The following is a 57,671-nucleotide window of genomic DNA, read 5'->3' as shown; positions in this document are numbered from 1 at the left end:
GCGACCGGGACGCAGGGGCGAGACGCGTTTGATGCGGCCGGGTGCTTTGCGCGTGTCCGCCGCGCCCCCTCCGTCCCGGAGCCAGTCCTTGGTCTTGCCGAAGGCAAGACCCGGGGAGGACACCTCTTCGCAGGGGAGGATCGATGCCGCCCGCCGCGCCTTCCAGCGGGCGAAGCGCCTTGCCTGTCCCGGCAGGTCGTCGAGCGCGGCGGCCAGTGCTGCGAGGCGCAGGGCCAGCCGCGTGGCGTCGATCGCGTCGTCGGGCGAGGGCGGCGGCGGGAGGGAAAACGGTTGGACGAGACCGGGCAGAAGGATGCGCGGGGCGGCGTGCGCGGGGACGATGCGGGTTTTCTGCAGGCGGGAGAAACGGCGTGGCGGGTCGAACAGCGGCAGGCAAGGTTTTCGCGGACGGGCAGCGCGCAAGGCGGCGATTCGCCTGGCAGCGGCGGCGCTCGCGACGTCGGTCGGAGACATGACGACGGCGATGCCGAAACGGCGAAGAAGCGGCTCGACGGTCGTGGGCTTGGTCTCGCGTTTTTGCGGCTGCGGCAGGGCCACCGTCATGCCGCGCGCGGACGCGATGATCAGCCGCCGCGCGGCGGATTCGGCCGGACGCAGCAGCCGCAATATGGCGAGCCGGAGATGGCGGGGCAGGGTTGGACGGCTGCCGGACCCCTCACCAGGTTCGGCTAGCGGCTCGGCTTCGCCTCGCCGAGCCGAACCATCCTCTCCCGCAAGGGGAGAGGAAAGGCAGCCAAGCCCGGCCATGGCGACAAGGCCGGCCAGGATGCGCTTCAGCGCCTCGAGATTGTGGTTGATCGCCGCCGTTCCGTCCATCGCCGCCTCCTTTCAAGGCGGCGGGATTATCGTACGGGTGGGGAGGGGCGTGGATAAACTGCTCGTGGTTTCGCGCCCTCCCTTCTCCCCTTGAGGGAGAAGGTGTCGCCCTCGCGCGAACGCAGTGAGCGGGAGAAAAGGCGACGGATGAGGGGTGTTCGCAGGATCGCCGACCTCTCATTCCTTCCAACCCCCCTCATCCGACCTCGCTTCGCTCGGCCACCTTCTCCCTCAAGGGGAGAAGGAAGGGTTCCATTGTATCTAGCTAGGTTTCTAGCTACATTATCGCCATGGCCACGATCAACATGCACGACGCCAAGACGCAGCTTTCCGACCTCGTCGCGCGCGCCGAGGCGGGGGAGGAGATCGTCATCGCCCGCCGCAACAAGCCGGCGGTGCGGCTGGTGCCGGTGCGTGACGCGGGCAGGAAGGAACCGGCGGGCTTTGCCGAGGACGGACAAGCCGAGTTCGACATCAAGGGGCTACGACAGGCTTTGGAGGCGGGCAGGGAGTTCACCATCATGCAGAATGGCAAGCCTGTTGCGACAGTCGCGCCGGCTGCAAAGAAGAAGCGCGTGCCGGGGCGGTTCAAAGGCCAGATGTCGCTGCCCGACAGCTTCTTCGATCCGCTGCCTGCTGACGAACTGGCGGCTTGGGAAGGCAAGTATTCGAACGACGGCAAATGGTAGGGTGCCTGCTCGATACGCACACCCTGGCCTGGTGGCTGATGGACAGCCCGATGCTGCCGATCAAGGTGAGACGCTTGCTGGAGGACGCCGACAATAGGGTCTTTGTCAGCACGGTTTCCGCCTATTGAAGCGAGCTACAAGCACTATCGGGGCCGTTGGCCCGAGGTCGCGCCGCTGGTGAATGCGTTCGAGGAAGTGGTTGCGGCGGAGGGGTTCGACCTTCTGCCGCTCTCCGCCCGGCACGCGATCCGGGCGGGCTCGTATGGCCCGGAACATCGCGATCCGTTCGACCGGATGCTCGCGGCTCAGGCAGTGGTGGAGGGGCTGATACTGGTGTCGAAGGATAGGTGGCTGAGCGGGATGGGAGCAGAGGTGGTGTGGGGGTAGGTCATCGTTGTAAGCTCCCTCCTAATGTGCGACGCCCCATTAATCGGAACTCACATCTACGATTTTTTTCCCCGGCATGATCCATCTTGCGAAACTGGGACAGTCTTGCTTTGCTCCTGTCACCACGCTGTCTGGGCATGCTGACATGCTCTTCGCATTAACGGTTCGGATTCTCGAATATGATCTGGCAAAGCTTTCAGAGTGGTTGGACCCGCTTCTCCAATGAGTCTAGTCATTGGCAATTCCTATCTAGGTATTTCCATCCTGCGCTGACGCGGTTTTTTGTCAGCTGGTTCGCCCTCGCGCCACTCGCTGTCAACACCTTGGACATCGTGTCCGCAGCCCAGGCCAGCCATCCCATACTAATGATGTTTGGAAATCTTGAGCTGCCGTTTAGCTGGATTATACTGTGGTTCGCCTCGTTCGCGTATTTTGTAGCGTTCCTTATATATACTTTTTGTGCACCTAGTTTTATGCAACGTTATCCGTCTTATCTTGCATATGCAGAACGCGGACATTCTCCTCGGTGGCTGGCTTGGGAATCCTATTACGCCTACCCTAAACTTGATATTTCACAGCAACAAAAGTTCTTGGAACGATTGCTGGCGAAGAAATTTGCGGAGTCGACAGCAAGCGCAGGTAATCCAAGCGAGAAACCGTCAGTTGAAGGTGATGGCACCAAGTGGACGTTTGTCTACGGTGATAAATCCTATGTTCTCTCAATCAATGAGAGTCTATCTGAAGATAGGCAAAGGGATTTGTTCTGGGAACTACTTGGACGGTATTCCGCGTCTAAAGTATATATTAGATACTTTATTTGGGTATCGTTGGGATGTGCCGTAGTGATGACGGCTATAACTGTTATTCAGAACATAATTTTCGTTATTAGGTATTTGTTTGAATTATGAGCTACAAGTATTACCTTGCGCTCACCAGCCAGTTGCCGTTCTGCAGCATTCCACTCAGATTGGATAGCTACAACAGGTGTCAATTTTCGTGCGCATATTGCTTCTCGAAGGCCCGAGGGGGTGCCGTCGGCAATGGGCCGGCTCAATCGTTAGCACCACGGCAACTTTTTAAAAGGCTGCGACGCGCACACTCTGGTCTCGCTAGGGGTGCGGTCGAGGAATTCTTAGCCCACCGCATCCCAATTCAGTTCGGAGGTATGAACGATCCGTTCAGCCCGTGGGAGAAGACGTGGGCGGTATCGTTGGCAGCGCTCGAAATACTACGCGAATTTGATTATCCATTCGTAATAAGCACGAAAAGCGCAATGCCGGCCGAACCAGCATATTTGCGCGCGCTTCAGGGTGCCAATGCATATGTGAGAATTTCTGTCACAGGCGGAGATCTGCCAACGCAGTCCGGAATGGAGCGTGGCGTACCAAACTTAGATGAACGGCTAAGGGCTGCAGCGGAACTGGCTTCTAGAGACATTGCGGTCTCGCTAAGACTCCAGCCAATTATTTGGGGACAGGAGGAAGCCGCTGCTAATCAAATAAGAATGTTTGCTTCCGTCGGCGTGAAGCATGTTACAGCAGAATACCTAAAGCTGCCGGTGGAGCGGGCTTCCAAGCAATATAGCGAGTTGCGTAGGATAGATACGAAACTGAATGATCGGTATCGCTCGCTTGGGGCGAAGCTAGTTGGTAGAGAATATGTCTTGCCAGCAGATGCAAAAATCAAACAGTTGCGATCTTTGGAGCGCGTCGCACGGTCTTGCGGTGTAAGCTTTGGATACGCTGACAATGATCTTCTTCATCTAAACCGATTCCGCTCTTGCTGTAACGCGGCAGATAGGTACCTGCGAAATGCGAATTTTTTCTCTTTCAACATTCTCGGTATCATCAAAGCGCAGATGGGAATGAGCCAGCTCAGGTTTGACATATCTCGAAATGAGTGGCTGCCTCTAAGTAATATGTTCAGCCACTTGAATTCTCGTTCCCGACCAGATGGGGCGATACAATCCTCGTGGCGAGAAAGCTGGATTTTGTATCTCAGAGAAAAATGGAACTCGTCGCCAGAGCGCGGTGGTCCGTCATCTTATTGGGGAATTAAAAGTACTGATAGAAGGGACGATGCAGGAAATTTGGTATACACACACAACTACGATGTTGGGTGAATAACTAGTCGTAGTCTGCGTGGTCAACGTTCTGAGAAAATCCCCACTCACTCCGCCGCCTGCGCCCTTTTTCCCGGCCGTCTCCCCAGCAGTTCCTTGAGGAACTGCCCCGTATAGCTGCGCTTCTCGGCCGCGATATCCTCCGGCGTGCCTGACGCCACGAGCTCGCCGCCGCCGTCGCCGCCTTCGGGGCCGAGGTCGAGGACCCAGTCGGCGGTTTTTATCACTTCGAGATTGTGCTCGATGACGACGACCGTGTTGCCCTGGTCGACCAGCTCGTGCAGCACTTCGAGGAGCTTCGCGACGTCGTGGAAATGCAGGCCGGTGGTCGGCTCGTCGAGGATGTAGAGCGTCTTGCCGGTCGCCTTGCGCGACAGCTCCTTCGCGAGTTTTATGCGCTGCGCCTCGCCGCCGGACAACGTGTTGGCCTGCTGGCCGATATGGATGTAGCCGAGGCCGACCTGGTTCAGCGTGACCAGCTTGTCGCGCACACCAGGCACCGCCGAGAAGAACTCGACGCCTTCCTCGACCGTCATGTCGAGCACGTCGGCGATCGACTTGCCCTTGAACAGCACGTCGAGCGTCTCGCGGTTGTAGCGCTTGCCGTGGCAGACGTCGCAGGTGACGTAGACGTCGGGCAGGAAGTGCATCTCGATCTTGATGACGCCGTCGCCCTGGCAGGCCTCGCAGCGGCCGCCCTTGACGTTGAAGGAGAAGCGGCCCGGCTGGTAGCCGCGCGCCTTGGCCTCCGGCAGGTTGGCGAACCAGTCGCGGATCGGCGTGAAGGCGCCGGTGTAGGTGGCCGGGTTGGAGCGCGGCGTGCGGCCGATCGGGCTCTGGTCGATGTCGATGACCTTGTCGAGGAATTCCAGTCCCTCGACGCGGTCGTGCTCGGCCGGGTGTTCTCTGCTGCCCATGATGCGGCGCGACGCCGCCTTGAACAGCGTCTCGATCAGGAAGGTCGACTTGCCGCCGCCCGACACGCCGGTGACGGCGGTGAAGACGCCGATCGGGATCTCGGCGGTGACGTTCTTCAGATTGTTGCCGCGCGCACCGACGACGCGGATGCGCTTGTTCTTCTTCGGCTGGCGGCGGGATGGCGGCGTGGCGATCTCCAGCTCGCCGGACAGATATCTGCCGGTGATGGAGTTGGGGTTCGCCATGATGTCGCGCGGCGTGCCCTGCGCGATCACCTGGCCGCCATGGATGCCGGCGGCCGGGCCGATGTCGACGACATAGTCGGCATGCAGGATGGCGTCCTCGTCATGCTCGACGACGATCACCGTGTTGCCGAGGTCGCGCAGGTGCTTCAGCGTGTCGAGCAGGCGGGAATTGTCGCGCTGGTGGAGGCCGATCGAGGGCTCGTCGAGCACGTAGAGCACGCCTGTCAGCCCCGAGCCGATCTGCGAGGCCAGCCGGATGCGCTGGCTCTCGCCACCGCTGAGCGTGCCGGAGTTGCGGGACATGGTGAGGTAGTCGAGGCCGACATCGTTGAGGAAGCGCAGCCGCTCGCGGATCTCCTTCAGGATGCGCGCGGCGATCTCGTTCTGCTTGGCCGAGAGATGGTCGGGCAGGTCGGTGAACCAGCGGTCGGCCTTGCGGATCGACATTTCGCTGACCTGGCCGATATGCAGGCCGTCGATCTTCACGGCGAGCGACTCGGGCTTCAGCCGGTAGCCGTTGCAGGCAGGGCAGGGGGTGGCCGACATGAAGCGCTCGATCTCCTCGCGCATCCAGGCCGATTCCGTCTCCTTCCAGCGGCGCTCCAGATTGGGGATGACGCCCTCGAAGGTCTTGGTCGTCTTGTAGGAGCGCAGGCCATCGTCATAGCTGAAGGTGATTTCCTTCGAGCCGGTGCCGTGCAGGATGGCGTCCTGCGCCTCCTTCTTGAGGTCGGAAAAGCGGTCGCCGAGCTTGAAGCCGTAGGCCTTGCCGAGCGCTTCCAGCGTCTGCGCGTAATAGGGCGAGGTCGACTTAGCCCATGGGGCAACGGCGCCGTCGCGCAGCGACACGGTCTCGTCGGGCACCACCAGGCTGGCGTCGATGGCGCGCTGGCTGCCGAGCCCGTCGCAGGACGGGCAGGCGCCGAACGGGTTGTTGAAGGAGAACAGCCGGGGCTCGATCTCGGGGATGGTGAAGCCCGACACTGGGCAGGCGAATTTCTCAGAGAAAAGAATGCGTTCGTGGGTTTCATTCGCGCTCTTGTTGACCGCATCCGCGCCGGTCTGGCTGGCGTCGAGCGGCTTGTCGGCGAATTCCGCGACCGCGATGCCGTCTGCGAGCTTCAGCGACGTCTCGAGCGAGTCCGCCAGCCGGGTGGCGAGGTCGGCGCGCACCACGATGCGGTCGACCACCACGTCGATGTCGTGCTTGTACTTCTTGTCGAGGGCAGGGACGTCGGCGATCTCGTAGAAGGCGCCGTCGACCTTGACGCGCTGGAACCCCTTCTTCTGCAGCTCGGCGAGTTCCTTGCGGTACTCGCCCTTCCGCCCGCGCACGATGGGGGCGAGGATGTAGAGCCGCGTGCCCTCGTCGAGCGCCAGCACCCGGTCGACCATCTGGCTGACCGTCTGGCTCTCGATCGGCAGGCCGGTCGCCGGCGAGTAGGGGACGCCGGCGCGGGCGAACAGCAGGCGCATGTAGTCGTAGATCTCGGTGACCGTGCCGACCGTCGAGCGCGGGTTGCGCGAGGTCGTCTTCTGCTCGATCGAGATCGCCGGCGACAGGCCGTCGATCTGGTCGACGTCCGGCTTCTGCATCATCTCCAGGAACTGGCGGGCATAGGCCGACAGGCTCTCGACGTAGCGGCGCTGGCCCTCGGCATAGATGGTGTCGAAGGCGAGAGACGATTTTCCCGAGCCGGAAAGGCCGGTCATCACGATCAGCGAGTCCCGGGGCAGGTCGAGATCGACGTTCTTGAGGTTGTGCTCGCGCGCGCCGCGAATGGAAAGGTATTTGTGGTCGGCCATGGCCGGGTCCGCCGCCTCGTCTACTTATTGTGTTTAAGCATCGGATTGGTCCGAAAAACCGCTTCGCACTTTTCGGTCCGATGCTCTGAAATGTCGGGATGGCAGGGTGTCACCGGCCAGCCTCTTATTTAGGTATTTTCGCCGCTACGTCGAGGGCGGTGCCCTTGTTCCCAGGAGGTCTAGCCCTCCTCTTGCCCGCAGGGCAAGCGAAAAGAACAGAGGTAGAACGGGCTCCTGACAATTCCGCGTGGATAAGCTTCTCTCAAGAAGCGACGATCACATTTCTTTGCAGGCGACCTTTCGCGGTTGACGCCACAGGCCACGAGGTCCAAGTTTAATAAGTGTCTCACGGAGCCGGATGCCCACCGGACATCATCGCTGCCAAAGGGCGGTTTGCGAGACGCCGCAGACCAGCGACGAGGCGACCGTAGAGGCTTGCGAAAACTGACGAAGGAGGAAGGAATGACTCCACCGGACAGTCTCGAGAGGCTCCTCTAAAGGAACTGGAGCCTAGGCAGACAACTCCCTGATCCGTCAGGCGAAACCTGATCTCAGGTGAAACGAGGTCTGCTGAATCAACCGACAATCAGAGACTACAAGTCGGATCGTCGGCCGAACGCCGCGTTGCATCCGAAGAACCGCCGGTGATGGATTCCGGCAATTATCGGGCATGCCCGAACCAAAAAGGCCCTGTCCTCTCCGAGCGAGAGACAGGGCCGTTCCTTGATACGCCCTCCTTCGTCCGTTCACGGAGTCCGGCGGCGGATGGCTCCGGCGCAGGCAAGGAAAGCTGGAGCAGGCCTTGCTTTTCATGCTGGAACAAAGTAAGAACAAACAACATGTGGACAGCGGGCCGTAAACGGCCTTTCGGGCGGGTCGTCGGGAGCGCGGTCCTGTAGGGTGCGTCCACAATCGATCTCGATCAAATTTCGGATGAGCGCGGAGTAGTATCATGGCAGGTAGCGTCAACAAGGTCATTCTGGTGGGAAACCTTGGGGCTGATCCCGAAATTCGCCGCCTGAATTCGGGCGATCCGGTCGTCAACATCCGTGTCGCGACGTCGGAAAGCTGGCGCGACAAGAACAGCGGCGAGCGCAAGGAAAAGACTGAGTGGCATAACGTCGTGATTTTCAACGACAATCTTGCCAAGGTCGCCGAGCAATATCTGAAGAAGGGTATGAAGGTTTATGTCGAGGGTCAGCTGCAGACCCGCAAATGGCAGGACCAGACCGGCCAGGATCGCTACACGACCGAGGTGGTACTGCAGAAATTCCGCGGCGAGCTGCAGATGCTGGACGCGCGCGGGCAGGGCGGTGAGGGCGGCCAGGTGGGCTACTCCGGCGGCGGCCGCGGCTCGGACTTCGGCCAGTCGAGCCCGAACGAAGGCTACAGCCGAGGCGGTGGAAACCGCGGCGGCGGCGGTGGTGCTTCGCGCGAGCTGGATGACGAAATTCCGTTCTGAGCGTCTGCCTATCCCGGCAGAGCGTCTCTGCATGATTACATAACGAACGGACGTCAAGGCATTGAAAGCACGGGTCAAATGGGTCGAGGACCGGACCTTCGTCGGTGAGACGGAGTCCGGCCACAAGATGGTGTTCGGCACAGCATCAGGCGCCGACGGCGCAAAGCCTAAGCCTGGTCCGAGCCCCATGGAACTGGTGCTGATCGGGGCCGGCGGCTGCTCCGCCTATGACGTCGTCCATATACTGGAAAAGGGCCGCGAGGCGGTCGAGGACTGCGTGGTCGAGATGGATGCGGAACGGGCCGAAACCGACCCGAAGGTTTTCATCCGCATCCATATGCACTTCATCGTCAAAGGGCGCGCGCTCGCCGAGGCCAAGGTCAAGCGCGCCATCGATCTCTCGATCGAGAAATATTGCTCGGCAACGGCCATGCTTTCGAAGACCGCGACGGTCACGCACGACTTCGAGGTGGTCGATACGCAGGTGTAAGGGTCACGCCGCCGCAGCCAGCGCCCTGATGCCGTCGGCGACGAACTGGACGGCCAATGCCGCGAGCAGCACGCCGAGCAACCGCGTCAGGATGGAACGGCCGGTTTCGCCGAGAATGCGGTCAACGCGTTCGGCGAGCAGGAAGACCAGGTAGGTCAGCAGCAGACAGACCGCGATGATCCCGATCAGCGCGGCCTTGGCGGGTCCCTGGAATGTTCCGGACAGGAGCACCGTGGCGGAGATGGCGCCGGGCCCCGAAATCAGCGGAATCGCGAGCGGAAAAGCCGCGATGTTGTGGATCAGATCCCTGGTGATCGCCACCTCGGCGGTCTTCTCCTTGCGATCCTGGCGCTTCTCGAAAATCATCTCGAAGGCGATGAAGAACAGCAAAAGACCGCCGGCCACACGGAAGGCAGGCAATGTGATGCCGAAGACCGACAGGATCGTCGCTCCGGCCAAGGCAAACAGAGCCAGTATGCCGAAGGCAATGAGCGAGGCGCGGATCGACACCTGATTACGCTCGTGGCGATTCATGCCGCTGGTGAGCGCAAGGAACAGCGGAGCAAGTCCCGGCGGATCGATCGTGACGAGGATGGTCAGGAATGCGTTGAAGAGTCCGTCATAGCTCGGCATTGCATTCCCGCCCATGTAAAGACGGTCTTTCTAGCGCATCGCCGGCGAATCCGAAAATCTCGGAGGACAGGCTGCGCAACGTTTCCAAGCCAATCAATCAGTCGCATAAGTTCCATAATATATCTTATGCGACTTTTGTATTGGCATCGAGCTATGAGCCTGAGACCGGTCCCGTTCCTGTTCCCCGGTTTTGCTCGTCCTTTGCGTCCGTGCTCAAGAATGACAACGCCGCAGTCGCGCGACCGTCTCGGCTTACTGGCGCAAAGCCGGCTGTGTGACTGCGGCTAGGAAGTCAGGCCGCCTCGTTCGGATAACCGGCGGTTTCCAGCGCGCGCGAGATCGGCGCGGCGTCGGCGTCCGTGACGATCGACACAGTCCTCGACGGCAGATCGACGGTCACAGACGCCTTGCTGTCCACGCTCTGGATCGCCTTGGTCACCGTTCCCGCGCAGTGCCCGCAGGTCATGTCGGGCACGTTCAGTTTCAGCATGTCTGTCTCCATCGTTTGGGTTTGGCAAATCGCCAGGAGCCCAACATGGGGTTTCCAGTCACAGGAAGGTCAAATGGCGACGAGATCACGGTTTCGTTACCGGACGAATGCCTTATAAGGTGCTGAAAACCGGCCGAAAATAGCTGTTGACCTTCCCGGCGCTGGAACCTTTACGACCTCGATCAAGCTCCAACAAGACCGAGGAAAGACGGCAATGAATGCGCTCAGCAGATCGTCCCGAACAGCAGACGGCGAAGGCCTGCGGCAGAGCTTCCGCATCGAAGGAATGACCTGCGCCTCATGCGTCCGCCGCGTCGAGCTTGCCGTCGGCAAGGTACCGGGCGTTAAGGCCGCTTCCGTCAATCTCGCCACTGAAACGGCCGACGTCACGTTCGACGGGGCGGCCGATCAGGCCGCGGTCATCGCCGCGATCCGCACCGCCGGATACGGAGTGGCGACGGAGACGGTGGAAATCGAGATCGAGGGCATGACCTGCGCGTCCTGCGTCAGGCGCGTGGAACTGGCGATCGCCGCCGTGCCGGGCGTCCTCAAGGCGGCCGTGAACCTCGCCACCGAAACCGCCACCATCGAGACGGTTTCCGGCGCGGTGGCTCCCTCAGCACTCGACGCCGCGATCCGGCAGGCGGGATACGAGCCGCGCCGCCGGGCGGCTGCGGCTGCCGGAGGCCATGACGCCAGACAGGAAGCCAAGGACAGGGAACTGCGTCATCTGAAGCGCGACCTGGCTGTCGCTGCGATCCTGACCCTGCCCATCTTCGTGCTCGAGATGGGCTCTCACGCGATCCCCGCCTTCCACCACTGGGTGCTGGCGAATATCGGGCAGCAGCAGCTCTACGTGACGTTCTTCCTGCTTGCCACGGTTGTCCAGTTCGGACCCGGCCTGCGTTTCTACAGGAAGGGTCTGCCCGCCCTCTTCCGCCTCGCCCCGGAAATGAACTCGCTGGTCATCCTCGGATCGACCGCCGCCTGGGGCTACTCCGTCGTGGCGACGTTCGCGCCTTCGGTGCTGCCCGCGGGAACCGTCAACGTCTATTACGAGGCGTCCGCGGTGATCATCACGCTGATCCTGCTCGGACGCTTCCTCGAGGCGAAGGCCAAGGGCCGGACCAGCGAGGCGATCAAGCGCCTCATGGGCCTGCAGGCGAAGTCTGCCCGCGTCGAGCGCGACGGCGCGTTCGTCGACGTGGCTCTCGAAGACGTCCAGGTCGGCGACGTCATCCAGGTCCGTCCGGGCGACAAGGTTCCCGTCGACGGCGTCGTGCTCGGCGGCTCCTCCTATGTCGACGAATCCATGATCTCCGGCGAGCCCGTCCCGGTGGTGAAGGGCGACGGCGCGGAAGTCGTCGGCGGCACCATCAACAAGACGGGCAGCTTCACCTACCGGGCGACCAAGGTCGGCGCGGACACGCTGCTCGCCCAGATCATCAGAATGGTCGAGGCGGCCCAGGGATCGAAGCTGCCGATACAGGCGATGGTCGACAAGGTCACGGCCTGGTTCGTGCCCGCCGTCATGGCCGCAGCAGCGCTGACTTTCCTGGCCTGGCTGTTCCTCGGCCCGGAACCCGCCCTCACCTTTGCGCTCGTCAACGCCGTGGCGGTGCTCATCATAGCCTGCCCCTGCGCCATGGGCCTGGCGACGCCGACGTCGATCATGGTCGGCACCGGGCGCGCCGCCGAACTCGGCGTGCTGTTCCGCAACGGCGAGGCGCTGCAGACGCTGAAGGGCACGGACGTGGTGGCGCTCGACAAGACCGGGACGCTGACCGCGGGCCGTCCGGAGCTGACCGACCTGGTCGTGTCGGAAGGATTCGACCGTGACCGGGTGCTGTCGCTGGTGGCCTCGGTCGAGGCGCACTCCGAGCATCCCGTGGCCGCGGCAATCATCGCCGCCGCGAAGGCGGACGGACTGCCGGTGCAGGCGATCGACGGTTTCGAGGCGGTGCCCGGCTTCGGCGTGAAGGCGCGCGGGGGCGGACAGGAGATCGCAGTCGGCGCCGACCGCTACATGATGCAGCTCGGCATCGGCGTGGCGGGCTTCGCCGAGCAGGCGGCCGTGCTCGGCCGGAAGGCCAGGACCCCGCTCTATGCGGCGGTCGACGGCCGCCTCGCCGCCATGATCGCGGTGTCCGACCCGATCAAGCCGACGACGCCGCAGGCCATCCGTGCGCTGCACGATCTCGGGCTGAAGGTGGCGATGATCACCGGCGACAACCGCCGCACCGCGGAAGCGATCGCGGCCGAGCTCGGCATCGACGAAGTCGTCGCCGAAGTGCTGCCCGACGGCAAGGTCGACGCGGTCAAGCGCCTGCGCCAGGGCGGGCGCGTGGTCAGCTTCGTCGGCGACGGCATCAACGACGCGCCCGCGCTGGCCGAAGCGGATGTGGGCCTGGCGATCGGCACCGGCACCGACGTGGCGATCGAGAGCGCCGACGTCGTCCTGATGTCGGGCGACCTGCTCGGCGTGGCGAACGCGATCGCGCTGTCGAAGGCGACGATCCGCAACATCCGCCAGAACCTGTTCTGGGCGTTCGCCTACAACGCCAGCCTGATCCCGGTCGCGGCCGGCGTGCTCTACCCCTTCGGCGGCACGCTGCTGTCGCCGATGCTGGCCGCCGGCGCGATGGCGCTGTCCAGCGTCTTCGTGCTCGGCAACGCCATGCGGCTGAAGCGGTTCGCGGCGCCGAGGATCGCGGCGGCGGCCGGCGCCCCGTCGTTCACCCCGGCCGAATGAACATCTGTGGCCCGCCGGTGCGGCGGGCCGCGTCCCCTTTGCATATCTACCGCATTTCGAGGCACGCCATGTCGCCCGCACCCTGGATCGAGATCTACACCACGCCCACCTGCCCGGACTGCCTGGCGCTGAAGCGCTGGCTGCGGGCGCAGAACCTGCCTTTCGTGGAGCGAAATCTGCTCGACGCCGCGATCGCCGAGGAAGCCAGGCGCCGCACCGGCGTTCGCGTCGCCCCGATCACCATCATCGACGGCAGGCACGTCTTCTTCGGCGCCTTCGTCGTCCAGCGCGCCGAGATCGCGGCGCTGCTCGACCTGACCCGGGTGGCATGACCATGACCTACCTCACTCTGCCGCATCTTGGCCGCCGCATCGCGGTCGGCGAAGGCCGGACGATCCTGCAGGCCGCGCTCGACGCCGGCATCGCCTATCCGCACAGCTGCCGTTCCGGCCGCTGCGGCGCCTGCAAGTCGCGCCTGCTCTCCGGCCATGTCGAGCTCGCCAGGCATTCGCCCTTCGCGCTGAGCGAAGAGGAGCGCGCCGGCGGATTCATCCTCGCCTGCCGGGCCACGCCGACGCAGGACGTCACCGTCGCGTGGCTCGACGAGACCTACCACGCCGAACCTGCGGTGGCGCAGGAGGCCGAAGTCGCGGCCATCGACCGCATGACGCACGACATACTGGCGATCCGCCTTCGCCTCGCCGACCGCGCGGGCTTCCGCTTCGCCGCCGGGCAATATCTTTCCCTGTCCGTGCCGGACGCACCGCCGCGCAACTATTCGATGGCGAGCCGCCCGGACGAGGAGCTTGTCGAACTCCATGTCAGGGCGGTGCCCTGCGGCCGCACCAGCAGCCGGATCCATGCGGCGCTGGCGCAAGGCGACAAGGTGCGGATCGAGGGGCCGGCCGGCTCGGCCTATCTGCGCGAGGCGCATAGCGGCCCGATCGTCGCGCTTGCCGGGGGCAGCGGCCTCGCCCCGATCAAGTCGATCGTCGAGACGGCGCTCCATGCGGGCCTGGACCAGCCGATCCATGTCTATTTCGGCGCCCGCGCCGAGCGCGACGTCTATCTGGTCGAGCATTTCCGCGCGCTGGAACGGAGATTTGCCAACCTGACCTTCGTGCCGGCGCTGTCGCAGGCGGCCTCGGACGGCTGGCGCAGCGGCTTCGTCTCCGATGCGCTCGCCGCCGATTTCCGCGATCTCGCCGGCGCCAAGTCGCCGGCCCGCCCGCCATGGTGGACGCGACCATGGCGGTTCTCGCCGCACGCGGGGTGCCGGCGGACGACATCCACGCCGACGTGTTCTTAACGGCCGAGGGAAGCGACAACAACGCCGCTTGACCGTTCAGGGCATCAGCACCCATTTAGTGGACCATGCATTCGATGCGGCACATCCCTGCCACGCCCTGCCCTCGTCGCGCCGCCCGGCGCGTTCGGGATGGCGCGCGCGTCGCAGCGATGGGCCGCGGCAGGCATTCGGCATTGAAGGCCCTGCGGCTGGCGCTGCCGCTGATCCTGCTGTTCCTTGCCGCCCTTGGCCAGGTGGCATCGGCCCATTCGATGGGCGGCCAGCACGCACAGCATGTGTCCGAAGCGCCGTCGCATCATGCCGATGCAGCCGGCAGCGCGTGCTGCGGGGACCCCTCGCAGGACGACGGCAAGTCCTGCCTCGCGCAATGCCTCGCATCCTGCAGCTATTGTGCGCCGCTGCCGCTGGCCGCGGATTTCCCCGATGCGACGGCGAACCGGCCGCGCCCCGCTGCGAGCGAGCCGATGCGCGGGGCCCTGGCTCCGCCTCATCTCAGACCACCGTCGATCTCCTGAACTGAGAGGCGCGACATGCGCCGGATCCGGCTCTCCCTTGGGCCGAAGCTTTCAGTTTTTGGAGACTATCGACATGAACACCCTTTCGCGCCGCGGCTTCCTCGCGGCATCCGCCGCCACGCTTTCCGTGGCCGCCTTTCCGTCCCTGCTGCTTCCGGCGCGGGCCGATGGCCACAAGGTCATCACCGCCGGCCGCCGCGTCATCGAGGTCAAGGGCAAGGCCGCCAACGCCTTCGGCCTGACCCAGGCCGACGGCAGCACCGGGCTCGTCATGAACGCAGGCCAGAATTTCCGCGTCCGGCTCGACAACAGGATCGGCGAGCCGACCTCCATCCACTGGCACGGCCTCACCCCGCCCTGGCAGCAGGACGGCGTCGCCGGCATCTCGCAGGAGCCGATTCCCGACGGCGGCAACCATGACTACGACTTCCCGGTGGCCCGCCCCGGCACCTTCTGGATGCATTCGCATTTCGGCCTGCAAGAGCAGCACCTGCTGGCCGCTCCGCTGATCGTGCGCGATCCGGCCGAGGCCGGCGAAGACGTGCAGGAGGTCGTGGTCCTGTTCCACGATTTCACCTTCAGGGATCCCGCCGAAATCCTGGCCGAGCTCACGGGCGGCGGTCACGGCATGTCGATGGGCGGTGGTATGGACCACGGCAACATGGATCATGGCGGCATGGACATGGGTGGGGTGAACATGGGCGGGATGCAGATGGGCGGCCAGATGGCAGGCATGGCCCATCTGCAGGACGTGCAGTACGACGCCCTGCTCGCCAACGACCGCACGCTCGACGACCCGGAAATCGTGGCGGTCGAGCAAGGCGGGCGCGTCCGCCTGCGCCTCATCAACGGCGCCGCCAGCACCAATATGTGGCTGGACCTCGGCCAGCTCAGGGGCAGGCTGATCGCGGTCGACGGCATGCCCATCGAGCCGGTCGAGGGATCGCGCTTCGAGTTCGCCGTCGCCCAGCGCCTCGACGTCATGCTCGACCTGCCGAAGGAAGCGTCGGCATGGCCGGTGTTCGCCGTGCAGGAAGGCGGGCGCATGCGCACCGGACTGGTGCTTGCCGCCAAGGGTTCGACGGTCGGCAAATTCGCCGGCATGGCGGATGAGGATTTTCCTGCCGTCGGCGTCGAACTCGAAAAGAAGCTGCGGGCATCAGCGCCGCTGGCAGACAAGGCCGCGACGCGCAAGCACACCATGATGCTGGGCGAAGGGCCGAACTATGCCTGGACGCTCGACGGCGCCGTGCACGGCCAGGACACGCCGCTGCCGGTGAAGAGCGGCGACCGCTTCGAGCTGACCTTCATGAACCACACCACCATGTCGCATCCCATGCACCTGCACGGCCATCTGTTCCAGGTGGTTGCGATCAACGGCGAGCGTTTTGCCGGGGCCATGCGCGACACTGTGCTGGTGCCGGCCCACATGGGCATGGTGACCATCGCGTTTGACGCCGACAATGCCGGCAAATGGGCGCTGCACTGCCACCATCTCTACCACATGGCGGGCGGCATGATGACGTCGATGGCTTACGAAGCCTGATCTGACGCGCCCCGGCCGCTACACTGCTGCCGGGGCGCAGTCTTCCGAAACCGCGCAGGCGTGTGAGTACGGCGCCCCTGCCCTCGCCTCACATCAGTCCGAGGGTCGCCGCGGCGACGGCCAGATAGCGCGCGATCTTGGCGAAGGCCACGATCAGCACGAAGCTCCAGAGCGGCTCCCGCAGGGCGCCGGCCACGACCGTCAGCGGGTCGCCGATGATCGGCACCCAGCTCAGCAGCAGCGACCATCGGCCGTAACGGCGGTACCATCGAGCGGCGCGATCGAGCTTCGCAGGACTGGCCGGGAACCAGGGGCGGTCGTGAAACTGGTCAATGCCCCGTCCGATGGCCCAGTTCACAATGGAGCCAAGTACGTTTCCGACGCTGGCGACGGCAATCAGCGCCACCGGCGAGAAGGAATCCGACAGCAGCAGCGCGGCAAGCGCCGCCTCGGACTGCATGGGCAGGATCGTCGCCGCGACGAAGGCAGCGGCGAACAGCCCGCCATAGGCGGCGAGTTCACCCATTGCAGGCCCCCGGTCGGTTCAGGATTCGACCTCGATGACGAGCATCAGGCCGCCGCCACCTTGAGTCTCGACGTTGTTGTTGGTGGTGTGGTGGGGGATGTGGCAGTGGAGCAGCCATTTCCCGGGCCGCTGGGCCTTCCAGATGACGTCGAAGCGCTGTCCGGGACCGACGTTGACCGTGTCGGCCATGTACCGCGCCGGCTGCGCCAGCGTCTCTCCGTCGACCGCCGCCACCTCGAACGGGCCGCCATGGATATGCATGGGATGGATCGCCGTTGTGTGCGAGCCGACGAAGCGAACCTTCAGCGTCTGCCCGAGCTTAATCCGGACCGTGTCGGTGGCCGGAAACGCCTTGCCGTTGATGGTGAAGAAGTTCGGGAGGCCGCCTTCCATCGGCATGGACGGATAGGTCAGCCATTCCCGCTTCAGCCATTCCTGGAGTTGCACCGTGTACTCAAGATCGGCCGGAATCTCGTCCTGCGGATCGCTCGGATCGATGATCAGCGCGCCGTAGAGGCCGAGCGACTGCTGGCGGTCGACATGGTCGTGCGTGTGGTAGAAATAGGTGCCGTGCTGCCCGACCGTATATTCGTAGGAGTAGCTTCCGCCAGGCTGGATCGGGTCCTGCGTGATTTCGGCCGGACCGTCCATCTCATTGGGCAGGATGAGCCCGTGCCAGTGCACCGTGGTGCTTTCCGGCAGGCGGTTGGTCACGTTGATCCGGACCCGGTCGCCCTCGGTCACGCGGAGCGTCGGGCCGGGAACCTGGCCGTTATAGGCATAGGCCTCGACCGTCTCGCCCGGCAGGATCGACCAGCGGATGACGGAGGCCTCGAGATCGAACACCTTCACGCCGTCTTCGATGCGCGGCTCGAGCACCTGACCTCCCATTGCGTCCGGCTCGGCTTCGAACGAGGCAAGCCTCGGATCGATCGCCGCCATGTCCCGCATCGAATCCGCGGGCGTGTCGAAATCCATTATCATACCCGGAGCCATGATCACGTCGCCCACGTCGTGCGCGCTCAGCGACATGTTGACCTTCATGAATGGGTAGGCGAAGCCGCCGACGAGCAGGATCGTCGTGAACGAGGCGACCGCGGCGATCTGGGTCGATGTCGGGGCGCGGTGCGGCGGCAGGCTCCCACCGTGCTGCATGCCGGCATCGCCCTGCCCTTCGGAACCGGCGTGCCGATGGCCCCCGGATATCCCGCCATGGCCTTGGTGAGAGGCTTGAGATCTGGAAGCCTCACCGCCCGCAGCGTGTGCGGCATGCTGCCCGTGCGCTGCCGGCTTCGGTTCCCGCTGCGCTCCGCGATCGGTCATCAGGCCGTGCTTCAGGCCCTTTGCGACCAGCCAGACATTGAACGGGTAGGCGGTCGCGAAGCCAACCCCTACCCCAAGAGCCATCACGCCCCAGAACAGCAGTTCACCCGGCCACATGGCGCGCATGTCGCGGCCCATCATCAGCATCGCCATCACCGGGGCCATGCCCGCCATCATCGCGTTCATGCTGACGAATTCCGGCATGAAGGATTTGCGGACGTTCTCCCAATAGGTCCCGCCCATCATGTTCTTCATGAACAGCGCCTGGAAGATGAGCAGGCCCAGCGCGAACCCGGCGATGTACTCGATGACAATGTCGAGCCACATCGGCAATCCCAGCATCGCCGTGACGGCGGCGGCGATGATGATCCCGGTGGCGTCTCCGGCCACGCAATGGATCGTGCTGCCGATGCCCTGCTTCCACAGCGGCTTGATGAACTGTTCGTGCGTTCCCGGTCTCGGCTCCTTGTCGGCCAGGACGTAGAGAAGGAGGCCGACGGGACCGAGATAGAGCGTGACCAGGATGAAGCCCCATTTCATCACCGCCGGCTCGGGATTGTTGCGGAACTGGTCCCAGGCGACGTAGGCGGTGCTCAGGCCCGCAAGAACGAACCAGGCCGCAAGGAAATAGTCGATGGGCTGCACGAACATGACGGGTTTCCTGCCGGTTGGCTGTCCACGTACCTAGTCCGGCGTCGCGAAAAGGCGATGTTCAGGGCTAACGCCGCCCCACGCTCCGGCGACGATCCCGATGGGACGCGCCCTCACTGGATGGCGCCGCTTCCCGCGAGACCGTCGATGATCGGGCAATCCGGGCGATCGTCGCCGTTGCAGTTGTGAACGAGGTGGCTGAGCACGTCGCGGAGACTTGCAAGCTCGGCGATCTTGCGGTCGATTTCCGCGAGCTTGACCTCGGTGATCGCCTTCACTTCGGCGCTCTCGCGCTCCTTGTTGCCGTAGAGCGAGAGGAGCTGACGGCACTCCTCGACCGAGAAGCCGAGACTGCGGGACCGCTGCAGAAACGCAGCCGATGAACGTCCGCCATCGAATAGTCGCGATATCCGTTTCCTGCCCGATCGGCCTTCAACAGCCCGATCTCCTCGTAGTAGCGGATGGTCTTCGGTGGCAGGCCGGATTTTTCGGAAGCGGCTCCGATGTTCATGATGTCGTCCTCATGTTCTATAAGGGGACGATAATCCTTCCAGCAGGTGGAAGCTCAAGGGCAGTTCCATCCGGCTGCGCGCGAAACGGACGCTTTTCTGCCCCCGGGATCGCCTGCCTGAAGGCGCTCTTCTGGATCTGCGCGACTGCGACTAAGTGTTATCTTGTCGTCCGGGAACCTCCCCACCACCTTCCCGTTGAGCGACGACTCAGCCGTGACAATCGCCTCGGCTACATACATTTCACTCCACTTGACGTGATCATGGTGCACTTGTACGGGGCGTCGACCAGGATGCAGCAGGAGCCGGCGGATTAAATGGAAATCTTTTCAGCCGCAGGTTTCTCCGCCCTCCTCCAAGTCATCGCCATCGACCTCGTTCTGGCTGGCGACAATGCCATCGTAATCGGCCTGGCGGCCGCCGGCCTGCCTGCCGACCAGCGCAAAAAGGCCATTCTCGTCGGCATTGGAGCGGCGACGGTGATGCGCATCGGCTTTGCGCTGATCACCCAGCAACTGCTCCAGATCGGCCCTATCCTGCTGATAGCAGGCGGTCTGCTGCTCCTGTACGTCTCCTGGAAGATGTGGCGCGAACTGCGCACGCCGCATGAGGAAGAACACGCCGCCACCGAAGCCCTGGCGAACGTCGATTTCGACAAGGACGGCACCGTGGCGTCGAAAGCTCCGCGCAAGAGCTTCGCCCAGGCGGCATGGCAGATCGTCATCGCCGACGTCTCGATGTCGCTCGACAACGTGCTCGCCGTTGCCGGCGCGGCCATGGACCACCCGACAGTGCTGGTCATCGGTCTGGCCCTGTCGATCGCGCTCATGGGGTTTGCGGCTACCTTCATCGCCCGGCTGCTGCACAAGTACCGCTGGATCGCCTATATCGGCCTGCTGGTCATCCTGTACGTAGCGCTCGAGATGACCCTGAAGGGCGCCTACGGCCAGTGGCCGGAACACTTCGCTTTCCTCGACTTCTGGTTCGGCGGCAAACCGGCCATGGGCCACTGATCGGGCGACTTGCCGACCGACGGCTTTGTACTTGCCGCCGCAGGACCCTAGATTGGCCTGATCCATCGAAGGGTCGAGGAGTTCGCCATGGCCGAGCGAGCGGGTGTTCAGCAAGTCCAGCAGGCCAGGGCGCCGAGGCCCGAAAGGGCGATGCATCCGATCACGCTGCGCTTTGCCGACCCCGTGCTGGAGCGGCACCATCACGACTCCAGGCTGAGATACCGCTTCGTCGCCGGGCGGATGAGTTCGCTGGCCGGCGGACTGGCGTGGCTGGCCTTCATCGTGCTCGGTATCGTCGTCGGCCGCGAGCCGCCGCCGCTGGTCCGCTCCACGACGATCATAGCCTGCATCGGCATGCTGGGGCTGTTCGGCATGCACTATGTGCTGAAACCCGGACGCTGGGTCGAGATCGCCGGCGTCGTCACGCTGCTTGTCAATTTCTGCCTGCTGCTGTTCCTCACCGCCGTCACCAGTCCGGCCGACGCGGTGCAATTCGCGCCGGTGACCGTGTTCACGATGACCGCGGTGATGTCCTTCGCGCTGGTCGGCGTGACGTTCTGGGAGGGAGCCCGGATCGCCGCGGTGGCGATCGCCTTCTACTACCTCGCGGTCACCGTGCTGCAGCCCCAGCCTCTCGTCGCGATCCTCTACCAGTCGGCCTGGATGCTGACGACGACGGTGTTTGCCGCCCTTGGCTTCTATCTGCTCGACCGCACGCAGCGCATCGCCTGGCTGAGGCAGCTCGACCTGATCGGAGCGCAGGAGCAGATCCGCTCGCTGCTCCACAACGTGCTGCCGCCGGCGATCGCCGAGCGCAAGCTCGCCGGCGAAAGCCCCATCGCCGACACCTATGCGCAGGCGAGCCTGCTGTTCGCCGACGTCGTCGGCTTCACGCCGCTCTCATCACGCTTTTCCTCCAAGGAGGTGGTGACGATGCTCAACGAACTCTACGAGCGCTTCGACGCCATCGTCGCCCGCCACGGGCTGGAGAAGATCAAGACGATCGGCGACTGCTACATGGTGGCCGGCGGCCTGCCGCGTCCCGACCCTGACCACCTGACGCGGCTGACCAGCGCCGCCATGGAGATGCAGGCGGAGGCAGCCAAGGTGCGGACGCCTGACGGACAGTCGCTGGCGCTCAGGATCGGCATGCACGCGGGACCTGTCACCGCCGGCGTGATCGGCCAGGCGAAATTCGCCTTCGACGTCTGGGGCGATACGGTGAACACGGCGAGCCGCATGGAATCCGTCGGCGCCGCCAACAGCATCACCGTCTCCGACACCGTGCGCGAAGCGCTGGGCGACGCCTATGCCTTCAGCGGCCCCGACCTGATCGAGGTCAAGGGCAAGGGCGAGACGCGCGTGTGGACGCTGGAGGCCGTTCGCGGGCGCAGATAGAGCCTCTTTCTCCGAAGCACGAAACGGCTCTATCTGTTTGTTTTTACGCAATTCCCGACGCCAATCGCTGCGCACGTTTGCCGGAATTGCTCTAGAAGCGGTAGTTGATGCCCAGCTTCAGCATGTTTAGCGTGGAGTCGACCTCGCCCTCGCCGAAGATGTCGAGGTCGTAGGTTTCCTTGCCGAAATCGGCATAGAGATATTCGACATTGGCCGACCAGTTTTCGGCGAAGGCGTAGTCGAGGCCGACGCCGAGCACCCAGCCGGTGGAGGTCACGTCGTCGGAGCGCGACTGGCCGGCGAATTGCGGGATGCTGCAGACGCCGAAACCGGCGCCGGTCGGGCATGAGATGCTGGCTTCGCTGTGCGCCCAGGCGAGGCCGCCGGTGGCGTAGGGCAGGAAGCGGTCGACCGCGTAACCCACCCTGCCCCGGACGGTGCCGAAATAATCGACCTCGCCCGTATTGGTGAGGAAGTTGCCCGCCATGGCCGAGTCGTCGATCTTGCCGAAGGAGAGGTCGGCAACGATGCCGAGCAGGACATTGTTGGAAAACTGGTGGTCGTAGCCGACCTGCAGGCCACCGAAGCCGCCTTCCGGCTCTTGATCCGGCACGCCGGGGTCAACAGCATCGGCATCGCCCCAGCCATAGCCGCCATGCACGCCGGCATAGAAGCCTGTCCAGTTGTAAGGCGCCGGCGCCGCCGGAATGATGACCTCGGCGGTTGGGTCCGCCGCGCCTGCCGGAGCGCAAAGGCCGAGCGCGAACGCCCCCGCGATAACGATCCGTCCCATCGTGATATTCTGCCGCATTCTCAATTCCCGCTCTTGTTGTCCCGCTTCATCCTCCCCAAGCCCGATAGCCAGGAACATATAACCAAATATTGATTCAAGACAACCTGCGCGTGAGCGCTGTTGCACCATAAAAATCTGGATTGCAGAAAATCGGACCGGCAGCGCGACCGGCGCGCAAACGAAAAGGGCGGCCCGGAGGCCGCCCTTTCCCGAATGCGAGAGGCGCAGCGCCTTATTGCGGCAACTGGTCGTCGACGCCCTGGATGTAGAAGTTCATGCCGAGAAGCACGCCGTCCTCGGCGACTTCGCCGTCCTTCAGCCACTCCGAGCCGTCCTGCTTCTTGATCGGGCCGGTGAAGGGGTTGAACGAGCCGGACTTGATCTTCGCTTCGGCCTCTTCGGCGGCCTTCTTCACGTCGTCGGGCATGTTGGTATAGGGCGCCATCACGACATGGCCTTCCTTCATGCCGCCCCAGACGTCCTGCTGCTTCCAGGTGCCGTCGATCAGCGCCTGGATGCGCTCGATGTAGTACGGGCCCCAATCGTCGACGATCGAGGTGAGCTGGGTCTCGGGGCCGAACTTGATCATGTCCGACGCCTGGCCGAATGCCTTGATGCCGCGCTCGGTCGCGACCTGCATCGGCGCGGTCGAGTCCGTGTGCTGCGTGATGATGTCGACGCCCTGGTCGATCAGCGCCTTGGCCGCGTCGGCTTCCTTGCCGGCATCGAACCAGGTGTTGGCCCAGACGACCTTCACCTTGAAATCGGGATTGACCGACTGCGCGCCGAGCACGAAGGCGTTGATGCCCATGACGACTTCAGGGATCGGGAAGGACGCGATGTAGCCCGCGACGCCCGCCTTCGACAGCTTGGCGGCGATGATGCCCTGGACGTAACGGCCCTCGTAGAACCTCGAATTGTAGGTCGAGACGTTGGGATGCTCGCGCTTGTATCCGGTCGCGTGCTCGAACTTCACGTCCGGGAACTTCCCGGCGACCTTGTTGGTGGCATCCATGAAGCCGAACGAGGTGGTGAAGATGATGTTGCAGCCGGAACGGGCGAGGCGCTCGATCGCGCGCTCGGCGTCGGCGCCTTCCGGCACGCTTTCCAGATAGGAAGTCTCGAGCTCGTCGCCGAACTTCTCCTTGGCCTGCAGCAGGCCCTGGTGATGCTGGTAGGAGTAGCCGAAATCGCCGATCGGGCCGACATAGACCCAGCAGCCCTTCACCGCCGCCTGAGCCGCCATCGTTCCGAAGGCAAGCGCCGCAGCGGTCGCTGCGAGTGTCAAAAACCTGGTTTTCATTACAATAGATCCTCTCGAGGTTCTTTTGGGGACTCTTCCCATCTTCCTGTCTAGCGATCTGGCACGAACGGCCGCCCCAGTGATGCCGGTGTGTTGATCATCGTCAATCGCTTGTTCCTGGAGATTAGAACAAGGACGAGGATGGTCGCCAGATAGGGTAGCGAAGAAAGCAGCTGGGAGGGGATACCTATCCCCAGCGCTTGTGCGTGCAACTGGCCGATCGAGACCGCGCCGAACAGGTAGGCGCCGGCGAGGACGCGCAACGGCCGCCACGACGCGAACACGACGAGCGCCAGCGCGATCCAGCCGCGGCCGGCCGTCATGTTCTCGATCCACTGCGGCGTATAGACGAGCGACAGGAAGCCGCCAGCTAGGCCCGCGCACGCGCCGCCGAACATCACTGCGAGATAGCGTATGCCGATCACGTTGATGCCGAGCGCATGCGCCGAGCCGTGATTGTCGCCGACTGCGCGCAGGGTGAGGCCGGCGCGGGTCCTGAACAGGAACCAGGCAACACCGACGGTGAGCAGGATCGACAAGTAGAAGATCGGATCCTGCCCGAAGAGCAGCTTGCCGACGAAAGGCAGATCGGTGAGCCCGGGGATGTAGATCGCGGCGAGCTTGACGCCGGGCAGGCCGACGAAGCTTTCGCCGATCATGCCCGAAAGACCGAGGCCGAGCAGGGTGAGTGCCAGACCTGTCGCCACCTGGTTGGTGACGAGCGTCAGCGTCAGGAACCCGAAGAGCAGCGAGAACAGTGCGCCGACGATGATCGCCGCGAGCACGCCGAGCCAGGGCGAGCCGGTGAGGAGCGCGACGCCGAAGCCGGTCACCGCGCCCATGACCATCATGCCCTCGACACCGAGGTTGAGCACTCCGGAGCGTTCGACGACGAGTTCGCCGATCGAGGCGATGAGCAGCGGCGTCGCGGCAGTCGCGATGGTGATGATGATCTGCTCAAGCATTTTGGGTCGCCTCCCCCGCCTTGGTCGCCAGCGCGCCGACGATGCGGATGCGGTAGTGGATGAGCGTGTCGCAGGCGAGCACGAAGAAGAGCAACATGCCCTGGAAGGCGCGCACGGCCTTGTCGGAAACGCCGAGGGCGATCTGTGCTGACTCTCCGCCCAGATAAGTGAGCGCCAGGATGAGGCCCGCGGCGACGATGCCGAGCGGATTGAGACGGCCGAGGAAGGCGACGATGATCGCCGTGAACCCGTAGCCGATAGAGATCTTCTCATTGAGATGCTCGATCGGGCCGGCCACCTCGCAGATGCCCGCCAGACCAGCAAGCGCGCCGGCCAGCAGGAACACGAAGAACACCATCTTTGCCGAAGAGAAACCGGCGAAGCGCCCTGCCCGCGGGCTTTGGCCGAGCACCTTGACCTCAAAACCCTTCAGCATCTTGGAGAGCATGAACCAGACGGCGACGGCGGCGACCAGCGCGAAGACGAAGCCCCAATGCGCGCGGCCGGCGTCCGGCCAGATCTGCGGCAGGATGGCGTATTCGTTGAAGCGGATGGTGCCCGGGAAACTCATGCCTTCCGGATTGCGCCAGATGCCGCGCACGAGCCAGTCGTTGAAGAGCTGCGCCACATAGACCAGCATCAGGCTGGTGAGGATTTCGTTGGTGTTGAACTTCACCTTGAGGAAGGCCGGGATCGCGGCGTAGGCCGCGCCGCCCGCCATGCCGAAGATCAGCATCAGAGGCAGCGTCGCCCAGGTCTGAAAATCGGGGAACAGGACCGGGATGAAGGAGCCCGCCACGGCGCCGGCGATGAACTGGCCCTCGGCGCCGATGTTCCAGTTGTTGGACAGGAAGCAGACGGACAGGCCGACCGCGATCAGGATGAGCGGCGCCGCCTTGATCGCCAGCTCGTGCAACTGCCAGCGATTGCCGGGATCCCAGATGCCGGTCAGCGGGTCGATGAAATAATAATAGAGGGCATCGACCGGGTTCTTGCCGAGCAGGGAGAACATGATCGCACCGGCGACCAGCGTGAGCCCGAGCGCGATGAACGGCGACAGCGCCGAGAACAGCGCCGAATGCTGCGGGCGCCTGACGAGTTCGATGCGCATCAGACGGCCTCCAGCGGGTGTTCGACATGGCCGGGTTCGGCGCCGCCCATCAGAAGGCCGATCTTTTCAAGAGTCGCCTCGGCGCGCGGCAGCGGCTTCGACAGCTCGCCATTGTGCATGACCGCGATCGCGTCGGAGATCTCGAACAGCTCGTCGAGGTCCTGGCTGATGACCAGCACGGCCGAACCGCTGCGGGCCAGCTCGATCAGCGATTGCCTGATCTTCGCCGCAGCACCGGCATCGACGCCCCATGTCGGCTGGTTGACCACCAGCACGGCCGGACGGCGGTCGAGTTCTCTGCCGATGATGAATTTTTGCAGGTTGCCGCCCGAAAGCGAGGCGGCCTCCGGGTTGCGGGCACTTTTGCGCACGTCCATTTCCTGGACGATGCGCTGGGTCGCGCTGTCGATCGCACTTTCCTTGACCAAGCCGCCGGCACCGACAAAGGCTTTCCTGTCGGTCGCGTAGCGCGACAGGAACAGATTCTCCGACAGCGTCATGCGCGGCGCGGCACCGTGGCCGAGGCGCTCTTCCGGCACGAAGGCCGCGCCAAGCAGGCGGCGACCGGTGATATCGACGCGCCCGGCGTCCTTGCCGCGGATGCGGATGGTACCGGCATCCGGCTGCTTCACCTCGCCCGACACGGCCTCGAAGAACTCGCCCTGGCCGTTGCCGGCGACGCCGGCGATACCGACGACCTCGCCTGCCCTGACGCTCAACGAGATGTTGCGGAGCGCCATGGAGAACGGGGTCGCAGGCTTGCGGCTGAGGTTCTTGATCTCAAGCAGCGGCTCGGCCTTTTCGATGCCCTCGACCGGTGCGCGCACGACCGCGTGAACTTCGCTGCCGACCATCATGCGGGCAAGCGAGGCTGCGGTCTCCTTGCGCGGGTCGGTGTGGCCGACGACCTTGCCGTGACGCATGACGGTCGCGGCGTCGCACATGCGCTTCACCTCTTCGAGGCGGTGCGAGATGTAGAGGATCGATTTGCCCTCGGAACGCAGCCGTTCCAGCGTCTCGAACAGCTTGTCAGCCTCCTGCGGGGTGAGCACCGACGTCGGCTCGTCGAGGATGATGAGCTCGGGCGTCTGCAGGAGGCAGCGGATGATCTCGATGCGCTGGCGCTCGCCGACCGAGAGGTCGCCGACCAGCGAATAGGGGTCGAGCGGCAGGCCGTAACTGTAGGACACCGCCTTCGCCTTGGCCGCAATGGTGGAGATCGGCGTCTGGTCGTCGAGCGACAGCGCGATGTTTTCCGCCGCCGACAGGGCCTCGAACAGCGAGAAATGCTGGAAGACCATGCCGATACCAAGCTTCTTGGCAACGCCCGGGCTGGTGATCCTGACCGCCTGGCCGTTCCAGATTATCTCGCCGGAATAGGGTTCGAGCGAGCCGAAGAGCATCTTGACCAGCGTCGACTTGCCGGCGCCGTTTTCGCCGAGCAATGCGTGGATTTCGCCCTTGCGGATAGTCAGGTCGACCGCATCGCACGCCTTGAGCGCGCCGAAGATTTTGGTCAGCCCGCGAACCTCGAGCAGGTTCGCGCCGTTTCCGTCAGCACTCACAGTGCCTCCCAATCTGTTTTCCAGATGTGTTCTGTGTTCCCGAAATCATCGTAGTTCCAGCAAAGGCGCAACGCAAAGCGTGGACAGGCTTGAAAGATTTTCAAGTTTTTCAGGGGCAACGGTCCGGATTACTCACGGAATCAGAACGGTGGTGCCTGACGTCTTGCGGCTTTCCAGATCGGCATGCGCCTTCGCTGCGTCCTTCAGCGCATAGCGCTGGTTGATCCTGACCTTCACCGCGCCCGAGGCGACGACGTCGAAAAGCGCAGCCGCCGCCGATTCCAGATCCTCCCGCTTGGCGATGTAGACGAAGAGCGTCGGGCGGGTGGCGAAGAGGGAGCCCTTCTGGGCGAGAATCGAGAGGTTGAAGGGGGGGATCGGGCCGGAGGACTGGCCGAAGCAAGCGAAGAGGCCGAGCGGCCGGATGCAATCGAGCGAGCCGGGGAACGTGTCCTTGCCGACGGAATCGTAGACCACGTCGCAAAGCCTGCCGTCGGTGATGCGCTTCACCTCGGCGACAAAATCCTGGTCGCGATAGTTGATCACGTGATCGTAGCCGTGCGCCCTGGCAAGTTCGACCTTTTCGGGCGAGCCGGCAGTGCCGATCGTGGTTGCGCCGAGCTGTTTCGCCCACTGGCCGAGGATGAGCCCGACGCCTCCCGCCGCGGCGTGGCAGAGGATGGTGTCGCCGGCCTTCACCTTGAAGGTGCGGTGCAGCAGATACCAGGCGGTCATGCCCTTCAGCATCATCGCCGCCGCCTGCTCGTCGGTGACGCCGTCCGGAACCTTGACCAGCCGGTCGGCCGCGATCACGCGCTCGTCGCTATAGGCGCCGAGCGGCGTCGTGTAGGCGACCCGGTCGCCGGGCTTCAGGCCATCGACGCCCTCGCCGACCTCGACGACCTTGCCCGCCGCCTCGCCGCCGGGAATGAGCGGCAGGCCGTTCGGCGCCGGGTAGAGGCCGCTGCGGTAGTAGGTGTCGAGGAAGTTGAGGCCGATCGCGGTATGCCCGATCAGCGCCTGTCCGGGGCCGGGCCTGCCGGGATCGTGATCTTCGTAGGAAAGCGCCTCCGGGCCGCCATGGGCGTGGATCTTGATGGCTTTGGACATGATCAGGACTTCTCTGACGCCGGCTTCGCACCGAGGTTGGGGAACAACTGCATGATGCCGCCGATGCAAAACAGGTAGATGCTGGTGGCGCCGATGCCGATCTTGGTGAAGGCGCTGACATTCTCCGCCAACACGCCGATCTGTGTGTAGAACTGCGCGAGGAAGGATTCGGCCAACGCCAGCCCTCCAAATGCGCACCAGGCAAGCGTGACGCCGAGATTGATCGGCCGCAGCCGCTTCACCCGTACCGGATGCAGAAAATGCACCGGCACGAATGTCAGGATGGCGGCAATGACCACGACCGCGAAGGACACCCATTCGCCCGGCTCGGTGACGAAGAGCGTGAAAACGATCATGTTCCAGACGACCGGGAAGCCCTTGAAGAAATTCTCCGTCGTCTTCATGCCGGTATCGGCATAATAGATCGCGCTCGACACCACGATGATCGCCGCCGACAGGAACGACAGCCCCTCGCCCATCAGCCCGAACTGGTAGAGCGCGAAAGCCGGGATCAGCACGTAGGTGACGTAGTCGATGATGTTGTCGAGCAGTTCGCCCGACCAGGTCGGCAAGATCTCCTTGACCTCGAGCTTGCGCGCGATCGGGCCGTCTATGCCGTCGACGAAAAGCGCGAGGCCGAGCCACCAGAACATCGCCGTCCAGCGTTCCTCGCTCGCGGCGACAAGCGAGAGGAAGGCGAGGAACGATCCCGAGGCCGTCAGCAGATGGACTGAGAACGCACGCGCCTGCGGCCAGGTGACTTTTCTTCTCGGTTTCAAAGGCCGCGCCAATCCCGTTGCATGCCGGCCAAACGGCCGGTGAAATCGAATTGACAGTACTAGCAGCGCCGTGACCGGCACAAGCCGTGTCTTGGCTTGATCCCCGGCTGTCCGCCCTGTTCCGACGGCCCCGGGCGTCCGTCGGTCGCATTGATCCGGCAGTCAGGCGTGCCATATTGCAGGCTGGACAAATGGAGCGCGTCGTTGGGCACAGGGCAGGACGAACGGATCATTGTTGCAGGCACCGGACCGACCGGCCTGATCGCGGCGCTGGGGCTCGCCGTCATCGGCATGCCGGTGACGCTCGTCGGGCCCGCCGCTTCGCGCGAAGACAGGCGCACGACAGCCCTGATGACGCCCGCGCTTGCCGAACTCGACAAGCTCGGCGTGCTTGCCGACCTCGCGCCCCGGACAGCGCCGCTGAAAGTGATGCGGATCGTCGACGCGACAAGGCGCCTGATCCGCAGCCCGGTGGTGACCTTCCGCGCCGCCGAGATCGGCGAGGACCATTTCGGCCTGAACATGCCAAACCGCGAGCTGAACGCGGCGCTGGAGGCGGCCGTCGCCAGACGCCCCGCGATCGACTGGCAGCACGACCTGGTCGCCGGATGGGTGACCGGATCGGACAAGGTGACGGCAAGGCTGGGCGACGGGACGACCGTCGAGGGCCTGCTTGCGGTCGCCGCCGACGGCCGGCTGTCGCCGGCGCGCGAGGCCGCAGGGATCCGCACGTCGGTGCGCTCCTATCCGCAGGCCGCACTCGTCCTCAATTTCGAGCATGACCGCGGCCACGGCTTCATCTCGACGGAGTTCCATACAGAGACCGGCCCTTTCACCCAGGTGCCCCTGCCCGGCAACCGGTCGAGCCTGGTCTGGGTGGTGAAGCCGAAGACCGCCGAGGAGCTGATGGCGCTGGACGACGCGTCGCTCTCGATCCGGATCGAGGAGCAGATGCAGTCGATGCTGGGGCGCATCGCGGTCGAGCCCGGGCGGCAGGTCTATCCGCTCGGCGCCACCCTGCCGGCACGCTTTGCCCGGAACCGCATCGCGCTGGTCGGCGAAGCCGCGCATGTGTTCCCACCGATCGGCGCACAAGGCCTCAACCTCGGCATCAGGGACGTCCGCGATCTCGTTGCAACCGTTGCAGAAAATCGTTCCGACCCCGGGGCGGACAAGGCGCTTGCCGCCTATGACGGCAAGCGGCGGCCGGACGTGCTTGCCCGCGCCGGCGCCGTCAATTTGCTCAACCTGTCGCTGCTGTCGGACATGCTTCCGGCCCAGCTGGCGCGCAGCGCGGGGCTCGGCATCGTCGGCGGACTGGCGCCGCTCAGGGCGCTGTTCATGCGCGAGGGGCTGCAGCCGGGCAGCGGCTTCGCCAGGGCGCTGACGGACCTACGGGAACAGATCAGGCGGTAGCATGCCGGCCTTGATGAGGTAGAGCAGCCCCGTCACGGTGGCGACCGATATGCAGGTCGTGAGCAGGATGCTTGCCGACGCCCTCTCCACCCAGACGTGATATTGCTGGGCCAGCACGAACACGTTGGTGGCGGTCGGGAGCGCTGCGAGCAGCACCGCCGCGAACAGCCAAGTTTCCGAAAAATCGCCGACCCAGCTCAGCACGACGTAGCAGACGAGCGGGTGGAGGACGAGCTTGAGCAGGGCGATCGGCGCGAGTTCGTGCGGGATGCGCTTCAGCGGCCGCAACGCCAGCGTCACCCCCATCGCGAAAAGCGCGCAAGGTGCGGCCGCGGCGGACAGGTATTCGAGCAGGCGCTCCACCGGCAAAGGCGGCCGCAACTGGAGATAGGCGGCGCCGACGCCGACGGCGGTGGCGATGATGAAGGGATGCAGCACGATCTTGCGGATCACGCTCAAGGCGAGCTGCCCCGGCGCCTGCTTCTCGTCCCCGGCCAGCGCCATCATCATCGGCGCGACGGTAAAATGGACGATGTTCTCGAAGCAGAAGATGAGCGCGACCGGCACCGCCGCTTCGGGACCGAACACCAGCAGGGCCAGGCCCGGCCCCATATAGCCGATGTTGCCGTAGGCGGCCGCGAGGCCCTTGATCGTCGACTCGGCGATGTTTCCGCCGGCAAACAGCATGGAGCCGGCGAACATGACGAGGAAGATGATGTAGGTGGACAGCACCGCGCCAAGGATGAAGGTCCACTCCGTCAGCTGCTCGAAGGGCGTCTTGGCAAGCAGCTGGAAGAACAGCGCGGGCAGCGCGACATAGATGATGAAGGTGTTCATCCAGCCGAGTGCTTCGACCGGCTGACGGGTGATGCGGGCGACGAGGAAGCCGAGGAAGATCAGGCCGAAGAACGGCAGAACGAGACCGATGACGTCCGACATAAGCTGCGCGCTTCATTCCCTGTTGCCGGCCCTGGTGCTGGTGCATTAGCGCCGGGTTTGCCGGCTCCACAAGCGTCCGGTATTGAATTGCATGTTGCACTGCGCCAAATATGGCGCGAGGCTTGGACCATGAACGATATGAAAACGGCTAAGTTTGCGATCGGCCAGGTGGTGCGCCACAGACTGTTCCCGTTCCGGGGCATCGTCTTCGACGTCGATCCGCAATTCAACAATACCGAGGAATGGTACGAGGCGATCCCGAAGGAAGTGCGTCCGAGCAAGGACCAGCCCTTCTACCATCTGCTCGCCGAGAACTCGGAGACGGAATACATCGCCTATGTGTCCGAGCAGAACCTGCTCGAGGACGACACCGGCGAGCCTGTGAGGCACCCGCAGATCAACGAACTCTTCGACCGCAGGCCCGACGGGCAATATGCCCCCGTGATGGCCCGGCACTAACGTTCTCCCTTTCGCAAACAAAAAAGCGGGGCCGATGCCCCGCTTTTTTGTTTTTCAGTTCTCGCCGGGATCAGTTGGCGGCGCCGCCGGCTTTCGCCTTGTCCTGCTCTTCCTTGAGCTTCTTGGCGAAGTCCTCGTTGTTCTTCGCGACGAACTCCTGGAGCTTCTTCTGGCGGTCCTCGATGTCGGACTGCTGCAGCGGCGGGCCGTCGAACGCGGCGGTGAAGCCGTTGAGCGAGACCTTCACCGGGTTTGCCTGGTTCTGCGAGTTGACCGAGGTCAGCGTCAGCTCGGTGCCCTTCTTGAAGGACGCGACGAGCTGATCGGAAAGCTGCGCTTCGGCAATGCAGCGGTCCGGGAAGCACAGCACGTATTCGAGCTTCTGGGCCTTGCCGTTGTCGATCTGAAGGCCGATGCCGGGAGGCACCAGACGGCCGGTCGGCACTGTGACCTGGAACACCTTGCGGTTCACCTTGCCCTTGAGCTCGAGCAGGCTGATGCCGGTGATGACCTGGCCGGTGTTGGCGGTCAGGATGTTCTGGACGTTGCAGATGTCGACGTCCTCCTGCTTGGCGCAGGCCTTGAACCAGCCCTTCGGGACCTGTGGGGGCTGCTGCTGCGCAGCAGCCGGCACCAGTCCGGCCGCGAGCACGCCCAGCGCACCGGCAGCCATCACCGAAATCCGGTAAGCGTCGGTTTTCAGGCTTGTCATCTCGTTCGATTCCTCTCAACTGATCCCGGGGCGGCTCGTGCCGCTCGTCTGCGCTACTGTTGCTGAATTGAGGCAACAGGATGACTTTGCTCCGCCTGTTACACCGGGAGGGGCGGCGAATCCACCCCGCCTGCGGCTTTTCCGCATTCAAAACATGGCCGCCAAACAAGGGCGCCATCGAGGCGTGATAGGTTAGTCCGCGAATCAACAAGAGGTCGGTGCAAGGCGGCCTGCGTTCGGGAGATTTTTCATGCGACGCCTGGTTCTGAGCCTGGTCGTGGCGCTGGCCATCCCGCTCTGGAGCGGGACCGCCGGCGCTGCGCCCTCCCATGCGATCGCCATGCATGGGGACCCGGCGCTGCCGGCGGATTTCACCCACCTGCCCTACGCCAATCCCGACGCGCCGAAAGGCGGCACGATCAATTATGCGTGGCCGGGCACGTTCGACAGCATCAACCCGTTCATCGTCCAGGGCAGCGGGGCGCGTGGCAGCCTCGACCTCGTCTTCGGCAACAACGTCTTCGAGACGCTGATGATGCGCTCGGCCGACGAGCCCTTCACGCTCTACCCGCTGCTCGCCAAGACAGTCGACACGGACGACGAGCGCAGCTTCGCCGAGTTCATGCTCGACGAGCGGGCCAGATTCTCGGACGGCCAGCCGGTGACACCGGAGGACGTCATCTTCACCTTCGAGCTTCTCGCCGAAAAAGGCATCCCACGCTACGGCGTGACGGCCAACAAGGTCGCCAAGGTCGAGAAGGTCGGCGAACGCGGCGTGCGCTTCACCTTCAAGCACCCCGACCGCGAACTGCCGCTGATCCTAGGCCTGTTTCCGATCCTGCCCAAGCACGCAGTCGATGCCGCAACCTTCGACAAGTCGACGCTGAGGCCGATCGTCGGCAGCGGTCCCTACCGGCTGGAGACCGTGCGCGCCGGCGACTCGCTGACGTTCAAGCGCAATCCGGATTATTGGGCGAAGGACATTCCCTCGAAGCGCGGCTTCGACAATTACGACACGATCACGCTGACCTATTTCCGCGACGAGAACGCCATGTTCGAAGCGTTCAAGAAGGGGCTGGTGGACGTGTTCATCGACGAGAACAGCGGCCGCTGGGCAAGCCAGTACGATTTCCCGGCTGTCCAACGCGGCGATATCATCAAGGAGACGGTGAGGACCAGACTGCCGTCCGGGATGTTCGGCATCGTACTGAACACAAGGCGGTCGGTCTTCCAGGATCCGAAGCTGCGTCTCGCGCTGATCGACCTGTTCGATTTCGAATGGGCGAACCGCAGCCTGTTCTCCGGAGCCTATACGCGCACCAGGAGCTTCTTCGACAATTCGGAACTCTCGTCGTCAGGCAACCCGGCGAGCGAGGCCGAGAAGGCTTTGCTTGCCCCCTTCCCCGACGCCGTGACGCCGGAAATCATGGCCAATGGCTGGACACCGCCCGTGTCCGACGGCAGCGGGCTCGACCGCGCCTTCATGCGCGTCGGCTTCGAGAAGCTGAAGCAGGCTGGGTACGTGCTGAAGGACGGACATCTGATCGCGCCCGACGGGAAGGCCGTCGCCTTCGAGATCATGCTGAAGAGCAACGAGAACCAGCAGATCGCGGTCGCCTACCAGCAGACGCTGGCAAAGCTCGGCATCGCGGTCACCGTGCGCTCGGTCGATGCGGCGCAGTTCCTGCAGCGGCAGATCAACTACGATTTCGACGCGATGTTCTTCAATTACACGGCTTCGCTCTCGCCCGGTGTCGAGCAATTGTCGCGCTGGGGCTCGACCGCCAGGGACAAGCCCGGCACTTTCAACTATGCCGGCGCCGCTGATCCCGCCGTCGACGCGATGATCGACGCGCTTATCAATGCGCGTACGCGCGACGACTTCATCCAAGCGGTCCGCGCCTATGATCGCGTTCTTTTGAGTGGCGCCTACGTCATTCCTCTCTATTTCAAGCCGGAACAGTGGATTGCCCGCTGGAAACGGATCGAGCGGCCGGAGACGCCGCCGCTGCAGGGATCGCAGTTGCCCACTTGGTGGCACACACAGAATTAGAGGATCGACGATATGGCGGACAGACAGACCCTTACGATCGACGTCGTGTCTGATGTCGTCTGCCCCTGGTGCTATCTTGGCCAGAAGCGGCTCGACAAGGCGATCGCAGCGGTGCCCGACGTGGATATCTCGGTTAGCTGGCGGCCGTTCCAGCTCGATCCGACGATCCCGCCAGAGGGTACGGACCGCAAGGCGTACATGAAAGCCAAGTTCGGCGACGAGGCCCGGCTGCGCGACGCCCACGCCCGGCTGGAGGCGCTCGGCAAGGCCGAAGGCATCGATTATGCCTTCGACGCGATCACGGTGTCGCCGAACACGCTCGACGCGCACCGCGTCATCCGCTGGGCGGGAGCCGAAGGCGCCGAAACGCAGAACAGGCTCGTGCGCGATCTCTTCAAGACCTATTTCGAGCGCGGCGAGAATATCGGCGACCGTGCCGTGCTGGTCGATGTCGCCCGCGGGGCGGGCATGGAGGCGGCGGTGGTGGAGAGCCTGCTTGCCGGCGACGCCGACAGCGAGGCGGTGGCCAACGAGGCTGCGACGGCGTCACGCATGGGCGTCACCGGTGTGCCCTGCTTCCTGTTCGAGGGCAAATACGCGGTGATGGGCGCCCAGGATGTCTCGACGCTCACGGACGCGATCCGGCAGATCGCCGCGGCCAAGGCGCGGGGCGAACTGGACGCATAGCGCACTATCCTCGTTTCTCGACAGCAAATGCGTGGAGGACGGCCATCGCTTCCCCCGCCCGGCCGGCGGGCACGAAGAGATGATCGTGGAAATAGGCCGATACCGGGTTCACGCCCATGCCGGCTGCCGCCAGCCGCGTGGTGATCACTGCGAGGAAACCGACAGCGTCGAGCGAGGAATGGACGTTCAGCGTGATCATGCGGCTGGGGAAGGTGAAGGACAGGCGGGCGGCGCTTGCTTCCTCCTCAGGCAGGATCAACGTTTCGCCCTCGCGCTCGCGGAAGATCATGACGGGGTTGAGGTTGGCGGGACTGGCTGTGCCGGGCGGAAGCGTGGCGAAGACGAAGACGCCGGGCAGCAGTTCCGGCGACATCGAGCCGAGCAGCGTTTGCAGGTCCGTTTCGCCGGTCATGGAAGGCTCCGCTTTGCCAGACGAAGAATGGCAGAACGCCCAATTTGCGCAAATGCCAAGCGTTGGCGCCGCCCCTCATCCCCCTGCCGGGAGCTTCTCCCCGTATAGCGACGGGGAGAAGGGGCTAGTTGCCTAGGCCGCTTTTGCTGCCATCCGCGCGAGCTGGGTCATGACCACCGCCGAGCCGGCAAGGCGCTTTTCGGGGTTCGGCCAGTCGCGCATGAAGACGATTGAGTGGTCCGGCCTGATCTTGGCCAGCGAGCCCTGCTCGCCGATGTAGCGGACGAGGCCGGCCGGATCGGGGAATTTCTTCTCGCGGAAATGGATGACCACGCCCTTCGGCCCGGCGTCGAGCTTTTCCACGTTGGCCTGGCGGCAGAGCGCCTTGATGAAGACGATCTTCAGGAGGTGCTGCACCTCGTCCGGCAGCGGGCCGAAGCGGTCGATGAGTTCGGCGCCGAAGGCGTCGATCTCCTCCGGCGTTTCCAGATCGCCGAGGCGACGGTAGAGCGCGAGCCTGAGCTGCAGGTCGGGCACGTATCCCTCGGGGATCATGACGGCGGTGCCGACGGTGATCTGCGGCGACCAGCCGCCGTCGACCGCCTCGCCGGTGTCGCGGATTTCGGCCACCGCCTCCTCCAGCATCTGCTGGTAGAGCTCGAAGCCGACCTCCTTGATATGGCCGGACTGCTCTTCACCCAGGAGATTGCCGGCGCCGCGGATGTCGAGGTCGTGGCTGGCGAGCTGGAAGCCGGCGCCGAGCGTGTCCAGCGACTGCAGTACTTTCAGGCGGCGGTCGGCCGTGTCGGTGAGTTTCCTGTTCGCCGGGAGGGTGAAAAGCGCATAGGCGCGCAGCTTGGAACGGCCGACGCGGCCACGGAGCTGGTAGAGCTGGGCGAGGCCGAACATGTCGGCGCGGTGGACGATCAGAGTGTTCGCGGTCGGGATGTCGAGGCCGGATTCGACGATGGTCGTCGACAGAAGCACGTCGTACTGGCCGTCGTAGAAGGCGTTCATGATGTCATCGAGTTCGCCCGGCGGCATCTGGCCGTGGGCGATGCCGACCTTCAGCTCCGGAACGGATTGTTTCAGGAAATCATGTATTTCCTGGAGATCGCTGATGCGTGGCACGACGTAGAAACTCTGGCCGCCGCGATAGCGCTCGCGCAGCAGCGTCTCGCGGATGACGAGCGCGTCGAAGGGCGAGATGAAGGTGCGCACCGCCATGCGGTCGACCGGCGGCGTGGCGATGAGCGAGAGCTCGCGCACGCCTGTGAGGGCGAGCTGCAGCGTGCGCGGGATCGGCGTGGCCGACAGCGTCAGCACATGCACGTCGCTCCTGAGCTCCTTCAGCCGCTCCTTGTGCTTGACGCCGAAATGCTGCTCCTCGTCGACGATCAGCAGGCCGAGGTTCTTGAAGGAGATGGACGCGCCGAGCAGCGCGTGCGTGCCGACGACGATGTCGACGGTTCCGTCGGCGAGGCCTTTCTTGGTCTCAGCGAGCTCTTTCGAGCCGACGAGGCGCGAGGCCTGGCGGACGCGGATCGGCAGCCCCGCGAAGCGCTGCGAGAAGGTCTTGAAGTGCTGGCGGGCGAGCAGCGTGGTCGGCACGACGACCGCGACCTGCACGCCTTCCATGGCGGCGACGAAGGCGGCGCGCAGCGCCACCTCTGTCTTGCCGAAACCGACGTCGCCGCAGACCAGCCGATCCATCGGCCGGCCGGCCGAGAGGTCGTCGAGCACGGCGTCGATTGCGTTCTGCTGGTCGTCGGTCTCCTCATAGGGGAAACGTGCCGAAAACTCGCCGTAGAGCCCGTCGGGCGGGTTGAAGGCTGCGGCAGTACGCATCTTGCGCTCGGCGGCGATCCGGATGAGCTGGCCGGCCATCTCGAGCAGGCGCTTCTTGAGCTTGGCCTTGCGCGACTGCCAGGCGCCGCCGCCCAGGCGGTCGAGCTGCGCCTCGGCCGAATCCGAGCCGTAGCGCGACAGAAGCTCGATGTTCTCGACCGGCAGATAGAGGCGGCCGTCGGAGGCGTAGTGGATTTCCAGGCAGTCATGCGGCGCGCCGGCGGCCTCGATCGTCTTCAGCCCGACGAAGCGGCCGATGCCATGATCGGCGTGGACGACGATGTCGCCGGCAGAAAGCGAGGCCGCCTCGGCGATGAAGTCGGAGGCTTTCTTGCGCCTTTTCGAGCGCCGCACGAGGCGGTCGCCAAGGATGTCCTGTTCGGCGACGACGACCAGCCTATCCGTCTCGAAGCCGGCTTCAAGGGGAAGCACTGCGGCACCCGCCTGCCCTGCTCCGAGCTTCTCGACATCGGCCAGCGTGGCGACCGGCTTGACGTTGCCGAGCTGGTGCTCGGCCAGGATCTGGGTCAGGCGGTCGAGCGAGCCGTCGGTCCAGCCGGCGACGACGACGCGGCGGCCTGCCGCGCGGGCGGCGGCGATGTGCTTGACGGCGGCGTCGAAGACGTTGGCGTTGGGATCGGCGCGCTCCTCGGCGAAGTTTTCGCCGGCGCGGGAACCGGCGTGGAGCAAAGCTCTCGGGCCGGCGTCGGGCGCGTCGAAAGGCGTGAACTCAGCGGCCAGATGGTCGGCGAGCGCGGCGGTGACATCGTCGGGCGTCAGGTAGAGCAGGCCGGGCGGGGTCGGCTTGTAGGGAACGGCGTCCTTCAGCCCGGCGCTGGTCTGCTGGCGGCGCGCCTCGTAATAGTCGACGATCAGCTTGTGGCGTTCGTCGATCGCCTCCGGCGCCAAGTGGTCAAGCACAACAGGCGCGCCGGGCAGATAGTCGAACAGCGTGTCCAGGCGCTCGTAATAGAAGGGCAGCCAGTGCTCCATGCCGGCGAAACGGCGGCCTTCGCTGATCGCAGCGTAGAGGCCGTCGTCGCGGGACGGCGCACCGAAGGTCTCGATATAGTTGCGGCGGAAGCGGCTGATCGTGTCCGGGGTCAGCGTGACCTCGGTCATCGGCTGCAGCGACACCTCGTTGCGGGTGCCGGTGGTGCGCTGGGTGGCGACGTCGAAGGTGCGCACCGTTTCCAGCGTGTCGCCGAAGAAGTCGAGCCGCAGCGCCTCGTCGGCGCCGGGCGCGTAGAGGTCGAGGATACCGCCGCGCACGGCGAACTCGCCGACGTCGCGCACCGTCGGCACGCGCTCGAAGCCGGATTTCTCCAGGCGCGCGGTCAGTTCGTTCATGTTGACCTGATTGCCGGGTTTCGCGCGAAAACCCTGCGCCTCGATGATCTCGGCCGGCGGGATGCGCTGGATCAGTGCATTGGCGGTGGTGAGGACGACGGCGCGGTGGGGCGACTTGCGCAGCGCCGCCATGGCGGCGAGCGCGTCGAGACGGCGGGCGGCGGCGTCCGCGCCCGGCGAGACGCGGTCATAAGGCAGGCAGTCCCAGGCCGGGAATTCGAGCACCGGCAGGTTGGGGGCAACGAAGGCGAGCGCCTCGATGATTGCCGGCAGGCGCTGGCCGTCGCGCGCGACAAAGAGCAGCGGGCCGTCGGGCGCGGCTTCAGCGACGGCGGAAGCGAGCGCGAAGGCCTCGAAGCCGTCGGCGACGCCGTCGACGATGAACTGGCCGGTTCTGCCCCGGGCCCCCCCTGGGGGCAGGCCGATTTTTTCGAGAAGGCTCATGAATTCGTTCTTCGGGCGGAAATCGTTCTCTAGGCGGACCGGGAGGCCATGATTTTCTTCAGCAAAGGGGTGTCGAAAGCGGCGGGGACGGGATTCGTGCCGGTGACCCAGGAGAGGAGGTCGGCGTCCTGCACCTCAAGAAGATGCTCATATTGGTGCAATTCGGCGTCGGTCAAGGAGCCGATGGCGCGATCGGCGAAGCCGCCGAGGATCAGGTCCATCTCGCGTATGCCGCGATGCCAGGAGCGGAAGAGGAGTTTCCGCCGCCGCTGATCCAGTCCCTCGCTCGATCGCGTCGTTCCGCTCATCGTCATTTCCAGTCTGTCCGCGTGGCGCGTATAGCGTGGATAGACGCCCTTGTCAGCTTTGCGGGAGCGGCATTCCTGCCTAAGTTCCCGCCATGAGACCTTCACTCCTAGATCCGCTGTTTGCGCCGATCACCTCGCTGGAGGGTGTCGGGCCGAAGGTCGCCGCGCTGATCGAGAAGATTGTGCCGGCCGATCTCGGTGACCGATCGGCGCGGGTCGGCGACCTGCTGTTCACGCTGCCGCATTCGGTGATCGACCGGCGAAACCGGCCGGGCATCGCAGGTGCGGCCGAAGGCGCGATCGTGACGCTGGAGGTCAGGATCGACCGGCACCAGCCGCCGCCGCGCGGCAATCGCTCGGTGCCCTACCGGGTCTACGCACATGACGACACCGGCGAGATCGCGCTCACTTTCTTCCATGCGCATGCCGCCTATCTGGAGAAGCAGATGCCAGTCGGCGAGCACGTCGTCGTATCGGGCCGCATGGAATGGTTCAACGGCCGGCCGAGCATGGTGCATCCCGACCACATCGCGCCGCTGGCCGGCGCCGACAGCCTGCCGCTGGTCGAGCCGGTCTATCCGCTGACGGCCGGGCTGTCGGGCAAGGTGCTCAGGCGCGCGATCGGCCAGGCGCTGGCGCGGCTCCCTGCCCTGCCCGACTGGCTCGACCCGGCGGTCGCCAAGAAGCAGACCTTTCCGACGTTCGAGGCCGCACTGAAGCGGCTGCACGATCCAGCCGATCCGCTCGACGTGTCGCCGGAGACCTCGGCATGGCGGCGGATCGCCTATGACGAATTCCTGGCCGGGCAGCTCTCGCTGGCGCTGATGCGCGCCAACATCCGCCGGCTGTCGGGGCGGCCGCTGACCGGCGACGGGAAGATCGAGGACGCGATCCGCAAGGCGCTGCCCTATTCGCTGACGCCCTCGCAGGAATTCGCGCTGGCCGAGATAAATGCCGACCTCGCCGACCCCGAGCGCATGCTGCGGCTGTTGCAGGGCGACGTCGGCTCAGGCAAGACGGTGGTGGCGCTGCTCGCCATGGCGAGGGCGGTGGAGGCCGGCGGACAGGCGGCGCTGATGGCGCCGACCGAGATCCTGGCGCGGCAGCATCTGGCGACGATAACGCCGCTCGCCGAGCGCGCCGGGCTGAAGGTCGCGATCCTCACCAGCCGTGAGAAAGGCAAGGAACGCAGCGCCACGCTGGCCGAGCTGGAGGACGGGTCGATCGACATCGTGGTCGGCACGCATGCGCTGTTCCAGGAGCACGTGACGTTCCGCGACCTCGTGCTGGCGGTGGTCGACGAGCAGCACCGCTTCGGCGTGCACCAGCGGCTGGCGATCACCGCCAAGGGCGATGCGCCGGACATGCTGGTGATGACGGCGACGCCCATTCCCCGCACGCTGGTGCTGACCGCCTTCGGCGACATGGACGTGTCCAGGTTGACCGAGAAACCGGCCGGCCGGCAGCCGATCAAGACGGTGACGCTGCCGCTCGACCGCATGGATCAACTGATCGGACGGATTTCCGACGCCATCGCCGAGGGTCAGAAAGTCTACTGGATCTGCCCGCTGGTCGAGGATTCCGATGAAATCAAGCTGACTTCGGTGGAAGAGCGCTTTGCGACGCTGAAGCATGAATTCGGCGATGCGGTCGGGCTGGTGCATGGCCGCATGAAGGGCGTCGAGAAGGACGAGGCGATGCGCGCCTTCAAGGAAGGCGACACCAAGATCCTCGTGGCGACGACCGTGATCGAGGTCGGCGTCGACGTGCCGGATGCGACCATCATCGTGATCGAGCACGCCGAACGCTTCGGGCTTGCGCAGCTCCATCAGCTTCGCGGGCGCGTCGGGCGCGGCGCGAAACCGTCATCCTGCGTGCTGCTCTACAAGGACCCGCTCGGCGAGACGGCGAAGCGGCGCCTATCGGTGATGCGCGAGACCGAGGACGGATTTTTGATCTCCGAGGAGGATCTGAAGCTACGCGGCGAGGGCGAGCTGCTGGGCACCAGGCAATCCGGCACGCCGGGCTTCCAGGTGGCGCGGATCGAATTCCATTCCGACCTGCTGGAAGTGGCGCGCGACGATGCCAGGCTGATCCTTGCCCGGGATCCGGAACTGCAGAGCGGGCGCGGCAAGGCGCTGCGCGTGCTGCTCTATCTGTTCGGGCGGGACGAAGCGGTGAGGCTGCTGAGGGCGGGGTAGATCGACAGGCCCTTCACTTGAACTTGATGTTCGAGACCTTCTCCACCCCCGGATTGGCGAGCCCGACCTCGATCGGCGCGCCGTCCTTGGTGACGACCTTGCGCTTATATTCAGGTGCGACGAGACCGGCGGATACGATCAGCTTGGCGCCGTCCTCGATGGTCATATCGAGGAGCACGATCTCCGAACGGTAGACATACATCAGGAAGCCGGTGGTCGGGTTCGGCGTGCAAGGCATGAAGACGGCGACCAGCGGATCGCCCTCCTTGTCCAGTTTGACGTTGATCTCGGTCTCCTTCTCGTTGGAAACGAAGACCAGCGACCAGACGCCCTTGCGCGGGTATTCGACGAGGCCGACCTGGCGGAACATGTCGTTCTTGTTGGACAGCACCGTCTCGAAAATCTGCTTAAGCGCCTTGTAGACACCGCGCACCAGCGGCATGCGGCCGAGCAGGCGCTCGCCCACCGAGACGATCGAGCGCCCGACGATGTTGGCTGCCAGGAACCCGATCAAGGTGATGACGAAGATCGCCACAAGGAGGCCGAAGCCCGGAACGGCGAAGGGCAGATAGGTGTCGGGACTGTAGGCGGCCGGGATATAGGGTTTCACCCAGGAATCGATCCACCCGATGAACGACCAGACGATGTAGACGGTGATCGCCAATGGCGCGGCGACGATGAAGCCGGTCAGGAAATAGTTCCTGAGCCGGGTCATGCCGGAAATGACGCCTGGGGATTCGGACATGGTTCACCGCCTCTGTGCGCGGCAAGATTAGAGAAGCGGCGCAGGCTTTGGAACTGGGAAGTTAGGGCTACTACTCGACCGTCACCGACTTCGCCAGATTGCGCGGCTGGTCGACGTCGGTGCCCATGAAGACAGCGGTGTAGTAGGCCAGCAACTGGATCGGCAGCGCGTAGACGATCGGCGCGATGAACTCGGGCACATCGGGCAGTACGATGGTCTCCATCGTGTTCACCGTGGCGTTGGCGGCGCCCTTTTTGTCGGTGATCAGGATGATCTTGCCGCCGCGCGCCGCGACCTCCTGCATGTTGGAGACCGTCTTGTCGAAGATGCGGTCGTGCGGTGCGATTACGATGACCGGCATCTTCTCGTCGATAAGGGCGATCGGCCCATGCTTCAGCTCGCCTGCTGCATAACCTTCAGCATGTATGTAGCTGATTTCCTTGAGCTTAAGCGCGCCTTCCATGGCGAGCGGATAGTTGGTGTCGCGGCCGAGATAAAGCACGTGCTTGTATTGCGACAGCTCGCGCGAGACCTTTTCGATCTGGCTTTCGAGCTTCAGCACCTGGGTGGCGTAGCGCGGCGCTTCCGAGAGGCTGCGCACCATCGCCTTCTCCTCTTCCGCCGAGATGGTGCCACGCGCGCTAGCTGCGCGCACCGCGAGCGCGGCGAGCACTGAGAGCTGGCAGGTGAAGGCCTTGGTCGAGGCGACCCCGATCTCGGGACCGGCGAGCGTCGGCAGCACGGCGTCGGATTCGCGCGCGATGGTCGACTCGCGGACGTTGACGATGGCGCCGATGGGGACGCCTTCCTTGCGGCAGTAGCGCAGCGACGCCAGCGTGTCGGCGGTCTCGCCCGACTGCGAAACGAAGAAGGCGGCGCTCTGCTTCGAGAGCGGCATTTCGCGGTAGCGGAACTCCGAGGCGATATCGATATCGACCGGCAGGCGGGCATAACGCTCGAACCAGTATTTGCCGATCAGGCCGGCGAGATAAGCGGTGCCGCAGGCCGAAACCGCGATACGGTCGAGTTTGGCGAAGTCAAAGGGCAGGTCGAGCGGCTTGGAAGAGCCGCTGGTGAAGTCGAGATAGTGCGCCAGCGTGTGGCCGATGACCTCCGGCTGCTCATGGATCTCCTTCTCCATGAAATGCCGATGGTTGCCCTTGTCGACCATGAAGGCGGTGCCGAGCGACTGCTGGCGACGGCGCTCGACCTTCTTGCCGTCCATGTCGAAGATGGCGATGTCACTGCGGCGGATGACGGCCCAGTCGCCATCCTCGAGATAGGTGATCGAATTGGTGAAGGGAGCAAGGGCGATCGCATCCGAGCCCAGGAACATCTCGCCTTCGCCGTGGCCGACGGCCAGCGGCGGGCCGTTGCGGGCGCCGACGATGAGATCCTCGTCGCCCTTGAACATGATGGCGAGGGCGAAAGCGCCATGCAGCCGCTTCAGCGCATTGTGGGCGGCTTCGACCGGCTGTGCCCCGCGGGCAAGCTCACGCGCGACGAGATGGGCGACGACCTCGGTATCGGTCTGCGAGGCAAAAACGTAGCCGTCGCGCGAAAGCTCGTCGCGCAGCTCGGCGAAATTCTCGATGATGCCGTTATGGACGATGGCGACGCCGTCGGAGAAATGCGGGTGGGCGTTGGTCTCGTTGGGCACGCCGTGGGTCGCCCAGCGCGTGTGGCCGATGCCGATCGTGCCGTCGAGCGGCTCGTCCTTCAGACGGCGCTCGAGGTTGACGAGCTTGCCCTCGGCGCGGCGGCGGGAGAGCTCGCCGCGCTCCAAGGTGGCGACGCCGGCCGAGTCGTAGCCGCGATATTCAAGCCGCTTCAGCGCATCGACGATGAGCGGAGCGACCGGCTGATAGCCGACAATTCCAACGATTCCGCACATGCTGCCCTACCCCCGATTCCCCGCTTGCTGGCTTCTCGACGGCTATTTACGGAGAGCCCTGACGCGGCGGAATTCAATTTGCATTTCGTTCCATTTCAGGACGGCTTCATGCCACGACCGCAATGAAATCACATCAGCGAGTTGGAGTGCTGGTTAAGCACCCTAGTTAAGAAAGCCGGGCCTATCCAGCTTTCTTCTTCGCAGCCGCCGCGGCCGCAAAGCGCTCGCGCAGTTCCTTGCCCTTGCCGGGAATGGTCTTCTGCCTGGCGCGCCCAAAAGCCAGCGCGTCGCCGTCGACGTCGTCGGTGATGACGCTGCCGGACGCGATATAGGCGCCGTCGCCAAGCGTGACGGGGGCGACGAGCGAGGAGTTCGAGCCTATGAAGGCGCCGGCGCCGATGTCGGTGAAATGTTTGCCGAAGCCGTCATAGTTGCAGGTGATGGTGCCTGCCCCGATGTTGGCGCCGGCGCCGACACGGGCGTCGCCGATATAGGTGAGGTGGTTGACCTTGGCGCCCTTCTCGACCACCGCCTTCTTCACTTCGCAGAAATTGCCAACCTTTGCTTTTTCCTGCAGCTCGGCGCCAGGACGAAGCCGGGCGAAGGGGCCGACCTCGGCGCCGGTAGCGACCGAAGCGCCCTCGATATGACTGAAGGCATGGATGGTGACGCCTGAGGCGATCTTCACGCCCGGGCCGAACCAGACATTCGGCTCGACCAGCGAGTCCGGCCCGATCTCGGTGTCGTGCGAGAAATGCACGGTTTCGGGCGCGATGAGGGTCACGCCCGACAGCATCGCCTCGCGGCGGCGGTGACGCTGCCAGATGGCCTCGGCCTCGGCGAGCTCGGCGCGGTTGTTGATGCCGAGCACGCTTTCCGCGCTCGCCTCGGTGGCGACGACGTCGAGGCCGCGCGCGTCGGCGATCTCGACGATGTCGGTGAGGTAGAATTCGCCCTTGGCGTTCCTGTTGCCGACGGCGTCGAGCAGCGCCAAGGCATGACTGCCCGAGATCGCCATCAGCCCGCCGTTGCAGAAGCCGATCTTCTTCTCGGATTCGGAGGCGTCCTTGTCCTCGCGGATGGCGACGAGTTTTCCTGATTTCTCGATCAGGCGGCCGTAGCCGGCGGGATTGGTCGGGCGGAAGCCGACGACCACGACTGCCGCTCCCCCGGCGAGCTTCTGCCGGGCTGCAAGCAGCGGCTCGGCCTCGATCAGCGGCGTGTCGCCGAACATGACAAGGATGTCGTCATAACTGCGCGCGATCGCCGCGCGGGCGGCGAGCACGGCGTGGGCGGTACCGAGCCGTTCCTCCTGGACGAAGATCTCCGGCGCAGGATCGAGGCGGCCAGCAGCCTTGCGGACATCCTCGGCGCCATGGCCGACGACCAGCGCGACATCGCCTCCGCCTGCCGCCTTCGCCGCCTTGGCGACATGCGCGACCATGGATAGGCCGGCGACCTCGTGCAGCACCTTCGGCCTGGCGCTCTTCATGCGCGTGCCCTCGCCCGCGGCGAGGATGATCGACAGACAGCTTCTCTGGGTCATTAGCGGAAAACCGTTGGCAAGGAATCGAGGTCAGCGACGATATATCGGCGCTATCATCCCGCAATGCGGTTAAATTCCGGTGAGGTTCCCGGCGCGTGACCGGTGAAATCAGGCTTCGGGGGTGAGGAAGCGGATCGACCGGCGGACAATTTCATCGGGCTCGAGCTGCCACAACGAACCTTCGTGAGCGGTGCCGAAGCGACCGTCGTCGGAAAATATCTCGACGTCGTAGAAGCCGCGAAAGCCCGCTTCGTCCAGCGTGTCCACGATCTCGCGCAGCGGCATCACGCCCTCGCCTGGAAAGGCGCGATCGAGCCAGCCGCGCGTCGGGTCCCGCCAGTCGCCGATATGCACGCCGGCGATCATGTCGATGTCGCGCCGGATGTGATCCAGTATGTCCGGCGTGTCCCAGAGATGCCAGCTGTCGAACAGCACCTTGAACGACGGCTTGTCGATCTGCCTGATGAGTTCGAGCGTGCCGGGCATGTCCCAGATCAGCGACAGCGCATCTTCCGCCGACTTGTGGATCGGCTCGAGCGCAATGGTGACGCCAAGATCGCCGGCAACCTGTCCGATGCGCTCGAAACCTTCGAGGCAAAGGTCGATCGCCTCCTCGCGCGACCGACCGCCCTGCGGCCCGGTGATGACGATGATGGATTCCGGGTCGAGCTTGGCCATGCGTTCCATGTTGGGCAAAAACGCCTCGACGCGGGCGCGCGGGTCGGCCGGCTCCGGGCTCAACACGTAGGGCAGGATCGAGTTCGTCTCGGGAATGCAGTTGGCGGTCTTGAGCCGATTGCGGTCCATCAACTCCTTGGCACGCTGCCAGCCGACCTGCTCCATCTTGTAGCCCCAGACGCCGATGCCCTGGCACCCCGCCCGGGCATAGGTTTCGACGTCTTCCTCGAAGGTCGAGCCTATGGTGGTGATTTCGCTGACCGAGATTTTCCGCACGCCCGAAGCCTTGCTCATGGTTTTGATCCGCCGCCGGTTGAAGTCGCGGGTTTGGCGCCCTGCCGCGCACCGCGCCGCTTGCGGTACTGGTCGATACCCACCGCCAGCAGCAGCGCAAGACCGGTGACGATGCGCTGGTAGAAGGGCGGGACGTTGAGGATGTTCATGCCGTTGGCCAGAAGCGAGATGATCAGCACGCCGGCCAGCGTGCCGCCGATACGGCCGGAGCCGCCGGCGATGCTCGCCCCGCCAAGCACGATCGCGGTGATCACGCTGAGCTCGAGGCCCTCGCTGCTCGCTGCCTGGCCCGAGCCTAGGCGCGAGGCGAGGATGACGCCGGCAAGGCCGGCAGTCGCGCCGCCGATCACGTAGACCCAGGTCTTGACCCGCCTGACCGGAACGCCGGAAAGCCGCGCGGCCTCCTCGTTGCCGCCGATCGAGTAAACATACATGCCGAGCGTGGTCCGCCGCAGCGCGAACCAACTGGCGATCAGGAACACGATCATGATGCCGACCGGGATCGGCAGAATGCCCGGGATGATGAAACCGCGCCCCAGCCCCTGAAACGCCTCCGGCACGCCGAACAGCGAAACGCCACCGGTCAGGAGCAGCGCGAGTCCGCGGCCGATCGTCAGCGTGCCCAGCGTCGCGATGATTGGGCTGATGTGGAAACGGGTAACGATCGTTCCGTTGATCCAGCCGAAGGCCGCGCCCGCAAGCAAGCCGATCGCCCAGCTGATGGGAGCGCCGCCGACAAAATCCAGTTCCCGCGCCGCCATCGCCGACAGCACACCTGACAAGGCCGCGTTGGCGCCGATCGACAAGTCCAGCCCGCCCGAAAAGATGACGAAGCTCGATCCGAACGCGGCAACCGCCAGAACGGCCATCTGCCTGAGGACGTTCAGGAAATTGGTCCACGACAGGAAGCCGGGCGCGGCCAGGCTGAAGAACACGATCAGCGCCACCACGACTGCCCACAGGCCGATGTCCGTCCCCCGCAGCGATCGCCACAGCGCCGGGCGCTGCTGACCGGCAGGGTTCGCCGGCTGGATATCGCTCTTGCCATCAGTCTGCATCTGCCACCTTCCGTCCATACTCTCCCAGCACGCTCTGCGTGAGCTCCAGCGCGTTGGTCGAGTGCCCCTCGATTTCCCGGATGAGCCGGCCTTCGTGGATCACCAGAATGCGGTCCGCCAGCGTCAGCAATTCCTCGGTTTCCGACGAGATCAGAAGTATGCCCTTGCCGCTCGCCGCCAGGTTTTCCACGTGCCTGTGAATCTCGGCCTTGGCCCCGACATCGACGCCGGCGGTCGGTTCATCGAGGATCAACACGTCCGCGCCGGATTCGATGGCGCGCGCCAGCACTGCCTTCTGCTGGTTGCCGCCGCTCAGTGTGTCGATGCGCCGGTCCTCGCAGCCGCTCGGCCTGATGTTGAAGCGGCGCACATTGCGCGACACGATCTCCCGCGCCGCGGCGCGGCGAACGATGCCGAACGGGCGGATCGAGCAATGGTCGGCTGAGGACAGGATGATGTTCTCGGCGACCGTCATCGCCGGGACGACAGCCTGCGTCTTGCGATCCTCAGGAATCATGGCGACGCCGGCGGCGACCGCCTGGGCCGGCGAGGAAACCGACACATCGCCCTTCGGATAGCTGACCGATCCGGCGTCGGCGGGATCGGCGCCGAAGATTGCCCGGACGATTTCCGAGCGGCCGGCGCCGACGAGACCCGCCAGGCCGACGATCTCGCCCGCCCTGACCTCGAAGGATATGTCGGAGAAAACGCCGTCCCGGGTCAGGTTCTTCACCGCCAGCAATTGCTTGCTGTTGGCGGCGCGCGCGGGACGTTCGAACGGATCGATATGAGCGCCGGCGATCATCTCGACGAGCCTGTCGCGCGCAATCGAAGCGGTCGGCGCAGTGACGACATGACGGCCGTCGCGCAGCACGGTCAGGCTGTCGGTGACCGCCATGACCTCGTCCAGGCGGTGAGTGATGTAGATGATGCTTTTGCCGCCCTGACGCAGCCGCCTGATCGTCTCGAACAGGAATTCGATTTCCGCGTCGGTCATCGAGGCCGACGGCTCGTCCATGATCACCAGCTTGGAATCCGACAGCAGCGCCTTGGCCAGGGCGACCAACTGCCTTTCGCTCGTGCGCAACGCATGCACCGGCCCGGACGGATCGAGCCTGGGCGCCACCTGCTGCAGGATGTCGTGGGCGCGGCGTTTCTGCGCGGCGAGGTCGATCACGCCCCACCCGATCTGGAGCTCCCTGCCGAGGAAGATGTTCTGCTCGACGCTGAGCGACGGCACCAGCGCCGGTTCCTGATAAAGACAGGCAATGCCCCGGTCGGCGGCGTCGTGCGGCGAAGCCGCGTTCATTGGCTCGCCATCGAACACGATCTCGCCGCTGTCGCGTTTTATCGCGCCGGAAAGGATTTTTACGAGGGTCGATTTTCCCGCGCCGTTCGCCCCGAGCAAGGCATGAACCTCACCCGGAGCAATGGTGAACGACACATCCTGCAGCGCAAGGACGCCCGGATAACTCTTCGAAATGGACCGCAGAGCCAGCCGGGGGGCGTCGCCCCCTGACCTCGTTGTCGCTATTTCGTCGGCCACTGGGAGACGTTTTCCTTGGTGACCTTGATCATGTCGACATAGGTCATCTTGGGAATTTCCTCACCCTTGGCAACCTTCAGGACGAGATCCATGGCCGCCTCAGTGATACCGCTGTGGTTCAGGTCGACGGTGCCGTAGATCTTGCCGCCGGCGATATACTGCCGAACTTCGAGATCATTGTTGGGCGCAGCGATGCAGAGCTCGTCGGCGTTGATGCCGGCCGATTCGAAGGCCGCCAGAGCGCCCATGCTCGATCCGTCATTGATGCTGACCACCGCGCGAAGATCTGGATTGGCCTGAAGAGCGGCCGATACCGCCGCATCGCCCTTTTCACGGGTGCCGCACTCCTGCTCGAAGACCCACTCGATCTTCTTGCCGGTTTCCTTTTCGACCGCCACCTTGGATGCCTCGATGCGGCGCACGGTCGACGGCCACTGCGGCCAACCGCAAGCACCCACCTTGATCGTCTCGGCCGACGGCTGCTTCTCCTTCAGGCATGCGGCGACTTCCTCGCCGGCCAGCCTGCCCATATCGGCCTCGCTGTAGCCGACATTGCCCGTCGCCCAGTCGACGTCCTCCGGCTCCTGGCCCTGCAGGATGAAGGGAATGCCTGCCTTCATCGCAGCTTCGGCGGAAGCCTTCGACGTCGCCGGATCGATCACCGATGCGACGATCGCGTTCACCTTCTTCGAAACGCAATCCTCGATCGCGCTCGATTCACGTGCAGGATTGTTCTGGGAATCGATCGTGGTGACCTCGATGTTCCGCTTGGCGCCAGAAGCCTGGTATTCGTTGAGCAGGGTGGCGAAATATTCGATCTCCGTCGTCGGCACGATCGCGCAGACAGTCAGCTTGGCGTCCTGCGCGTAGGCGCTGGATGCGCAGAGTGCCGATCCGGCGATCAAAAAAGCCGCCAGCGTCCTGCGGCCTGCCTTCGCAGGTGAATGGTTGTTGTTCATGAGCATGGTTTCCTCCCCTGTAGCTCAAGCAAAATCAAACACCGGGACCATGTATCCCGGACGCGGCCTCCCGGGCGCGCGGCCTACCGCGTTCCCGCCATTAGAAATTTCTTTCTATTTTTTGAAGAATGGCAAAGATATTTCAGGAGTCAACGACATTTGTTGACGCGACGTCATTCAGCGCTCTCGGCTGTAGTCCTGCGCTTTATCCCAGCTTCGCCAGGCCCGGGAACGTTTCCAGCAGCCAGTAGGCGGCTGTCTGGATGCCGCCGGTGAGGAAGAGCACGCCGGCGACAACGAGCAGCGCGCCGATCACCTTCTCGACACGGCCGAGATGGACGCGGAATTTCTGCAGGAAACGCATGAAGGCGCCGGAGAAGAGCGCCGCGATCAGGAACGGGATGCCGAGGCCGATCGAGTAGGCGAAGAGGAGCAGCGCGCCTTCGCCGACCGTTTCGCGGCCGCCTGCGAGCGTCAGGATCGGGCCGAGCACCGGGCCGATGCAGGGCGTCCAGCCGAAGGCGAAGGCAAGGCCCATCAAATAGGCGGCGAGCGCGCTGGCCGGCTTGCCCTGCGACTGGAAGCGGGCTTCGCGCGACAGAAGCGGGATGCGGATGACGCCAAGGAAATTGAGGCCCATCAGGATGATGAGGACGCCGGCGGCCATCGCCAGCGGCTCCTGCCAGACGCGCAGCAGGCGGCCGATCGTCGAGGCGCCGGCGCCGAGCGCGACGAAGACGGTGGTGAAGCCGAGCACGAAGGCGAGCGAGGAGACGATGAGCGCCGCGCGGGCGCCGGACTTGGCGGTCTCCGCGGCATTGGCGCGGAAGTCGTCAACCGAGACGCCGGCCATGTAGCAGAGGTAGGGCGGAACCAGGGGCAGCACGCAGGGCGACAGGAAGGACAAGGCCCCCGCCCCTATTGCGCTCACATAGCCGACATCCAGCGCCATTTCTGCTGCTCCAGCGTTACCGGCCGGCAGCATATAGAGGTGCAGGCGGATGCGCTCCAGTCACGAACACGTGGCATGAGGTCGCTTCCAGCAACAGAAAGCTATCCAGGCAGTCCTAGAGAGCCCTGACCGTTACCTCTTGCGCCTTCTCGATCTTCAGCGGGTTGCGCAGCGGCAGGCCGAAATCGGGCGCGGAGATCTCGAAGACGTCGCCGGCCTCAGGCTTGACGCCGTCGGCGAAGGAAAGCGTCGCGGTGCCGAACATGTGGATGTGCACGTCGCCCGGCTGGCGGAAGACCGTGTATTTGAAGTGGTGGTGCTCGAGATTGGCGATGGTGTGCGACATGTTCGCCTCGCCGGAGAGGAACGGCTTCTCCCACAGCGTCTTGCCGCTGCGCAGGATCTTCGAGGCACCGCGGATGTCTTCCGGCAGGTCGCCGACCAGGATCTCCGGGCCGTAGGAGGCGTTCCGGAGCTTGGAATGCGCGAGATAGAGATAGTTCATGCGCTCGGTGACGTGGTCGGAGAACTCGTTGGACAGCGCAAAGCCGACGCGGAAGGGCGTGCCGTCGTCGCCGATCACGTAGATGCCGGCGATCTCGGGCTCTTCGCCGCCATCTTTGGCAAAAGCCGGCGACAGGAGCGGCGCGCCCGGCGCGACGGCCATCGTGCCGTTGCCCTTGTAGAACCATTCCGGCTGCACGCCGACCTCGCCGGCCTTCGGCTTGCCGGCCTCAAGACCCATGCGGAACATCTTCATGGAATCGGTCAGTGTTTCCTCGCCGTCGGCGTGAAGCTTCTTGTGCATGGAATCGCGGGTGGCGGCGGAGCCGAGATGGGTAAGGCCGGTGCCGGTGAGATGAAGATGCGCGGCGTCGGGATGGTTGATCGGCGCGATCAGCCGACCCTGGCGGTAGGCGGCGTCGAGATCGACGGTCTTGCCGAACCCCTTGCGCTCGATCAGCGCGGCAAGGCCGGTGCCGCCGCGGGCGGCTTCGAGAGCGAGCGCATAGACGCTTTTCGCGCCGTTCACGACCCGCGTGGCGCCGTTGGCGCGCGCCACCACCTGGATCATGTCGGACCCGTCGACGATCTGTGAAATCAGCATTTTCTATCCTCCTCGCTGCGGCGCGCCATGTGCCTTCCAGCGCAAAATTTCTGTCGCCGCCCGACCCGGTCGAATGCGGCCGCCTTCCTCAGTATCCATGTTCGATGCCGCTCGAGCCCCAGGTAATCGACCGCCGCGGCTTTTCTCGGTGCCCGCTCAAGCCTTCTTCTTGTTGTAGAGGTCGAAGGCGACGGCGCCGAGCAGCACCAGCCCCTTGATGACCTGCTGCCAGTCGATGTTGATGCCCATGATGCCCATGCCGTTGTTCATGACGCCCATGATGAAGGCGCCGATGACGGCTCCGGCCACCTCGCCGACGCCGCCCATGGCCGACGCGCCGCCGACGAAGACGGCCGCGATCACGTCGAGCTCCATGCCGGCGCCCGCCTTCGGCGTCGCCTGGTTGAGGCGCGCGGCGTAGATCAGGCCTGCGAGCGCGGCGAGCATGCCCATGATGACGAAGACGTAGAAGGTCAGCCGCTCGGTCCGGATGCCGGAGAGCGCCGCGGCCTTGATGTTGCCGCCCATGGCGAAGATGCGCCGGCCGAACGTCATGCGCTTGGTGACGAAGACGAAGATGACGATGAGGATGCCCATCACGATCAGCACGTTGGGCAGTCCCCTGTAGGAGGCGAACTTGTACATCAGGAAAAGGATGATGCCGGCGAGCACCAGGTTCTTGATGACGAAGAGCGAGAACGGCTCGGCGTCATAGCCGTGGCTCTCGCGGTCGCGGCGGCTCTTCAGCGCGAAATAGAGCATGGCCGCGACGATCAGCACAGCGATCACCATGGTGGTGGAATGGAGCACCAGGCCGGTGTTGGGCATAGGGTTGCCGGCGTCGTTGAGCTTCGGCGCGACGAGCACCAGGGGACCGATGAAATCGGGGATGAAGCCTGCCGACAGCATCTGGAATTCGGTCGGGAACGGACCGACCGAGCGGCCGCCGAGCAGCCACAGGAGCAGGCCCTTGAAGACCAGCATGCCCGACAGGGTGACGATGAAGGACGGGATCTTCATATAGGCGATGAAGTACCCCTGGGCGCCGCCGATGACGCCGCCGACCGCGATGCAGACGATGCCAGCGACGAGCGGGTTGAAGCCGTAGTCGACCATCAGCACGGCCGCGACCGCGCCGATGAAGCCGGCGACCGAGCCGACCGAAAGGTCGATGTGCCCGGCGACGATGACCAGCAGCATGCCGAGCGCCATCACCACGATGTAGGAGTTCTGCAGCACCAGGTTGGTGAGATTGACCGGCAGGAACAGGATGCCGTTCGTCATGTACTGGAAGAACAGCATGATGACGATGAGCGCCACCACCAGGCCGTACTGGCGAAAATTCTCCTTGATCGCGGCCTGGGTGGAAGCCTTCGCGGCGTTGGCTGTCGGTGCGGCGGTCTCGGTGCTCATGACGCTGCCTTTTCCTCTCCGCGGACGATGGCCCGCATGATCTTCTCCTGCGACGCCTCGTGGCCGGCCATCTCGCCGACGATGCGGCCCTCGTTCAGCACGTAGATGCGGTCGCAGATGCCGAGCAGCTCGGGCATCTCCGACGAGATGACGACGATGCCTTTGCCTTCCTCGGCGAGCTTGTTGATGATGGTGTAGATCTCGTATTTGGCGCCGACGTCGATGCCGCGCGTCGGCTCGTCGAGGATCAGCACGTCCGGGTTGGCGAAGAGCCATTTCGACAGCACAACCTTCTGCTGGTTGCCGCCGGAAAGGTTGCCGGTGATCTGGTAGACGCTGGAGGAGCGGATGTTGGTCTTCTTGCGGTACTCGTTGGCGACCTTGAGTTCGCGCAAATCGTCAATGATGCCTGATCCGGAAGAGACGCCCGGCAGGTTGGCGACCGTGACGTTGTGCTTGATATGGTCAATGAGGTTGAGGCCGTAGACCTTGCGGTCCTCGGTCGCGTAGGCGAGGCCGTGCGCGACCGCCTTGCCGACGGTCGAGGTGTCGGCCTTCTTGCCGTGCAGGAAAACCTCGCCGGTGATGTTGGCGCCATAGGTCCTGCCGAAAACGCTCATGGCAAATTCGGTGCGCCCTGCCCCCATCAGGCCGGCGATGCCGACGACCTCGCCCTTCTTCACGTGAAGGTTGATGCCCTTGATGATCTGCCGGTCGGGATGCAGCGGATGATAGACCGACCAGTCCTTCACCTCAAAGATCGTCTCGCCGACATTCGGCGTGCGCGTCGGATAGCGGTCTTCCATGGTGCGGCCGACCATCGAGGTGATGATGCGGTCTTCGGTGAGGTCGGCCTTGTCCATCGTCTCGATGGTCTGGCCGTCGCGGATGACGGTGACGCGGTCGGCGACCTTCTTCACCTCGTTCAGCTTGTGCGAGATGAGGATCGCGGTCATGCCCTGCCGCTTGAACTCGAGGAGCAGGTCGAGCAGGTGCTGGCTGTCCTTTTCGGACAGGCTGGCGGTCGGCTCGTCGAGAATCAGAAGCTTCACTTCCTTGGAAAGCGCCTTGGCGATCTCCACGAGCTGCTGCTTGCCGGTGCCTATGTTGGTGATCAGCGTGTCGGGGTCCTCGTTCAGCCCGACCTTCTTCAGCAGCGCGGCCGCCCGGCGTCTCGCGAGGTTCCAGTCGATGACGCCGAAACGCGTCTGCTCGTTGCCGAGGAAGATGTTCTCGGCGATCGACAGCAGCGGAACCAGCGCCAGCTCCTGATGGATGATGACGATGCCGCGCTTCTCGCTGTCATGGATGCCGGTGAAACGGCACTCTTGGCCTTCGTAAAAAATCTCGCCGGAATAGTCGCCGAAGGGATAGACGCCGGAAAGAACCTTCATCAGCGTCGACTTGCCGGCGCCGTTCTCGCCGACGACGGCGTGAATCTCGCCCTTGCGGACATCGAGATTGACGTTCGAAAGCGCCTTCACGCCCGGGAACGTCTTGGTGATGTCGCGCATCTCCAGAATGGTGTCGGCCATGGCCAATCCTGTCACCGATCCATTGTCCCTGCCGCAATCCCGGACGAAAAGCCGTTTTCCGCTTCCTGGAATGCCTTCGGCCAAATTAAGTCAGCTTCGAAGGGAACGAAAGAACCCCGCGCCGGAGCGCGGGGTCCCGTAATTTTCGACCGTTCTTACTTGAGCTCTTCGGCCTTGATGTAGCCGGACTCGACCACGATCTTCTCGTAGTTCGACTTGTCGACCGACACCGGGACGAGCAGGTAGGACGGAACCACCTTGACGCCGTTCTCATAGGTCTTGGTGTCGTTGATCTCGGGCTGGCCGCCGGAGAGCGCGGTGTCGACGAGGGCAGCGGTCACCTTGGCGAGCTCGCGGGTGTCCTTGAAGACCGTCGAGTACTGCTCGCCGGCGATGATCGCCTTCACCGAAGGGGTCTCGGCGTCCTGGCCGGTGATGATCGGCCAGGCCTGGTCGGCACTGCCGTAACCAACGCCGCGCAGCGACGAGATGATGCCGCGCGAGAGGCCGTCATACGGGGCGAGCACGCCGTGCACGCGGCTACCGTCGGAGTAGTTGGCCGACAGGATGTTGTCCATGCGCGCCTGCGCCACGGCCGCATCCCAGCGCAGCGTGCCGACCTTCTCCATGCCGGTCTGGCCCGACTTGATGACGATCTCGCCGCTGTCGATCATCGGCTGCAGCACGGACATGGCACCGTCGTAGAAAAAGAAGGCGTTGTTGTCGTCCGGTGAGCCGCCGAACAGCTCGACGTTCCACGGCTTCTGGTCGCCGAAGCGCTCCTTGAGGCCGGCAACCAGCGATTCCGCCTGCAGCACGCCCACCTTGAAGTTGTCGAAGGTGGTGTAATAGTCGACGTTCGGGCTCTCGCGGATCAGGCGGTCGTAGGCGACCGTGATCGCGCCGCCGTCCTTGGCCTGCTGGAGCACCTGCGACAGGGTGGTGCCATCGATGGAGGCAACGACCAGCGCCTTGGCGCCCTTGGTCACCATGCCTTCGATCTGCGCGAGCTGGTTAGGGATGTCGTCCTCGGCATACTGCAGGTCGACGGTGTAGCCCTTGGCCTCCAGCGCCGCCTTCAGCTCGTTGCCGTCGCTGATCCAGCGCAGCGAGGACTTGGTCGGCATGGCGATGCCGACGAGGCCCTTGTCCTGCGCATGGGCGCCGAAGCTCATGGTCGCCAGGCCGAGCGCCAGCGCGCCGACCATTGCCTTGATGATTTTCACTGTGAATCTCCCTTGGTGATGACGTGTCGCAGCCGGACTTGCCGGTCGCCCTTCCGTGCCTGTCGCCTCGGCGCAGGCCTTATTGGTCTGATTATCCTCCCAGAGCGTCGCTCGAACCGGCCGCCAGCTCTCGGCTTGCGCGGCCGTCGAAGGACAGCCGGAAACTGGCTTCAATCGATATAACTGTCAAATGCAATTTATGATGCGCGGCATAACCTATTGGTATGCTAGAGGCGACATGCAACGTTTCAACCGGCGGAGAACGCATTGGAAGGGTCATACAGCCAGAATCGGGAACTGCCTGGCGAAGACACCGAAGGCCTGCTGCGCAGCGGCCTGAAAGTCTCGCATATGCGCATGATCGTGGCGGTCGAGGACAGCGGCCAGATCAGCGCGGCGGCCCACATGCTGAACATCTCGCAACCGGCCGCCTCGCGCATGATCGCCGAGATGGAGGACATATTGGGGGTGCCGCTCTGCCGGCGGCTGCCGCGCGGCGTGGAACTGACGCCGTTCGGGGCGGCATTGGCGCGGCGGGCGCGGACCATGCTGCTGGAACTGCGCGAGGTGGATCGCGAGATTTCCGATCTGAGATCCGGCAAGGGCGGCGCGGTGTTTCTCGGCGCTGTCACCGCGCCGGC

48 protein-coding genes and 3 pseudogenes (2 of these 51 cut by a window edge) are annotated in these 57,671 nt (G+C 64.3%); 20 read left to right on the top strand and 31 right to left on the bottom strand.

Annotated features, from left to right (window positions below; all coding sequences use genetic code 11):
* Window positions 1-837, bottom strand: the 5' portion of a protein-coding gene (locus tag D8676_RS23220) for a hypothetical protein (protein WP_121583468.1). 132 nt of this gene lie to the left of the window's left edge; only the first 837 of its 969 coding nucleotides appear in the window; it begins with the start codon at window positions 835-837; its stop codon lies beyond the left edge, outside the window.
* 290 nt (window positions 838-1,127) lie between these two features.
* Here D8676_RS23220 and D8676_RS23215 point away from each other — a divergent pair, with 290 nt between their 5' ends.
* The 5 genes from D8676_RS23215 (at window position 1,128) to D8676_RS27080 (ending at window position 4,035) form a co-directional block, all read left to right on the top strand.
* Window positions 1,128-1,526 carry a type II toxin-antitoxin system prevent-host-death family antitoxin gene (locus D8676_RS23215; protein ID WP_121583467.1) on the top strand — a complete coding sequence of 133 codons (399 nt, stop codon included), beginning with the start codon at window positions 1,128-1,130 and terminating at the stop codon, window positions 1,524-1,526.
* A complete protein-coding gene (locus tag D8676_RS27880; protein WP_147448244.1) occupies window positions 1,520-1,654 on the top strand; it encodes a type II toxin-antitoxin system VapC family toxin in 135 nt (44 codons plus the stop codon). Before D8676_RS23215 ends, D8676_RS27880 begins: the two co-directional genes overlap by 7 nt.
* A gap of 49 nt (window positions 1,655-1,703) precedes the next feature.
* On the top strand, window positions 1,704-1,913 hold the full coding sequence (locus D8676_RS23210; protein WP_183097212.1) for a type II toxin-antitoxin system VapC family toxin: 210 nt from the start codon (window positions 1,704-1,706) through the stop codon (window positions 1,911-1,913).
* Window positions 1,914-2,092: 179 nt separating this feature from the next.
* A complete protein-coding gene (locus tag D8676_RS27085) occupies window positions 2,093-2,821 on the top strand; it encodes a hypothetical protein (RefSeq protein ID WP_147448243.1) in 729 nt (242 codons plus the stop codon).
* Between the two features lie 257 nt (window positions 2,822-3,078).
* Window positions 3,079-4,035 carry a hypothetical protein gene (locus D8676_RS27080; RefSeq protein WP_147448242.1) on the top strand — a complete coding sequence of 319 codons (957 nt, stop codon included), beginning with the start codon at window positions 3,079-3,081 and terminating at the stop codon, window positions 4,033-4,035.
* 47 nt (window positions 4,036-4,082) lie between these two features.
* Here the strand turns inward: D8676_RS27080 and uvrA are convergent, their stop codons facing one another.
* Window positions 4,083-7,004 carry an excinuclease ABC subunit UvrA gene (gene uvrA / locus D8676_RS23205; RefSeq protein WP_121583465.1) on the bottom strand — a complete coding sequence of 974 codons (2,922 nt, stop codon included), beginning with the start codon at window positions 7,002-7,004 and terminating at the stop codon, window positions 4,083-4,085.
* A 952-nt stretch (window positions 7,005-7,956) separates the two neighbouring features.
* On the opposite strand from uvrA, the gene D8676_RS23200 reads away from it, so the two are divergent.
* The gene (locus tag D8676_RS23200) at window positions 7,957-8,466 is read left to right on the top strand and encodes a single-stranded DNA-binding protein (protein WP_121583464.1); all 510 of its coding nucleotides are present in this window, start codon (window positions 7,957-7,959) and stop codon (window positions 8,464-8,466) included.
* A 61-nt stretch (window positions 8,467-8,527) separates the two neighbouring features.
* Window positions 8,528-8,956: an OsmC family protein gene (locus D8676_RS23195; protein ID WP_121583463.1), complete on the top strand. Its 429-nt coding sequence runs from the start codon at window positions 8,528-8,530 to the stop codon at window positions 8,954-8,956.
* Between the two features lie 3 nt (window positions 8,957-8,959).
* On the opposite strand, the gene D8676_RS23190 is transcribed toward D8676_RS23195, so the two are convergent.
* Both D8676_RS23190 and D8676_RS23185 read right to left on the bottom strand, forming a co-directional pair.
* Window positions 8,960-9,589 (bottom strand): MarC family protein, encoded by a 630-nt coding sequence (locus D8676_RS23190; RefSeq protein ID WP_121583462.1) that lies wholly within the window; start codon window positions 9,587-9,589, stop codon window positions 8,960-8,962.
* Window positions 9,590-9,881: 292 nt separating this feature from the next.
* Window positions 9,882-10,079, bottom strand: coding sequence for a heavy-metal-associated domain-containing protein (locus D8676_RS23185; protein WP_121583461.1), 198 nt, complete (start codon window positions 10,077-10,079; stop codon window positions 9,882-9,884).
* Window positions 10,080-10,293: 214 nt separating this feature from the next.
* Between D8676_RS23185 and D8676_RS23180 the strand changes: the two genes are divergently transcribed.
* The 5 genes and pseudogenes from D8676_RS23180 (at window position 10,294) to D8676_RS23160 (ending at window position 16,201) form a co-directional block, all read left to right on the top strand.
* Entirely contained in the window at window positions 10,294-12,831 is a 2,538-nt protein-coding gene (locus D8676_RS23180; RefSeq protein ID WP_121583460.1) for a heavy metal translocating P-type ATPase, read from the top strand.
* Between the two features lie 68 nt (window positions 12,832-12,899).
* A complete protein-coding gene (locus tag D8676_RS23175; RefSeq protein ID WP_121583459.1) occupies window positions 12,900-13,163 on the top strand; it encodes a glutaredoxin in 264 nt (87 codons plus the stop codon).
* A gap of 2 nt (window positions 13,164-13,165) precedes the next feature.
* Window positions 13,166-14,172, top strand: a pseudogene (locus D8676_RS23170) (2Fe-2S iron-sulfur cluster-binding protein).
* Between the two features lie 141 nt (window positions 14,173-14,313).
* Complete coding sequence (locus tag D8676_RS23165) at window positions 14,314-14,655, top strand: hypothetical protein (RefSeq protein WP_147448241.1); 342 nt, start codon at window positions 14,314-14,316, stop codon at window positions 14,653-14,655.
* Window positions 14,656-14,728: 73 nt separating this feature from the next.
* Window positions 14,729-16,201: a multicopper oxidase family protein gene (locus D8676_RS23160; protein WP_121583457.1), complete on the top strand. Its 1,473-nt coding sequence runs from the start codon at window positions 14,729-14,731 to the stop codon at window positions 16,199-16,201.
* Between the two features lie 88 nt (window positions 16,202-16,289).
* Here the strand turns inward: D8676_RS23160 and D8676_RS23155 are convergent, their stop codons facing one another.
* The 3 genes and pseudogenes from D8676_RS23155 to cueR all read right to left on the bottom strand — a co-directional run bounded on the left by D8676_RS23155 (window position 16,290) and on the right by cueR (window position 19,212).
* The gene (locus D8676_RS23155; protein ID WP_121583456.1) at window positions 16,290-16,727 is read right to left on the bottom strand and encodes a YqaA family protein; all 438 of its coding nucleotides are present in this window, start codon (window positions 16,725-16,727) and stop codon (window positions 16,290-16,292) included.
* Between the two features lie 18 nt (window positions 16,728-16,745).
* On the bottom strand, window positions 16,746-18,701 hold the full coding sequence (locus tag D8676_RS23150) for a multicopper oxidase domain-containing protein (protein ID WP_121583455.1): 1,956 nt from the start codon (window positions 18,699-18,701) through the stop codon (window positions 16,746-16,748).
* 113 nt (window positions 18,702-18,814) lie between these two features.
* Window positions 18,815-19,212: pseudogene (cueR, locus tag D8676_RS23145) on the bottom strand (Cu(I)-responsive transcriptional regulator).
* A gap of 315 nt (window positions 19,213-19,527) precedes the next feature.
* Here cueR and D8676_RS23135 point away from each other — a divergent pair.
* The gene (locus D8676_RS23135) at window positions 19,528-20,223 is read left to right on the top strand and encodes a TerC family protein (RefSeq protein WP_121583453.1); all 696 of its coding nucleotides are present in this window, start codon (window positions 19,528-19,530) and stop codon (window positions 20,221-20,223) included.
* An 87-nt stretch (window positions 20,224-20,310) separates the two neighbouring features.
* Window positions 20,311-21,621, top strand: coding sequence for an adenylate/guanylate cyclase domain-containing protein (locus D8676_RS23130; protein ID WP_121583452.1), 1,311 nt, complete (start codon window positions 20,311-20,313; stop codon window positions 21,619-21,621).
* 91 nt (window positions 21,622-21,712) lie between these two features.
* Here D8676_RS23130 and D8676_RS23125 read toward each other — a convergent pair whose 3' ends face one another.
* From D8676_RS23125 to pcsA, 7 genes are all read right to left on the bottom strand, one after another.
* Complete coding sequence (locus tag D8676_RS23125; RefSeq protein WP_183097211.1) at window positions 21,713-22,432, bottom strand: outer membrane protein; 720 nt, start codon at window positions 22,430-22,432, stop codon at window positions 21,713-21,715.
* Between the two features lie 214 nt (window positions 22,433-22,646).
* Entirely contained in the window at window positions 22,647-23,660 is a 1,014-nt protein-coding gene (locus tag D8676_RS23120) for a BMP family ABC transporter substrate-binding protein (RefSeq protein WP_245427100.1), read from the bottom strand.
* 107 nt (window positions 23,661-23,767) lie between these two features.
* Window positions 23,768-24,682: an ABC transporter permease gene (locus D8676_RS23115; protein WP_121583449.1), complete on the bottom strand. Its 915-nt coding sequence runs from the start codon at window positions 24,680-24,682 to the stop codon at window positions 23,768-23,770.
* Window positions 24,675-25,793, bottom strand: a complete 1,119-nt coding sequence (locus D8676_RS23110; protein WP_183097210.1) for an ABC transporter permease — start codon at window positions 25,791-25,793, stop codon at window positions 24,675-24,677. The genes D8676_RS23115 and D8676_RS23110 overlap by 8 nt, the downstream gene beginning before the upstream one ends.
* A complete protein-coding gene (locus D8676_RS23105; protein ID WP_121583447.1) occupies window positions 25,793-27,358 on the bottom strand; it encodes an ABC transporter ATP-binding protein in 1,566 nt (521 codons plus the stop codon). Before D8676_RS23105 ends, D8676_RS23110 begins: the two co-directional genes overlap by 1 nt.
* Before the next feature lie 132 nt (window positions 27,359-27,490).
* Complete coding sequence (locus D8676_RS23100) at window positions 27,491-28,468, bottom strand: quinone oxidoreductase (RefSeq protein ID WP_121583446.1); 978 nt, start codon at window positions 28,466-28,468, stop codon at window positions 27,491-27,493.
* Between the two features lie 2 nt (window positions 28,469-28,470).
* A complete protein-coding gene (gene pcsA / locus D8676_RS23095) occupies window positions 28,471-29,247 on the bottom strand; it encodes a phosphatidylcholine synthase (RefSeq protein ID WP_210210751.1) in 777 nt (258 codons plus the stop codon).
* Window positions 29,248-29,451: 204 nt separating this feature from the next.
* On the opposite strand from pcsA, the gene D8676_RS23090 reads away from it, so the two are divergent.
* Entirely contained in the window at window positions 29,452-30,663 is a 1,212-nt protein-coding gene (locus D8676_RS23090; RefSeq protein WP_121583445.1) for a UbiH/UbiF family hydroxylase, read from the top strand.
* Here the strand turns inward: D8676_RS23090 and D8676_RS23085 are convergent.
* Window positions 30,640-31,602 carry an AEC family transporter gene (locus tag D8676_RS23085; RefSeq protein WP_121583444.1) on the bottom strand — a complete coding sequence of 321 codons (963 nt, stop codon included), beginning with the start codon at window positions 31,600-31,602 and terminating at the stop codon, window positions 30,640-30,642. The two genes, D8676_RS23090 and D8676_RS23085, sit on opposite strands and share 24 nt — an antisense overlap.
* Before the next feature lie 138 nt (window positions 31,603-31,740).
* Between D8676_RS23085 and hspQ the strand changes: the two genes are divergently transcribed.
* Complete coding sequence (gene hspQ / locus D8676_RS23080) at window positions 31,741-32,061, top strand: heat shock protein HspQ (protein WP_121583495.1); 321 nt, start codon at window positions 31,741-31,743, stop codon at window positions 32,059-32,061.
* Between the two features lie 70 nt (window positions 32,062-32,131).
* Here the strand turns inward: hspQ and D8676_RS23075 are convergent, their stop codons facing one another.
* Window positions 32,132-32,773, bottom strand: coding sequence for an invasion associated locus B family protein (locus D8676_RS23075; protein ID WP_121583443.1), 642 nt, complete (start codon window positions 32,771-32,773; stop codon window positions 32,132-32,134).
* A 250-nt stretch (window positions 32,774-33,023) separates the two neighbouring features.
* Here D8676_RS23075 and D8676_RS23070 point away from each other — a divergent pair, with 250 nt between their 5' ends.
* Together D8676_RS23070 and D8676_RS23065 are read left to right on the top strand one after the other, a co-directional pair.
* On the top strand, window positions 33,024-34,826 hold the full coding sequence (locus D8676_RS23070) for an extracellular solute-binding protein (protein ID WP_245427090.1): 1,803 nt from the start codon (window positions 33,024-33,026) through the stop codon (window positions 34,824-34,826).
* A gap of 12 nt (window positions 34,827-34,838) precedes the next feature.
* Window positions 34,839-35,513 carry a DsbA family protein gene (locus D8676_RS23065; RefSeq protein WP_121583442.1) on the top strand — a complete coding sequence of 225 codons (675 nt, stop codon included), beginning with the start codon at window positions 34,839-34,841 and terminating at the stop codon, window positions 35,511-35,513.
* Between the two features lie 4 nt (window positions 35,514-35,517).
* On the opposite strand, the gene D8676_RS23060 is transcribed toward D8676_RS23065, so the two are convergent.
* The 3 genes from D8676_RS23060 to D8676_RS23050 all read right to left on the bottom strand — a co-directional run bounded on the left by D8676_RS23060 (window position 35,518) and on the right by D8676_RS23050 (window position 39,875).
* Window positions 35,518-35,925, bottom strand: coding sequence for an ACT domain-containing protein (locus D8676_RS23060; RefSeq protein WP_121583441.1), 408 nt, complete (start codon window positions 35,923-35,925; stop codon window positions 35,518-35,520).
* A gap of 132 nt (window positions 35,926-36,057) precedes the next feature.
* Window positions 36,058-39,567 carry a transcription-repair coupling factor gene (gene mfd / locus D8676_RS23055; protein WP_121583440.1) on the bottom strand — a complete coding sequence of 1,170 codons (3,510 nt, stop codon included), beginning with the start codon at window positions 39,565-39,567 and terminating at the stop codon, window positions 36,058-36,060.
* Between the two features lie 29 nt (window positions 39,568-39,596).
* Window positions 39,597-39,875: a succinate dehydrogenase assembly factor 2 gene (locus tag D8676_RS23050; RefSeq protein WP_121583439.1), complete on the bottom strand. Its 279-nt coding sequence runs from the start codon at window positions 39,873-39,875 to the stop codon at window positions 39,597-39,599.
* Between the two features lie 92 nt (window positions 39,876-39,967).
* Here D8676_RS23050 and recG point away from each other — a divergent pair, with 92 nt between their 5' ends.
* A complete protein-coding gene (recG, locus tag D8676_RS23045) occupies window positions 39,968-42,076 on the top strand; it encodes an ATP-dependent DNA helicase RecG (protein ID WP_121583438.1) in 2,109 nt (702 codons plus the stop codon).
* On the opposite strand, the pseudogene D8676_RS23040 reads toward recG, so the two are convergent.
* The 12 genes and pseudogenes from D8676_RS23040 to chvE all read right to left on the bottom strand — a co-directional run bounded on the left by D8676_RS23040 (window position 42,028) and on the right by chvE (window position 57,030).
* Window positions 42,028-42,821 (bottom strand): annotated as a pseudogene (locus D8676_RS23040) (DUF502 domain-containing protein). The gene recG and the pseudogene D8676_RS23040 overlap by 49 nt on opposite strands.
* Window positions 42,822-42,891: 70 nt before the next feature.
* Complete coding sequence (glmS, locus tag D8676_RS23035; protein WP_121583437.1) at window positions 42,892-44,715, bottom strand: glutamine--fructose-6-phosphate transaminase (isomerizing); 1,824 nt, start codon at window positions 44,713-44,715, stop codon at window positions 42,892-42,894.
* Between the two features lie 181 nt (window positions 44,716-44,896).
* Window positions 44,897-46,261 (bottom strand): bifunctional UDP-N-acetylglucosamine diphosphorylase/glucosamine-1-phosphate N-acetyltransferase GlmU, encoded by a 1,365-nt coding sequence (glmU, locus tag D8676_RS23030; protein ID WP_121583436.1) that lies wholly within the window; start codon window positions 46,259-46,261, stop codon window positions 44,897-44,899.
* Window positions 46,262-46,369: 108 nt separating this feature from the next.
* Window positions 46,370-47,233, bottom strand: a complete 864-nt coding sequence (locus tag D8676_RS23025; protein ID WP_121583435.1) for a sugar phosphate isomerase/epimerase — start codon at window positions 47,231-47,233, stop codon at window positions 46,370-46,372.
* The gene (locus D8676_RS23020; protein WP_183097209.1) at window positions 47,230-48,291 is read right to left on the bottom strand and encodes an ABC transporter permease; all 1,062 of its coding nucleotides are present in this window, start codon (window positions 48,289-48,291) and stop codon (window positions 47,230-47,232) included. The genes D8676_RS23025 and D8676_RS23020 overlap by 4 nt, the downstream gene beginning before the upstream one ends.
* On the bottom strand, window positions 48,281-49,735 hold the full coding sequence (locus tag D8676_RS23015) for a sugar ABC transporter ATP-binding protein (RefSeq protein ID WP_281034298.1): 1,455 nt from the start codon (window positions 49,733-49,735) through the stop codon (window positions 48,281-48,283). Before D8676_RS23015 ends, D8676_RS23020 begins: the two co-directional genes overlap by 11 nt.
* Window positions 49,736-49,821: 86 nt before the next feature.
* Window positions 49,822-50,802, bottom strand: coding sequence for a sugar ABC transporter substrate-binding protein (locus D8676_RS23010; protein ID WP_121583432.1), 981 nt, complete (start codon window positions 50,800-50,802; stop codon window positions 49,822-49,824).
* Between the two features lie 199 nt (window positions 50,803-51,001).
* Window positions 51,002-51,748, bottom strand: coding sequence for a cytochrome c biogenesis CcdA family protein (locus D8676_RS23005; protein WP_121583431.1), 747 nt, complete (start codon window positions 51,746-51,748; stop codon window positions 51,002-51,004).
* Window positions 51,749-51,863: 115 nt separating this feature from the next.
* Window positions 51,864-52,856, bottom strand: a complete 993-nt coding sequence (gene araD1 / locus D8676_RS23000; protein WP_121583430.1) for an AraD1 family protein — start codon at window positions 52,854-52,856, stop codon at window positions 51,864-51,866.
* Window positions 52,857-53,012: 156 nt separating this feature from the next.
* Entirely contained in the window at window positions 53,013-54,269 is a 1,257-nt protein-coding gene (gene mmsB / locus D8676_RS22995; RefSeq protein WP_121583429.1) for a multiple monosaccharide ABC transporter permease, read from the bottom strand.
* Window positions 54,266-55,804: a multiple monosaccharide ABC transporter ATP-binding protein gene (gene mmsA, locus D8676_RS22990; RefSeq protein ID WP_121583428.1), complete on the bottom strand. Its 1,539-nt coding sequence runs from the start codon at window positions 55,802-55,804 to the stop codon at window positions 54,266-54,268. The genes mmsB and mmsA overlap by 4 nt, the downstream gene beginning before the upstream one ends.
* Before the next feature lie 155 nt (window positions 55,805-55,959).
* Complete coding sequence (gene chvE / locus D8676_RS22985) at window positions 55,960-57,030, bottom strand: multiple monosaccharide ABC transporter substrate-binding protein (RefSeq protein WP_121583427.1); 1,071 nt, start codon at window positions 57,028-57,030, stop codon at window positions 55,960-55,962.
* 267 nt (window positions 57,031-57,297) lie between these two features.
* Here chvE and D8676_RS22980 point away from each other — a divergent pair, with 267 nt between their 5' ends.
* A protein-coding gene (locus tag D8676_RS22980; protein ID WP_245427086.1) for a LysR family transcriptional regulator crosses the window boundary here: on the top strand, window positions 57,298-57,671 show its 5' end (the start). 601 nt of this gene lie beyond the right edge of the window; the window shows 374 of its 975 coding nt (coding positions 1-374); its start codon is at window positions 57,298-57,300; its stop codon lies beyond the right edge, outside the window.

The sequence above is a fragment of the Mesorhizobium sp. YM1C-6-2 genome (genome assembly GCF_003666685.1).
In the GTDB taxonomy this organism is placed as follows: domain Bacteria; phylum Pseudomonadota; class Alphaproteobacteria; order Rhizobiales; family Rhizobiaceae; genus Mesorhizobium_K.
The sequence above is the reverse complement of the archived record's forward strand: the minus strand, read 5'-3'. Positions and strand labels throughout refer to the sequence as shown.

Bases quoted from the DNA above. Each gene is read 5' to 3' on its own strand.
- D8676_RS23215 (WP_121583467.1), top strand. From the start codon at position 1,128: ATGGCCACGATCAACATGCACGACGCCAAGACGCAGCTTTCCGACCTC.
- D8676_RS27880 (WP_147448244.1), top strand. From the start codon at position 1,520: ATGGTAGGGTGCCTGCTCGATACGCACACCCTGGCCTGGTGGCTGATG.
- D8676_RS27085 (WP_147448243.1), top strand. From the start codon at position 2,093: ATGATCTGGCAAAGCTTTCAGAGTGGTTGGACCCGCTTCTCCAATGAG.
- D8676_RS27080 (WP_147448242.1), top strand. From the start codon at position 3,079: ATGAACGATCCGTTCAGCCCGTGGGAGAAGACGTGGGCGGTATCGTTG.
- uvrA (WP_121583465.1), bottom strand. From the start codon at position 7,004: ATGGCCGACCACAAATACCTTTCCATTCGCGGCGCGCGCGAGCACAAC.
- D8676_RS23200 (WP_121583464.1), top strand. From the start codon at position 7,957: ATGGCAGGTAGCGTCAACAAGGTCATTCTGGTGGGAAACCTTGGGGCT.
- D8676_RS23190 (WP_121583462.1), bottom strand. From the start codon at position 9,589: ATGCCGAGCTATGACGGACTCTTCAACGCATTCCTGACCATCCTCGTC.
- D8676_RS23185 (WP_121583461.1), bottom strand. From the start codon at position 10,079: ATGCTGAAACTGAACGTGCCCGACATGACCTGCGGGCACTGCGCGGGA.
- D8676_RS23180 (WP_121583460.1), top strand. From the start codon at position 10,294: ATGAATGCGCTCAGCAGATCGTCCCGAACAGCAGACGGCGAAGGCCTG.
- D8676_RS23175 (WP_121583459.1), top strand. From the start codon at position 12,900: ATGTCGCCCGCACCCTGGATCGAGATCTACACCACGCCCACCTGCCCG.
- D8676_RS23160 (WP_121583457.1), top strand. From the start codon at position 14,729: ATGAACACCCTTTCGCGCCGCGGCTTCCTCGCGGCATCCGCCGCCACG.
- D8676_RS23155 (WP_121583456.1), bottom strand. From the start codon at position 16,727: ATGGGTGAACTCGCCGCCTATGGCGGGCTGTTCGCCGCTGCCTTCGTC.
- D8676_RS23150 (WP_121583455.1), bottom strand. From the start codon at position 18,701: ATGTTCGTGCAGCCCATCGACTATTTCCTTGCGGCCTGGTTCGTTCTT.
- D8676_RS23135 (WP_121583453.1), top strand. From the start codon at position 19,528: ATGGAAATCTTTTCAGCCGCAGGTTTCTCCGCCCTCCTCCAAGTCATC.
- D8676_RS23130 (WP_121583452.1), top strand. From the start codon at position 20,311: ATGGCCGAGCGAGCGGGTGTTCAGCAAGTCCAGCAGGCCAGGGCGCCG.
- D8676_RS23125 (WP_183097211.1), bottom strand. From the start codon at position 22,432: ATGCGGCAGAATATCACGATGGGACGGATCGTTATCGCGGGGGCGTTC.
- D8676_RS23120 (WP_245427100.1), bottom strand. From the start codon at position 23,660: ATGGCGGCTCAGGCGGCGGTGAAGGGCTGCTGGGTCTATGTCGGCCCG.
- D8676_RS23115 (WP_121583449.1), bottom strand. From the start codon at position 24,682: ATGCTTGAGCAGATCATCATCACCATCGCGACTGCCGCGACGCCGCTG.
- D8676_RS23110 (WP_183097210.1), bottom strand. From the start codon at position 25,793: ATGCGCATCGAACTCGTCAGGCGCCCGCAGCATTCGGCGCTGTTCTCG.
- D8676_RS23100 (WP_121583446.1), bottom strand. From the start codon at position 28,468: ATGTCCAAAGCCATCAAGATCCACGCCCATGGCGGCCCGGAGGCGCTT.
- D8676_RS23085 (WP_121583444.1), bottom strand. From the start codon at position 31,602: ATGTCGGACGTCATCGGTCTCGTTCTGCCGTTCTTCGGCCTGATCTTC.
- hspQ (WP_121583495.1), top strand. From the start codon at position 31,741: ATGAAAACGGCTAAGTTTGCGATCGGCCAGGTGGTGCGCCACAGACTG.
- D8676_RS23075 (WP_121583443.1), bottom strand. From the start codon at position 32,773: ATGACAAGCCTGAAAACCGACGCTTACCGGATTTCGGTGATGGCTGCC.
- D8676_RS23070 (WP_245427090.1), top strand. From the start codon at position 33,024: ATGCGACGCCTGGTTCTGAGCCTGGTCGTGGCGCTGGCCATCCCGCTC.
- D8676_RS23065 (WP_121583442.1), top strand. From the start codon at position 34,839: ATGGCGGACAGACAGACCCTTACGATCGACGTCGTGTCTGATGTCGTC.
- D8676_RS23060 (WP_121583441.1), bottom strand. From the start codon at position 35,925: ATGACCGGCGAAACGGACCTGCAAACGCTGCTCGGCTCGATGTCGCCG.
- mfd (WP_121583440.1), bottom strand. From the start codon at position 39,567: ATGAGCCTTCTCGAAAAAATCGGCCTGCCCCCAGGGGGGGCCCGGGGC.
- D8676_RS23050 (WP_121583439.1), bottom strand. From the start codon at position 39,875: ATGAGCGGAACGACGCGATCGAGCGAGGGACTGGATCAGCGGCGGCGG.
- recG (WP_121583438.1), top strand. From the start codon at position 39,968: ATGAGACCTTCACTCCTAGATCCGCTGTTTGCGCCGATCACCTCGCTG.
- glmS (WP_121583437.1), bottom strand. From the start codon at position 44,715: ATGTGCGGAATCGTTGGAATTGTCGGCTATCAGCCGGTCGCTCCGCTC.
- glmU (WP_121583436.1), bottom strand. From the start codon at position 46,261: ATGACCCAGAGAAGCTGTCTGTCGATCATCCTCGCCGCGGGCGAGGGC.
- D8676_RS23025 (WP_121583435.1), bottom strand. From the start codon at position 47,233: ATGAGCAAGGCTTCGGGCGTGCGGAAAATCTCGGTCAGCGAAATCACC.
- D8676_RS23020 (WP_183097209.1), bottom strand. From the start codon at position 48,291: ATGCAGACTGATGGCAAGAGCGATATCCAGCCGGCGAACCCTGCCGGT.
- D8676_RS23010 (WP_121583432.1), bottom strand. From the start codon at position 50,802: ATGCTCATGAACAACAACCATTCACCTGCGAAGGCAGGCCGCAGGACG.
- D8676_RS23005 (WP_121583431.1), bottom strand. From the start codon at position 51,748: ATGGCGCTGGATGTCGGCTATGTGAGCGCAATAGGGGCGGGGGCCTTG.
- araD1 (WP_121583430.1), bottom strand. From the start codon at position 52,856: ATGCTGATTTCACAGATCGTCGACGGGTCCGACATGATCCAGGTGGTG.
- mmsB (WP_121583429.1), bottom strand. From the start codon at position 54,269: ATGAGCACCGAGACCGCCGCACCGACAGCCAACGCCGCGAAGGCTTCC.
- mmsA (WP_121583428.1), bottom strand. From the start codon at position 55,804: ATGGCCGACACCATTCTGGAGATGCGCGACATCACCAAGACGTTCCCG.